We start from the raw sequence: 57,671 nt of genomic DNA, 5'->3' as shown, positions 1-57,671 counted from the left end.
CCAGCGGTTCGGGCGGCGGCGGAGGCGGGGGCGGCTCGACGGTCAGCGCCTACGGCACCGTCCAGGCGGCGTCCTACTCCTCGCACAACGGCACCCAGACCGAGGCGTGCTCCGACACCGGGGGCGGCCAGGACGTCGGCTGGATCCACGCCGGCTGCTGGCTCGGCTACACCGGCCTGGACTTCGGCCCCAGCTCCCCCCGCCGCTTCCTGGCCCGGCTGGCCTCCGGCGCGGCGGCCGGGATCAGCGGCGGCATCGAGGTCCGCCTGGACAGCCCGACCGGCCCCAAACTCGCCGAGATCGACCTGGCCAGCACCGGCGGCTGGCAGTCCTGGCAGACCGTCCCGATCAACCTGTCCGGCTCCGCCACCGGGGTGCACGACGTCTACCTGACCTTCATCGGCTCGACCTCCGACTTCGTCAACCTCCACTGGTTCACCTTCTCCGCGACCTGAGCCACCCCGGCCCCGCGGTGCTGCCTGCCGCTGCCCGGCGGCAGGCAGCACCGCGGGGCCGATGAGGTCCTTTCTGGACTTCTCGGACTTCCTGACCCCTTCGACTCGCGACAGCGCGCCGAGCGCCGACGAGCGCACCCGACTGGCACCATGAACATGTGATCCAGGTCACATATGGCACGACATATATGTCACGACACATATGTCGTGTAACGTGTCCGTTATGAACACATCGGAGAACACCCCGACCCTCGTCTTCGTCCCCTGCTTCTCCGGCGCTCCGTGGAGCGCCGAGCAGCTCGCCCCCTACGGTGAGGCGCCCCGGCGCACGCTGCGCCTGCCCGAAGGCGTCAACGACATCGAGCGCTACGCCGACTACGTCGAGAACGCGATCGCGGACCTCGACGACTACGTGCTGGTCGGCGACTCGTTCGGCGCCAACATCGCGCTCGCGCTCGCCACCCGCCGCCCGCGCGGCCTGCGCGCCCTGGTCCTGTCCGGCGGATTCGCGGCCAACCCGGTCGACTCGAAGCCGTGGAAGGCCCTGATGCACGTGATCGGCAAGGCCCGCGGCCCGTTCTACCGGCAGCTGACGCTGCGGGCCCACGCCCACCGCCTGGCCTCCCCGTTCGACGGCGAGGGGCAGGTGCCCTGGAGCGAGGCACGCAGCCGCGAGCTCTTCCTCGCCAACACCCCGGCCACCTCGTTCGGCGCCCGGGTGCAGGCCAGTCTCACCGCCGACTACGTTGACGTACTCGGCCAGGTCGAGGTCCCGACCCTGCTCCTGACCCCCTCGCACGACGTGCTGATCGGCGAGGACGCCTCCAAGATCATGCTCGCGGGCATCCCCGGCTCCCGGGAGGTCGTGCTGCCGCGCACCGGCCACATGTTCCGCTTCTCGCACCCGGTCAGCTACGCCGCCGCGGTCACCGACTTCCTCGCCACCGCCCTGCCCGGCTCCCGGGCGGGTGCCGGTGCGTAAGGCCGAGCACCTACGGTTCGCGATCCTGGCAGCCCAACGCGAAGGCAACCGGCTGCTGACCCAGGCCCTCAAACCCCACGGCATCACCTCCTCGCAGGCCGAGGTGCTGCGCCTGCTCCAGCAGCACGGCACCTTGAGCCTCAACGGGCTCGGACAGCTCCTGGTGTGCGAGAGCGGCACCAATCCCAGCCGGCTGGTCGAACGCGTCGTCGCGGCCGGGCTGGTCGAGCGCCGCACCGACGACGCGGACCGCCGCTACCTCCAGCTCAGCCTCACGCCCGAGGGCGAGCGCGTGGCCACCGCGGTCGCCGAGATCGAGGAGTTCCTCTACACCTCGATGGAGGCCGCCTCCGAGGGCCTGGACACCGACGCCATGCTCGAGTTCCTGCACAACTTCATCGACCCGCTGCCCTCGGGCAAGGCCCTCAACAAACGCCTCGACCTCGGCTGAGGCCACCGCGCCACCATGCCCATCCGCACGGCCCGGCCGGTCGCACGCCAAGGAAGGACCGACCATGCAGTTCGAGAACGCCCTGACCATCAACGCACCCGATCGCCGCGATCGCCGGCCCCCGCGTCAAGCACGCGGTCGCGAAGAACCTCGGTGTTCTGAAAGGCATCCTCGAAACCCGATGACCCGATGACCCGATGACCCGAGCCGACGAGCCGACGAGCCGCGCTCCGGACCTGCCGCCGAGCCCCCGCCCTCCCGCTGGTCAGGGCGTGCCGGCCGCGGCGAACCCCGCCGTCAGACCTGCGCGCTCCAGCGCCCGGACGAGGGCCGGCCGGTCCACCGGACCGTCGAAGCGGTTGGCAGGCGGCCCTGCTGGTGGTCACCGGAGACTTCAACGTCCCACGGGACTCGGCGGCGTTCGAGCGGTTCACCGTCACCACCGGCCTGCGCGACCTGCTCGCCGGGGACCGCGAGCCGACCTACCGCCCACCGAGCGGTGGCCGAATCCCCCCGCACTGGACCAGGTACTGCTGCGCGCACCGGCCGGCGTAGCGGTGGAGACCGCGGCCCGCCTGGTGCTCCGTCAGGCGGTGCCCTTGGGCGACGGCACCGAGGAATACCTCTCCGACCACTTCGGCATCGCGGCCGAACTGCGGATCGGACCTCCCGTCCTGAGGGCCGCGGGCCAGGCTCGTGATGAATCATCACCGCCGCGCAGCGAAGTCGGCGAAGAGGGATTCACCGTGTCGCCCGGCGACCTCGGCGAGAGCATCACCACCGTCTGACCTCCGCCCTCACCTGCGTTCTCCACCTGCCCTCTCCGCACGGCTGAGACTCCATCGAGGAGTCCAGGACCACCTCACCCGTGGTCACCGGCGACGAAACGTGCATCCATGTCGATCACGCTGCCGCAGTCTATTCAGATCGTGTACGTCCCAGCATGCGCACGGTCTGCTTCAGTGCGATCGGCGGCACGGTCGCTCGACACAGGCGCTCCGTGCGCCCGTTCCGCGGCATCGCCGGGAGCTCACCAGCGCCGGCGGAGGAAGCTCCCTGCGCGAGCGCTACGCGGCGAGTTCGCCGCGGAACAGCGCGGGCAGCGACTGGTTGAACTCGCGGGCCGCGAGGGCGTGCTTGATGCGCCGCGCCTGGTACGGCTCGCACTTGTCGTCCAACTCCTCGCGGGAAAGCCAGACGAGCGCCTCGATCTCGGCGTGCGCCTTGGCCGGAATGCTCAGTGCCGCCTCCTCCTCGGGCGTCAGGGTGCCACCGTCGAAGACCACGTTCAGGCCCTCGGCGGCCCCCGAGCGGGGGTCGGCCGGGGTCTGGTCGACCGCCAGGAGCTGCGTCAGCCTGCGGCGGATCCCGGTCTCCTCGGCCAGTTCGCGCGCAGCGGCCTCGGCACACTTCTCGCCCTGGTGCGCGGCACCGCCGGGCGTCCGGGCATGGACCGGTACGTAGTCTGCACGGTGAGCACCTGGCCGGCCTGGTTGGTGACGAGCGTCAGACAGCCGAGGCGGCGACGCGGCTGCTGGTCGGGCTGAATGTCGCTGTGGGACATGCGAGTTGCTCCTGTTCGGGCTCGGAAGGCGTCATCACGCGGCGATGGCGATGGCTCGGGGCGCGCGGGGCGCGCGCCGCAGGCCGGCGGCGATCCGCTCGTGGACCTTGCTCATGGTCGCCAAGGTCTCGTCCAGCTCGGCATCGGTGGCGCCCCCGACGGCCTGGGCGTCAAGCACGTGCCCGAGCTTCCGTAGGTCGGCGAGCGCGTCCGCCGGGTTGAACGGGGCCATCAGGGAACGGCCGGCGGTGATCCAGGGGTTGTGCAGCGAGACGTTCATGGCGCTGTTCCTCTCTGAGGTGTGCAGCCCGGCGCGGCGCAGGAACCGCCGGGAGCTGAATCGACTGCTGGGCTGGTCATCCACCGGCCAGTTGCCCCGGCAGCGTGATGACGCCCTCCCTGCGCGGGCTGCTGCGTCGGGAGACGGTTTCCAGCACGGCCGTCCCAGGGAGTGGTTCGATCTTGCTGGGATCGGTTTCCCACTCGATTCCGCCGCCGGCCGGGCGCAGGTAGGCCCGCTTGCCCAGCCTGCCCATGTAGACGCCGCGCCGTCCGCCATTCCCCAGGTCGGTTACCAATTCACCGTGCCTGGGGCGGTACGGATTCGCCGGGGACCGATCGTCCGCATTCACTGTCCGCTCCCTTCTGCTGTCTTTCTGCTACGAGCATCGGCCGAACCGCGTACCATCGCCAGTGTTTTGACCTTGACATCTCTGCCTTGTTAAGGATGCGAACGATCATGGAACCCGCAGACCCTGACGAGCAGTCATCTCCGCGAGTGCGTTTCGGCCAGGAGTTGCGCAGGTCACGTCGGGCCCGTCGATGGTCTCAAGTAGAGACCGGCAGGCGCATGGGGTACACGGGAGCCTTCATCTCGTACCTCGAAAGAGCGAAGCGCGCTCCAACAAGGGAGGTGGCTGTTAAGGCCGATGAGGCCTTCGAGACCGGACAGAAGTTCTACGAGTTGTGGCGACGGTTTACCCGCGCCGCGCTCCTGGAGGGCTTCTCAGAGTTCGCCGATGCCGAAGCGCGGTGTCGTCGGGAGCGCGTTCTCGGACTGATCGTCATCCCGGGACTGCTGCAAACGCCGGACTACGCGCGCGCACTCGCCATGGCGGCCGTGCGACGTGGCGCGATCTCGCTGACCGAGGCCGACGAGCGCGTCGAGTTCCTGACGGCTCGGCAGACGGTCCTCGATCAGAAGGCACCTCCCCTGCTCCACGCCGTGCTGGAGGAAGGCTGCCTGATGCGCACCATCGGAGGCCCGAAGGTGATGGTCAAACAGCTCGCGCACCTCGAAGAGCTCGCCCAGCGCCCCACCATCACCATCCAGGTTGCCCCGTTCAACATGGGCGAGAACCTTGCCTTCACGGTGCCGGTCGTCCTGCTGGACCAAGCCGACCACTCGGTGATCGGCTACGCCGAGTCGCAGGCCAAGGGGCACGTCGAACGCTCTCGCACCACTCTCACGACCTGGGAGAGGCAGTACGATCAGCTGCTGGTGGAGGCGCTGCCCACGGCGGCATCCATGGCACGGATCCGCGAGGCTCGAAAGGAACTGCAGCAATGGACCTGACCGACGCGAAGTGGTTCAAGTCGTCCTACAGCAACAACGGCGGCGAATGTGTAGAGGTCGCTCCCAACTTCTCCGGCATCGTCCCGGTCCGTGACTCGAAGGACCCCGAGGGCACCCCCCTCGTCTTCCCCGTCCCCGCCTGGCACGCGTTCGTCGCCGGTATCCGGGCGGACGGCCTCAGCGCCGCCTGAGGCCTCCCACCCGTCCCCCCTACTCGTCCAACCCCCGCCCCGCCCGCAGCCTCGCCGCATAGTCCTCCGGCGGGATGATCGGGGCCGGGTAGGCCGCCGGCGGCTGCGCGAGCTTCCACGGGCGGTGCACGGCGGCGCCCGTGATCTCGCGCAGTTCGGGGACCCAGCGGCGGACGTAGTTGCCGCTCGGGTCGAAGCGGTCGGCCTGGATCAGTGGGTTGAGCACACGGTTGGGGCGGGTGTCGTTGCCGGTACCGGCCATCCACTGCCAGTTGAGCTGGTTGTTGGCCACGTCGCCGTCGACCAGCAGGGACAGGAAGTGCGCGGCCCCGATCCGCCAGTCGTGGTAGAGCGACTTGGCGAAGAAGGAAGCGGCGATGAGCCGGGCCCGGTTGTGCATCCAGCCTTCCTGCGCAAGCTGGCGCATCGCGGCATCCACCACCGGGAACCCGGTGCGGCCCGCGCGCCAGGCCTCGGCCTCCTGCCCGTCCTGGTGCCAGTGGTCGGCGCGCGGGCGGTAGTCGGTGCGGGCGGCCCGGGGTCGGGCGGCCAGTACCTGGTGGTGGAAGTCGCGCCAGCCCAGCTGGCGGACGAAGGCCTGCGCCCCCGGGGTGCCGCGGCGCAGCGCCGTGTCCACCACCTCGGTGGCGGACAGGCAGCCGAAGTGCAGGTACGGCGAGAGCCGCGAGGTGGCGTCGGCGGCCAGGTCGTCGTGCACCTCCTCGTACTGGTCGACGTCCCACCCGCGCCACAGCTTCCGACCGGTGCTCTCGCCGCCCGTCGGCAGCAGTGGCGAAGTCGGCTGCACCCGGGGGACGGCGATGCCCGACACGCCGTCAGGGGTGCGCAGCGCGCGGGGCGCGGGCAGCACGGGGCGGTGGCCGTGGTCCAGCCAGGCGCGCAGGTAGGGGGTGAAGACGGCGTAGTGGTCGCGGCCCGCCGGGGTGACCGCCCCGGGCGGCAGCGCGGTGACCGAGGCCTGGTGCACCGTCAGCCGGCGGCCGAATCGGTCCCGCAGCGCGCCCTCGCGACGCCGGGCGAAGCCGCTCACCCCGCCGGCCAGGTGGACGGAGTCCGCGCCGCTCTCCGCGAGCAGGTGGGCCACGGTGGACACCAGTGGGCCTTGGCGCACCACCAGCCGGGAGCCGACGGCGCGCAGCGAGTCGTCCAGGTCGGCCAGGCAGTCGCCGAGGAAGGCGAGCCGGTTCGGCGCCGCGAAGCCGGCCCGCTTGACGGCGGGGTCCAGGACGAAGACGGGGAGCACCTGGTCCGCCCCGGTGGCGGCGGCGTGCAGCACGGGGTTGTCGTGCAGGCGCAGGTCCTGGGTGAACAGGACGAGGGCGAGGGTCATCAGGCGTTCCAGAGGCAGGAGGAGGAAGGGAAGGAGTCAGAGGCAACGGGTCAGGCGAAGGCGAGCAGCATGATCGGCGCGGAGGTCGGGTGCGCCGAGCCGCCGGCCGGCTCGACGGTCATGCCGACGCCTACCGCCCCGTCCAGCGGGCCCTGGAGCAGCAGCGAACCGCCGCTGCCGGGCAGCAGCCCGGCCGGGCGCATGGTGCCGGCGTCGTTGAACCACAGCTGGTAGGTGCGGTCGGCGCCCAGCGCGGGCAGGCCGCTGGCCAGGAAGCCGGCCTGGCCGCGGGCGCTGGACCAGACGACGGTGCCCACCGCGCCGCCCCGCACCGTACCGGTGGCGGTGCGGGCGTCCGGCGCGGTCAGCAGCGCGCTGAACCCGGCCTGCTGGGCCTCCAGGCGCGCGGCCCGGGCCCGGGCCTGCTGGGCCTGGTCGTGCTGCTGCACCGCGAGGCCGCCGAGCCCCGCGGCCAGCGCCAGGCAGGCGGCCAGCGCGAGCTTGGGCCACTGGCGCGCCGCCCGTCCCCGGCGGCGGGGCACCCGGTCGGTGGGAACCGGACTGTCGGCGTCCTCGTGCGCCTCGGGCGCCAGCTGCCGGACCGTCACCAGTTCGGCCAGCACCCGCCGCTTGAGCTCGGGCGGGACCGCGACGGCCTCGGCGGCTCCCAGTCGGGAGAGCGTCTCGGCGAACTCGGCGACCTCCTCGGCGCAGCTCTCGCACCCGGCCAGGTGCCGCTCGAACCGGCCGCGCTCGGGTTCGTCCAGCGCGTCGGTGGCGTAGGCGCCGGTCAGCAAGTGCAGGTCGGCAGTAGCAGCAGCGGTATCGACGGTGTCGGTCATGATCCCACCCCCAGGCAGTCGCGCAGGCGGATCAGTCCGTCCCGCATCCGGGTCTTGACGGTGCCGAGCGGCGTCTGCAGCATGTCGGCGACCTCGCGATAGGAGAAGCCGCGGAAGTACGCGAGCAGCACCGCCTCGCGCTGCAGCTCGGTCAGGCCGCGCAGGCAGCGGCGCACCTGCTCGCGCTCGAGCCGGCCCTCGACCTGCTCGGCGACCTCGTCGTACGGGGGAACGTGCGACTGCGCGGCGACGCGCTGCTCCCGGTCGGTGGCCGCCTGGGCGGCCCGCACCCGGTCCACGGCCCGGCGGTGCGCCATGGTGAGCACCCAGGCCATCACCTCACCGCGCTCGGGCCGGTAGCGCGCCGCGGTGCGCCACACCTCCAGCATCACCTCCTGCGCGACCTCCTCCGACTGGGCGGGGTCGCGCAGCACCCGGCGGACCAGGCCGAGCACCGGGCCGGCCACCGCGTCGTACAGCCGGCCGAAGGCGTCCTGGTCACCGAAGGCGGTGGCCGACACCAGTTCCTTGAGGTCGGGCCCCCGGAACTGCGGCCCGGGCAGGTGGACGACGCCGCTCATACCAGCGCCTCCTGGTCCGGCGGGCACAGCGGGCGGGTGGCGGACATGGGGACCTCCGGGTCGGGCGGCAGGGCGTGCACCGGGTCTTCGGAGCGGACGGCCGGGCGGATTGGCCGAATGCGAGGAATTCGCAATTCGGATTCGGACCCATCCGGGCGAGCCGTTCCTCCGAATGACCGATGCGAGCCGATGCTGCGGGGCGGTGGCCCAACCACTGCCTGCGGTCCGGCAGCTGACGCTCTGTCATCCATTTCCTGAGCCACGACGCCCTTAGCTAGGAGCTCCACCATGTCCGCCGCCACCCGCCGTACCTCCTTCGCCGCCCTGTTCGCCGCCGGAGCGCTGGCCTTCTCACTGACGGCCTGCGGCAGCAGCGGAAGCAGCAGCACGAGCTCCACCGCTGCCACCGGCTCCGCCGCCACCACCGGCTCCACCGCCGCGCCGACCGCCTCGGCGGTGGCCGCCGACCAGCCGTTCGGCTCCGCCTGCGCCACCGTCCCCAAGGACGGGGCCGGCAGCTTCGCCGGGATGGCCAAGGACCCGGTCGCCACCGCTGCCTCCAACAACCCGCAGCTGTCCACCCTGGTCACCGCCGTCAAGCAGGCCGGACTGGTGGACACCCTGAACTCGGCGCAGAACATCACCGTCTTCGCGCCCAGCAACGACGCGTTCAACAAGATCCCGAAGGACCAGCTGACCGCAGTGCTGGCCGACAAGGACAAGCTCACCAAGATCCTGACCTATCACGTGGTTCCGACGCGCCTGGCGCCGACCGCGCTGGCCGGCGACCACCCGACCCTGGAGACCAGCACCCTGAGCGTGGCCGGCAGCGGCCAGGACTTCACGGTGAACGGCAATGCCAAGGTGCTGTGCGGCAACGTGCAGACGGCCAACGCCACGGTGTACATCGTGGACACCGTGCTGATGCCGAGCTCCTGACCGGCTCGCGGCGACCGGACGGCGGTTTCCCGTGCGCGACCTGACAGCGATTCCCGTGCGCGACCTGATACACCGTTCGCCGCGGCTGCTCGCCGACGCCCTCACCGGACTGGCCGCCGCGGCGGCCGCGGTGGGAGCCGGCGAGCTGGTGGCGGCTTACACCGGCCCGACCGGGGCGCCGGTCACCGCCGTCGGCTCCGCCGCGATCGACCTGACGCCGACCCCGCTCAAGGAGTACGCGGTCCGCAGTTTCGGCACCGAGGACAAGACGGTGCTGCTGCTGGGGATCTACCTGACCATGGCGGCCCTCGCCGCGCTGGCCGGGCTGCTGGCGGCCCGCCGTCCCGTGCTCGGGGCCGGGGTGATGCTGGCCTTCGGCGGCCTCGGGGCCTGGGCCGCGCTCTCCCGCAGCACTGCCACGGCCGTCGACGCGCTGCCGTCGGTCGTGGCGGCGCTGGTCGGTGCGGGCACCCTGCTGGTACTGGCCCGGGCTCGCCTGCGGACCCGCGCCGCCGACGGTCCACCGCCGCCCGGCCCCAGCCGGCGCACCGTGCTGGCCGCGACCGGGGCCACCCTGCTGGTCGGGGCCGGGGCCGGCTTGGGCGGCCGGGCGCTCGCCGACCGGCGATACGACGTGAGCGCCGCCCGCCGGGCCGTCCGGCTGCCGGCGCCCGCCGTCCCGGCGCCGCCGCTGCCGGCCGGCGCGGGTGAGAACCTGCCCGGCCTGTCCGCCTTCCGGACCGCCAACCAGGACTTCTACCGGGTCGACACCGCCCTCACCCTGCCCCGGATCGACCCGCGCGACTGGTCGCTGCGGGTACACGGGCTGGTCGACCGGCCGCTGCTGCTCTCCTTCGAGGACCTGCTGCGCCGGCCGCTGACCGAACTGGACTACACGCTCTCCTGCGTCTCCAACGAGGTCGGCGGCCCCTACGTCGGCACCGCCCGCTGGCTGGGCGCTCCGCTGGCCGACCTGCTCCGCCAGGCCGGGGTCCGCTCCGGCGCCGACCAGCTGGTGGGCCGCTCCAAGGACGGCATGACCATCGGCACCCCGCTGGACGCCGTGCTCGACGGGCGCAGCGCGCTGCTCGCCGTGGCGATGAACGGCGAGCCGCTCCCGGTGGCCCACGGGTTCCCCTGCCGTTCGCTGGTGCCCGGGTTCTACGGGTACACCTCCGCCACCAAGTGGCTGGTCGACCTGGAGGTGACCACCTTCGCCGCCTACGACCCGTACTGGGTGCGCCGGGGCTGGGACCGCACCGGCGCCGTGAAGACCGCCTCCCGGATCGAGGTGCCCGCCCCGTTCGCCCGGGTCCCGGCCGGCAGCGTGACGGTGGCCGGCACCGCCTGGGCCACCCACCGCGGCATCGCCGCCGTCGAGCTGCGGGTGGACGGCGGCCCCTGGCAGCCGGCCCGCCTGGCGGCCGACGCGGGCCCCGACCTGTGGCGCCAGTGGACCTACACCTGGGCCGGCGCCACTCCGGGCACCCACCACCTGGAGGTCCGCGCCACCGACGGCACCGGCGCCGTCCAGCCCGAGGCCCGCACCCCGCCCTTCCCGGCGGGCGCGGCGGGGTGGCACAGCACGGTGGTCACGGTACTGGCGAACTGACGCGTCCTCAGGAGCGGCGAACCGACGCGCCGTCAGGAGTGGTCACCGGCACTGCCTGGCCGTCACCCGGTCTCGTTCACGCCGCCCTGCGCAGGGCTGCCACCGCCGCCACCGTCGCGTCCAGCTGCTCCTCGGTCACGAAGTAGTGCGGGGAGGCACGGACCACGGTGTCCAGGCTGCGGTTGGTCATGTCGAGCAGGGCGGACGGGCGGTGGCTCACCGAGACCGTGATCCCCTGGGCGGCGAGCAGGTCGCGGACCTGGGCGGCGGGCAGGCCGTCGACGGTGAAGGTGACGATGCCGCTCTTGCGCCCGCCGAGGTCGCGCACCGTGACCCCGGGCAGCTCGGCGAGCCCCGCCCGCAGGTGGGCCGCGCGGGCGGTGACGGCCTGTTCGACCTCCGCCGGGCCCAGCTCCAGCAGGTAGCGGGCGGCCCGGATCAGCCCGAGCCGGGCCGCCGCGCCGTGCTCCCAGAGCTCGTGCACCCGGGCGTCGTCGCGCAGCCGGTAGCTGTGCGGCGCCGTCCACTCGGCGCCGCGCAGGTCGGCCACCGGCGGGCGCAGCCGCTCGGCGGCCCGGTCCCGGACCACCAGTACACCGGTGCCGCGCGGGGCCCGCAGCCATTTGCGCCCGGTGGCGGTGACGAGGTCCACGTCCAGTGCGTCGGTGTCCAGGTCGAGCTGCCCGATCGCCTGGCAGGCGTCCAGCAGCACCAGCGCACCGACCCGGTGCGCGGCCTCGCTGATCCGCCGCACCTCGGCCACCACCCCGCCGTTGGTCGGCACGTGCACCACCGAGACCAGCTTGACCCGCTCGTCCAGCATCTCCTCCAGCGCGGCGGCCGAGAAGCTCCCCTGCTCGTCGGAGGGCACCACCTCGACGCTCGCGCCCACCGCCTCGGCCCGCATCAGCAGCGGGATCGCGTTGCTGGCGTACTCGACCTCGCCGACCAGCACCCGGTCCCCCTTGCCCAGCGGCACCGCCTGGAACGCGGTGACCCAGGACCGGGTGGCACTCTCGGTGAACGCCACCTCCTCGGCCCGGCACCCCAGCAACTCGGCGAACACCTGGTAACCGGCCTCGAAGTCCCCCGCCCGCTCGTCGGCCGCCTGGTACCCACCGATCTCGGCCTCACGCCGCAGGTGGGCGAACTGCTCGGCCAACACCGGCTCGGGGGCCAGCGAGGAGCCGGCACTGTCAAGGAAGACGCCGCGCTGGGCAGCGGGCGTGTCCGCGCGGACCGCAGCAAGATCGATCATGGCTGCCACACTAACGGCGCGCCAGTTCCCTGTCAGGAGGTCACGCGAGCCGTGGCCCCGACCGCCGCGCGCCGTGGGAACGGGTCAAACGATCTGATCATCTGTGAGCATGGGACACGCCCCCGATCAGGTGGCACCCCGTCAGGTGATCATTGCTCAGACCCGCCCTGAGCGCCGCCCGCCGGTGGGCGGTGCGGCTCCTGCCGGACGCGAGGCGCCCGGGATGCCGGCGGCGGCGCTCCCCCTCAAGAGCCGGCAGGAGGCCCGGCTCAGCCCAGCCCCTCCACGAACCAGGCCAGGTTGCGCCGGACCCGTTCCGGCTCCGGGTTGCCGCGCAGCGCGGTCAGGCCGGCGCGCAGGGCCTCCTCGTGACGGCCGCTGTTGCCCAGGCAGACCGCGAGCAGGTCCCAGGGCAGCCAGTGGTGGTCGGTCTCGCGGGTGGCGCCGACAGCCGGGCGGCGGTTCGCGCAGGTGGCGGCCTGGAAGAAGGGCGCGGCCTCGGCCCAGCGCTCCTGCTGGTAGTAGACCTTCCCCGCCACCACCCAGGCCTCGGGGCGACCGGGGTCCAGTTGCACCGCCTCCAGCGCGGTGCTGGCCGCCTCCGGGTGGCGGTCCAGCGCGAGCAGTGCCTCGGCCTGGCCGAGCAGCGCGGAGTACCGCTCCCCGGCTGGCTGGACGGCGGCCGGCGTCTCGGCCTCGTCCTTGACGACCATCGGGAGGGGGGTGCGGGGCATGGCAGCGATTGTGACCCGGTGCCGGGGCGGCGGGGCGGGACCCGGGGCGGGCGGCTCACCCAATCGGATCAATTCATCCGACGAGCGCACCAGCAGACGGTACGTCATCCACCGGATCGGCTCGGCGTCGGTTTCTGATGGTGGACGACGGTCGGCCGTGCCGGGCGGACCAGAACGGCGAGCTGCGCCGCGCCCAGGCCCAGCTCCGGGCCCCGGACGAGCCGGTCACCATCGCGCTGACCGAGCGTCAGGCCGCCGAGCAGGTGCCCGCCACCCCCTGGCAGGCGATCGGCCAAGGTACCTGAGAGTTGCTCGATCCAGGCCGTCGTTCGGCATGCGTACGATAGGTTCGCGATCATGACTGATCTCGGACCTGACACCTGGCCACCCGCCCCGATCACGACCGAACGGCTCGTGCTGCGCGCCGCCGAGGCCCGGGACCGCGCCGTGGTCATCGAGCTGGCCGCCTCTCCGGAGGTCGGCGCCTACGTCGGTGGGGCCCGCCCGCGGGAGGAGCTGGAGCGCGTGGTGCCCGCGATACCCGGGCAGCGCCCCGGCTTCTTCGTGGTCGAGCTCGACGGCGCGACGATCGGCATGGTCACCTTCGACCGGCGGGACCCGCAGCGCCTCGGGCACATCCGTCCGGAGGGCGGCGAGCGCGAACTCGGCTACCTGTTCCTGCCGCACGCATGGGGCCGCGGCTACGCCACCGAGGCGGGCGCGGCGGCCGTCGCCTGGTTCACCGCCACGCTGCCCGGCGAGCCGCTGGTGCTCTCCACCCAGACTGCCCACGCCGCCTCGCTGCGGGTGGCGGCCAAGCTGGGCTTCACCGAGGTCGAGCGCTTCGAGGACTACGGCAGCGAGCAGTGGCTCGGCGTGTGGTCCCCGCCCGGGCCGGCCGGTCTGCCTACGGTGAACAAGTGACCGACCTGGGGACTCAGCGGGCCGCCGCCGGCCGCCACGCCTACCTCGCGGCGGCCGCCGCCTTCGCCGTCTGCATGGTGGGCACCACGCTGCCGACCCCGCTGTACGGCCTGTACCAGGAGCAGATCGGCTTCTCCGAGCTGATGGTGACGGTGGTGTTCGCCGTCTACGCCTTCGGGGTGATCGGGGTGCTGCTGCTGGTCGGCAACGTCTCCGACGCGGTGGGCCGCCGCCCGGTACTGCTCTGCGGGCTGGCGGCCGCCGCGGTCAGCGCCGGGTGCTTCCTCGCCGAGCAGGGCCTCCCGCTGCTCTTCCTGGGCCGACTGCTGTCCGGGCTGTCGGCGGGCCTGTTCACCGGTACGGCGACCGCCTACGTGCTGGAGCTGGCCGCGCCGGACAACCGGGCCCGGGCCGGCTTCGTCGCCACCGCCGCCAACATGGGCGGCCTGGGCTGCGGGACGCTGCTCGCCGGCGTGCTGGCCCAGTACGCGCCCGGGCCGCTGGTGCTGCCCTTCGTGGTGCACCTGGTGCTGCTGGCCGCCTCCTTCGCCCTGGTCTGGTCCCTGCCGGAGACGGTGCCCGACGCCCAGCCGCTGCTCCGGGCCCGCCCGCGCCGGCCGAGCCTGCCGCCCGAGGTCCGCGGCGTCTTCCTGCCGGCCGGGATCGCCACCTTCGCCGGGTTCTCGCTGCTGGGCGTCTTCACCTCGGTCACCCCCGCCTTCCTGGGCCAGGACCTGGGCGTGCACAACCACGCGGTGGTCGGCCTGATCGTCTGCACGGCCTTCCTCGCCTCCACCCTCGGGCAGCTGCTGGTGCCCCGGCTCGGCACCGCCCGGGCCGTCCCGCTGGGCTGCCTGGTGCTGATCCTCGGCCTGGCCCTGCTGTCCGCCTCGCTGGCCTGGACCACGCTGCCCCCGCTCCTGCTGGCCGCCGTGGTGGGCGGCGCGGGCCAGGGCATGGGCCTGCGCGGCGCGGTGGGCGAGGTGGCCGCCGCCGCACCCGCCGACCAGCGCGGCGGGGTGCTCTCCGCGCTCTTCGTGGTCGCCTACTTCGGCATCTCGATCCCGGTCATCGGCGTCGGCGTGCTCACCGCGCCCCTCGGCCTGGCCCACGCGGGCCTGGTCTTCGCCGCCGGCATGGCCGTGCTCGCCACCGCCTCGGGCGCCTACCTGCTGCGCCGCACCGCCACCCGGGCCGGCTGACGGTATCGCTCGCGCTCCTCGGGGCCAGCGGCTGGCGGTCCATCAACTGGCTTCGCGCCGCGAGGTCTACGAGGCCTCGCGGCGCGCGGCCGGGTTCACCGAGCTGGAGTGGGTGCCGCTGCGGATCTCCGAGGCGGGGATCCGCGAGTACGGCGAGGAGTTCTGGGCCGACCTGCTGGCCCACCCGCCGCTGGAGATGCTGCGCTGCCGCGCCTGACCCGGCCTCACCTGACCGGCGGCCGGGGGCAGGACGCCCCGGACCTGTATGTCGGAAGGGCCACCGGACGCTACCTGCCGCCAGCGGCCCGCTGACGGCGCGTCAGTCGGTGATGTCCTGCTCGGCTGACCCGTCCCCGGCCGAGCCGCCCAGAGCCGAGCCGCCCTCGGCTGACTTGCCCTGAGCCGACCCGCCCTCGGCTGACCTGCCCTCAGCCGACCCGGTCCCCAACTGCCCCGGCCTCAGCCGACCCGTCCCCCGACTGCCTCGGCCTCAGCCACCGGCATGCCCGCCTCGGCCAGCTTCGCGGCCGGCTTGGCCGCCTCCGGGGCGCCCAGCCGGGCGAACCCGGCGTGCGCCTCGCGCCAGTGCTCGACGGCCGGCGCCGCCTGCCCCAGCGCGTGGTGTGCGTCGCCCAGGCCGTCGTGCGCCCGGGCCTGGACCAGCGGGTCGGCCTGGTCGGTGCCCAGCGTGAGGGCCTCCCGGTGGTGGGCCAGCGCGTGCTCCGGGTCGCCGGCCGCCAGCGCGTTCGCGCCCAGCGCGAGCAGCGCCTCGACCTCCAGCGCGCCGTCGCCGTACTCCCGGGCCACCGACAGCGCCCAGGCCTGCCGCTCGGCGGCCTCCTGGTAGCGGCCGAGCACGGTGTGCACCTGGCAGAGCAGGTTGGTGATCCGGGCCTGCCAGACCACGTCCTCCAGTGCGGTGAAGATGTCAAGGCTGGCCTGGTGCTGCTCCAGCGCCTGCTCGTAGCGGCCCAGCCGCTCGTGCACCGCGCCGAGGTTGGTCAGGCTGATCGCCTCCACGTTCGGGTCGCCGATCTCCCGGGCCAGCAGCACGGCCTGGCCCAGGTACTCGCCCGCCTCCTCGAACCGGCCGGCCCGGAACTCGGCCAGCCCCAGGTTGCAGAGCGAGCGGGCCTCCACCACCCGCATGCCGGTCTCCCGGGCGGCCTCCAGCGCCTGCTGGTGGTAGCTGCGGGCCAGCTCGTAGCGGCCCAGCCGGTCGTAGGTGAGCGCGAGGACGGTCAGCGTGCCCGCCCGGCCGATCCGGTCGCCGGTCTGCTCGGCCAGTGCCAGCCCCTCCAACGCGAGGTCGGCGGCCTGCTGGTACTGGCCCAGCCGCTGGTAGGTGATGGCCAGGGTGATCAGGCAGCGCGCCTCGCTCACCCGGTCGCCCAGCTCGCGGGTCAGCACCAGGGCGCGCTCGCCCAGGTCGAACACCTTCTGGTACGGGCCGAGCCGCCAGTACGCACCGGCCACGCAGATCAGGGCCTTGGCCTGGCCGGACCGGTCCTGCCGGCGCTCGGCCACCGCCAGCGCCTCGGCGTGCAGGACCAGCCCGTCGGCGTAGAAGCCGTGGTGGTCGAAGTAGTTGTAGAGCACGCAGGACAGGTCGCTGACGTACCCGGGGCGCCGCCCGGCCTGCGGACAGCGGGCGCAGGCGATCAGGTTGGCCCGTTCGGCCAGCAGCCATGCCGTCGCGCCCGCCTCCTGCTCGACCGCGCGCACCCGCGGGCTCGCCGACCCGCTCAGGTCCGGCAGCCAGCGCGGGTCCTGCGGGTAGAGGGTGGTGACGGCGGTGACCGCGGTGTGCCGGTAGTGGTCGAGCAGCGCGTCGACCGCCGCCTCGCGCACCGCCGGCGCCTCCGCGGCCTCAGCCACCGACTGGGCGTGCCGGCGCAGCAGGTCGTGGAAGGTGTAGCGGCCGGGGGCGTGCTCGATCAGCAGGTGGTGGTCGAGCAGGTCCTCCAGGAGCTCCTCGGCCCGGACGGCGGCGATGCCGGTGAGCGCACCGACCGCGCGGGCGCAGAAGTCCTCGCCGGGGTGCAGGCCGGCCAGCCGGAAGGCGCGCTGCTGCTCGGGCGTCAGTGCCTCGTAGGAGACGGCGAAGGCGGCGGCCACGCCGACGTCATCCTCGTCGGCGAGTTCCGCTAACCGCTGGTGCTGGTCGCGCAGCCGGGCCAGCAGGTGCTCGGGCGTCCAGGTGCTGCGGTGCGCCAGCCGGGCGGCCGCGATCCGCACCGCCAGCGGCAGCCGGCCGCACAGCTCGACGATCTCGGCGACCACCTCCTCCTGCCCGGCCACCCGGGCGGCACCGACCACCTGGGTGAACAGGGCCTGCGCGTCCTGGTGCGGCAGCACGTCCAGCGACATGCTGACGGCGCCGGCCAGGGCGGGCAGCCGGCGGCGCGAGGTGATCAGCACCAGCGAGCCGGGGTGACCCGGGATCAGCGGGCGCACCTGCTCGTCATCCAGCGCGTTGTCCAGCACCAGCAGCAGCCGGCGCCGGGCCGCCTCGGTGCGCCACAGGTCGAGGCGCTCCTCGGTCCGCTCCGGCAGCCGGGCCTCCTCGACGCCGAGGGCGCGCAACAGGCGGGCCACCGCGGTGCCGGGCTCCAGCGGGGTCTGGCCGGGAGTGAAACCGTGCAGGTCGAGGAAGATCTGGCCGTCGGGGAAACGGTCGGCCAGCGTGTGGCCGACCTTGACGGCCAGCGCGGTCTTGCCGACCCCGGCCATGCCGTCGATCGCGGAGATCACCACGGTCGAGGCGCCCTGCTCGCCGCCGGCGGCCAGCTCCAGCAGCCGGCCGACCTCCTCGGCGCGGCCGGTGAACTCGGCCACCGCGTAGGGCAGCAGCCGGGGCACCGGGCGGTCGGTGGCGCCGGGCGGTGGCGGCTCGGACCCGCCGGCCTGCTCCTGGGCGGCGGCCAGCAGCTGCTCGCGCTCCGCCTCGTCCACTCCCAGTGCCTTGGCCAGCAGGGCGACCGAGGAGAGCCGGGGCTGGCGACGGCCCGTCTCCAGCACACTGATCGCGTGCGTGGAGAGGCCGGAGCGCTCCGCCAGCTCCTCCTGGGTCCAGCCGGCTTTGCGCCGGAACTCCCGCAGCAGCGCGCCGAATACCGCCACTCTCGCCCCTCGGACAGCCGACATCGTGATACCGAGCGGCGGCCCGGTCCTCGCAGCCCGCCGACGCCCACTGGTCATGGACCTTACGGGGCGGGTGCCCCCGAACACCAGCCGACCTGGTGCTCAAACGCCAGACGAACGCCATGGTCTCCCGGGGCGGCGGCGCCCAGGATGGAGGTCATCACGGCGTCCACGGGGGTGACGCCGAGGACGCGGACCGGCCCCTACCGGGCCGGTCCGCGAGTACAGCGGCGGAGGAGAGACGATGACGCACGGTCAGGACACGATGCACAGCGCGGTCGCGAACTGCGTGGGGACCCCGGGGTCCAGCCAGTGACGGACGGGCGCCGGGGTGTGACGAGAGTCACCGCGGCGCCCGCCACCGATGTCTCAGCCCTCGGCCTCGGCCATCGCCGCCACCAGGCTGTTCGGCCGCATGTCGGTCCAGTGGGCCTCGACGTACTCCAGGCACTGGGCCCGCCCGCCCGGACCGTGGACGGTCCGCCAGCCGGCCGGGACCTCGATGAACTCCGGCCAGAGCGAGTGCTGCCCCTCCTCGTTCACCAGCACGAGGTAGACCCCGTTCTCGTCCTCGAAGGGGTTCGCCATCATCGACTCCTTGCCCACTGGCCGTCAGAACCCGATCACCCTGGCAGAGCGCCCCGGACCGGTCAACCACTCCGGTGCGCCGGCCGCCCGCCGGGCTGCGCCCGCGTCAGGTCGGGACGCGGTGACAGAACAGGACAGGGTGTCAGAACGGGGCAGGGGGTCGGAACGGGGCAGGGGGTCGGAACGAGGCAGGGGGTCGGAACGAGCCAGGGGGTCAGAACGGGACGGCGTCTCAGGGCGTGACGATGGCGAAGTCCGGGTCCGGCTCGGACAGGCACCCCATCAGCTCCGCCAGCTTCGCCAGGTCCCCTGTCACGGTGGCCCGCTGGGCGAGCTCGGCGGGCGGCAGCAGGCCCAGCAGGGTTGCCCGCAGGTCGGCCTCGGTCAGGGTGAGCTCGACGTCCGGCTCGCCGTCCAGGGCGCCGGTGCCGGTGCTGTGGACCAGCACCCCGTTGTGCAGCCGCATGGTGATCCGCTTGCCTCCGGTGACCTGCCAGCGCACGGTGATGTCCTTGTCCCAGCTGCGCGGGCCGTCCACCCGGATCGCCAGCGCGTCGAACAGCTGGTCCAGGGTGAGCGCGGCGAGCAGGTCCGGGGCGAGGGCCCGGGTCGGCGTGCCCACCGGCCCGTGCCGCAGCTCCAGCGCGCCCGTCAGGAAGAAGTTGCGCCAGGTGCCGTTCTCGCTGCCGTACCCGAGCTGTTCCAGCGCGTCGGCCTGCAGGGCGCGCGCCTCGGCGTTGTCGGGGTCGGCGAAGAGCACGTGGTTGACCACCTGCGCCACCCAGCGGAAGTCCCCTTCGGCGAGCGCTTCCTGGGCCCGCTTCAGCACCCGCTCCGCCCCGCCCATGTACTCCACGTACCGCTCGGCGGCCGCCACCGGCGGGTGCTCCCACAGGTGGGCGGGGTTGCCGTCGAACCAGCCCAGGTACCGCTGGTAGACCGCCTTGGCGTTGTGGCTGACCGAGCCGTAGTAGCCGTGGGTGTGCCAGGCCCGCTCCAGCGCGGGCGGCAGCTGCAGTTGCTCGGCGATCTCCGCGCCGGTCAGGCCCTCGTTGAGCAGCCGCAGCGTCTGGTCGTGCAGGTAGGCGTAGGTGTCCCGCTGCTCGGAGAGGAACTCCCGGACCCTCTCGCGGCCCCAGACCGGCCAGTGGTGCGAGGCGAAGGCGACGTCCGTCCCGGCCAGGAAGAGCTCCAGCGCCTGGGTCAGGTAGCGGGCCCACACCCGCGGGTCGCGCACCTCGGCACCGCGCAGCGTCAGCAGGTTGTGCAGGTTGTGGGTGGCGTTCTCGGCCATGCACAGCGCGGCCCGGTCCGGGAAGTGGATGTTGAGCTCGGCGGGCGCCTCGGTGCCGGGGGTCAGCTGGAAGACCAGGCGGATGCCGTCCACGGTCTCGGTCTGGCCGGTGCGGGTGATGGTGACGGTGGGCGGGATCAGGCCCACCGAGCCGGTGGAGGTGGTCTGGCCGAGCCCGGCGCCGACCTGGCCCCGCTCGCCCTTGGGCAGCGCGGCCCCGTACATGTAGGCGGCCCGGCGGGCCATCGCGGTCCCCGCGTAGACGTTCTCGCTCACCGCGTGTGCCAGGAAGCCCTGCGGCGCGATCACCGGCACGCCCGCGGCCACCTCCTCGTCGCTGATCACGCCCTTGACCCCGCCGAAGTGGTCCGCGTGGCTGTGCGTGTAGAGCACACCGGTGACCGGCCGCTCGCCCCGGTGGGCCCGGTAGAGCGCGAGGGCGGCCGCCGCGGTCTCGGCGGAGATCAGCGGATCGATCACCAGCACCCCGCGGTCGCCCTCCACCACGGTCATGTTGGACAGGTCGAAGCCGCGGACCTGGTAGATGCCCTCGGTCACCTCGAACAACCCGTGCCGGGCGACCAGTCGGCCCTGCCGCCACAGGCTCGGGTTGACCGTCTCGGGGCAGTCCTGGTCGAGGAAGGCGTAGGCGTCCAGGTCCCACACGGTCCGGCCCTGCTCGCCGGTGATCACCCCGTCCGAGGAGCCGAGGAATCCGCGGGCCGCGTCCTCGAAGTCGCGGGTGTCCTCGAACGCGTAGCGCCCGAGCACCGCCTCGTTCCCTGCCACGACCTGCGGGTGGGCCGCCTTCTGCTGACCGTCCTGCGCCATCTGCCGTCCCCTGTTCCTGCCGGACCTGCCGGATCTGCCCGGCTCCAAGGCCACTGTGGTCAGGTGTCACCGCGTCAGCCAGCGGCGCTGGGCCGTCCGGAGGATCCGGCCCGCGTGTCCGAGCGGTCTGACCATCGTCCGAACAGCCCAATGCGGGCGATTCGTCGCCGAGGGCAGGTAGGGCCGCTGTTAAGAGTGGTGAGTGGCCCTCACCAATCGCGCTCCCCGGGTGCGCACCGCGACCGCCCTGCTCACCGCCGCCGGCGCGGCCGTCACCACCGGGTTGCTGCTCCCCGGCCAGCACAGCGCGGCGGTGGTGCCGCCCGGGTCGCTGGCCAGCGCGACGCTGGTGCAGCTGACCACCCAGGACGTCCCGGCGATCGGCCTGACGGCCTACGCCGGCAGCTATGCGTCTGCCGTCTCGACCACTGTGCCTGGTACGGAGAATGCGGACTTCTCCAGCGACCCGGACGACATGCTGTCCCGGATCACCATCGCCACCCGGACCACTCGGACCGCCACCGACCCGGCGAAGTACTACGCGCAGGCCCAGCTGACGGGGCTCGAGGTGAGGTTCAAGTCCAAGGCGCTGGTCAGCTTCGGCCCGGTGCAGGCGGGCACGGTCGCCTCGCTGGACTCCTACGCGGAGTGTGTGCCGCCGCCGGTCGGCCCGTACGCGCTGGCCTACAACCGGACCAACGGGGGCAGATCACGGTGTTCGGCCAGGCGGTCGGGCTGGGGACCGCCCAGCTGGCCGTCACCGGCGCCGACCTCGGGGTGCCGACCATCGGCCCCAGCACGCTGACCGTGACCGTCACCCAGCACCAGGACCCGGCCGCGCAGAACCGGCAGTTCACCGCGGAGGCGTGGTTGGAGGTCGAGGTCTCGAGGACGTTCAACAACCTTGCCGGGCAGCAGGTGTACCAGGGGAAGGTGGCAGCCACGCGACTGGGGGAGGTGGCGGTGAACTGCCGGCAGAGCACCCCGACGCCCACGCCGACACCTACCCCGACTCCTACCCCCACGCCGACACCGACCCCCACGCCTTCGCCTACGCCTCCACCCACACCGAGCCCCACCCCCACGCCCTCCCCTTCTCCCTCGCCGACCACCCCGCCGGTCCCCTCCCCCTCCACCAGCGGCTCGCCGGTCCCACTGCCGGACACTGGCGCCCACGGCTCCCGGCTGCTCGCCGGTGCCGGCCTCACCCTGCTCCTGCTCGCCGCCGGCATCGGGCTGCTCGCCGCCACCCGCAAGCGTCCGCCCAGCCACCGCTGACCGAGCGTCAACGAACGACCGCGCAGCCCGGACACCACCACCGGGACGGGCCCGGCATCCGGCTGCTCTCAGCCGAGAAGCGGTACCCGGTGGCCGGCTGTGGCCCAACCCGCCGGCCACCGAGCCGAGTTGGGGGTGATTCAGGTCAAGTCGCCCGCCCGGCAGAGTTGGCAAGGTCGGCAAGGAGAAGAACCTGGTCGCCGTCGGGGATGGTCAACCGACGGCGCTACCGGGGCGGAAGGCGGCCCCGGCCCGACCGGCCTGGAGAGGAAATACGCACTCTCCGCCATAACTAACTTATAGCTCAAGGGGGGCCTTGCGGCAAGGCCCTGGTGGTGGCGCACAATCGCTGGCCGAGGCCGGAACCGGTGCCGGCGGAAGCGGCCTCAGAACGGAGCGGATGCCCATGACCACCCAGCCCACCAGTACCGTGAACCGCCAGGCCACCAGCGCCGCGGCCCCGCCGCCCAGCAGCGCCTTCGCCCTGCCCGAGCGGCTCGCCGCCAAGGCCGACCCGGCGTTGACCGCCGGGGACGAGCACCACTTCGCCGCCGTCGCGGCCGCCCTGGCCCAGACGGTCGCCGAGCTCTCCGAGCAGTTGGCCGCACTGCGCCGGGCGCCCGGCGGCCTGGGCCGCGAGGCGATGGACCGGGACGTGGAGATCCACCGGCTGACGGCCCGGCTGCGCGCGTTGCGCCGGTTCGGCCTGGACCTGTGCCTGGGCCACATCGTGCCGGCCGACGCCGGCGCCGAACCGGTGTACATCGGCCGCCTGGGGCTGACCGACCCGACCGGCCGCCGCCTGCTGCTCGACTGGCGCTCCCCCGCCGCCGAGCCGTTCTTCGCCGCCACCCACGCCAACCCGATGGGCCTGGCCAGCCGCCGCCGCTACCACTGGACCCGGGGGCGGGTCAGCGACTACTGGGACGAGGTGTTCACCCCGGAGGGGCTGGTCGGCCGGGCCGCGCTGGACGACCAGTCGGCCTTCATCGCCAGCCTGGGCGGCACCCGCTCGGCCCGGATGCGCGACGTGCTCGCCACCCTCCAGGCCGACCAGGACGCCGTGATCCGGGCCGGCTCGCGCGGCGCCCTGGTGGTGGACGGCGGTCCGGGCACCGGCAAGACCGTGGTCGCGCTGCACCGCTCGGCCTACCTGCTGCACGCCGACCCGCGGCTCGGCCACCGGCGCGGCGCGGTGCTGTTCGTCGGCCCGCACCAGCCGTACCTGAACTACGTGGCGGACGTGCTCCCCAGCCTCGGCGAGGAGGGTGTGCAGACCTGCACCGTGCGGGACCTGGTGGCCGAGGGCGCCACCGCCCCGGTGGAGGCCGACCCCGAGGTGGCTCGGCTGAAGGCCCAGGCCCCGATGGTGACCGAGGCCGTCGAGCGGGCCGTCGCGCTGTACGAGGAGCCGCCCACCGACGGCATGGTGGCCGCCACCCACTGGGACGACCTGTGGGTGAGCCCGGCCGACTGGGCCGCCGCCTTCGACGCACCCGAGCCCGGCACCCCGCACAACGAGGCACGGGGCCAGATCTGGGACGAGCTGGCCGCGCTGCTCCACCACCAGTTGGGCAACGAGGAGGTCCCGCTGGAACTGTTCCGCACCTCGCTGGGCCAGGACCTGGACCTGGTCGAGGCGCTGAACCGGGCCTGGCCGCTGCTGGACGCCACCGACCTGGTCTCGGACCTCTGGACGGTGCCCGCCTACCTGCGGCGCAGCGCGCCCTGGCTGACGCCGGACCAGGTGCGGCTGCTGCAGCGCGCCGAGGCCAAGGCCTGGACCGTCTCCGACCTGCCGCTGCTGGACGCCGCCCGCGAGCGGCTCGGCGATCCGGACGCGGCCCGGCGGCGGCGCCGGCAGCAGACCGCTGCAGCCGCCGAGCGGTCCCGGATGGCCGAGGTGATCAAGGACCTGCTCGAGGCGGACGACGACGGCGAGGGCGCGGTCACCATGCTGCGCGGCCAGGACCTGCAGGACAGCCTGGTGGACGAGGAGGCGCTGCCGGGCGTCGACGCCGACCGGCTGGCCGGTCCGTTCGCGCACATCGTGGTCGACGAGGCGCAGGAGCTGACCGACGCCGAGTGGCAGATGCTGCTGCGGCGCTGCCCGTCGCGCAGCTTCACCATCGTCGGGGACCGGGCGCAGGCCCGGCACGGCTTCGCCGAGTCCTGGGCGGAGCGGCTGGCCCGGGTCGGCCTGGACCGGGTGCGGGTGGCCCGACTGACCGTCAACTACCGCACACCGGCCGAGGTGATGGCGGTGGCCGAGCCGGTGATCCGGGCGGTGCTGCCGGACGCGAACGTGCCGACCTCGATCCGCAGCAACGGGATCCCGGTGCAGCACGGCGCGGTGGCGGAGTTGGACGCGGTGCTGGCCGACTGGCAGGCCGAACACGCGGAGGGGGTCGCCTGCGTGATCGGGGCGCCCGGGCCGGCCCGGGCCGCCGACTCCGCGCGGGTCCGCTCGCTGACCCCCGAGCTGTCGAAGGGGCTGGAGTTCGACCTGGTGGTCCTGGTCGACCCGGACCGCTTCGGCTCCGGGATCGAGGGCGCGGTGGACCGTTACGTGGCGATGACCCGGGCGACCCAGCGGCTGGTGGTGCTGACCAGCGGCTGACTTGCCGTCAGGTCGCCGCCCCCTGCTGCCCCGCGCGCTCGGGGACCAGCCGGTGCGGCGGCCCGTCGCTCAGTCGGCCAGTCGGTCAGTCAGTCCGAGAAGTCCTGGGTCATCCAGAGCGTGCCGGAGGAGTCGCGCAGCAGCTCGATCCCGATGTGGTGGAAGTCCGGGTTGAGGATGTTCCGCCGGTGGCCGTCGTTCGGCGGCTGCTCGGCGAGCATCGAGTTGGTCAGCCCGACCGCCATCTTCGCCGCCGCGTCCGTGGTGTCGGCCACCGGGCCGCCGTCGCCGATGTTCTCGCCGGCCGTTCCCCACTGCACCCCGGCCGCGTGCTCCCGGTCGCCGAAGGCGGCCTCGCCCGGGCACTGGTGCGACAGACCGCAACCCCCGGCCATGGTGTGGTTGTGCGCGTCCGCGCTGGTCTGCAGGCCGGCCAGCATCTGCAGCGGGGCGACGCCCTGGGCGGCCCGGGCCTGGTTGATCACCGCGAGCACCTGGTTGGCCGCCGCGTTCAGGTCAGCACCGGACCCGGCACCGGCCGACGAGCCCGACGAACCCGACGGGCCCCGGGACGGGACGGCCGTGAGCGGGCTGCTCGCCGGCGCACCCGGCCGCGCAGCGGCCGTGGTCGGGTGCTGCACCGGCGTGGTGACGACGGCGGCCCCCGGCAGCCGGGTCGGCCCGGCGCTCGGCGCCGCCCCGGAGGACGTCGGTGCGGACGGGGAGGCCGCGACGGCCGACGGCGCGGCGGACCGGCTCGGCGCGGCAGATCCGGCGCCGGCCCCCTGGTCGCCCACCGGCACGTCACCCGCAGGCAGCGGCGGCTCCGGGGCGGCGGCGGCCCGGCCGTCCTGCGGTCCGGCGAACAGCGCCTTGCCCCCGACCACCGCGGCGGTGGCCGTCGCGGCGACCGCGACCACGGCGAACAGCGGCTTGACGGTCGACCCGCGCCGCGCCCGGTGCCGGTGCCGGCCGTTGCCGGCCTTGCGGTGCGCTCCGCCGCCGGCCCGGCGTTCGGGCGGGCTCGGGACGTACCGCTCCGTCAGTTCCTCGGTCGGGTACTCCGTCATCGGTGCTCCTACGGTCGACTGCCCTACGTCACAGGAGACCCCGGGGCGAGCCGCCGATAACGGAATTCGCGCGAATGTTCACACCGGCGCACCGGAAGCCCACGGGGGCGCGACGCCACTCACTCCGCCACCGACCGCCCGTACGCGGTCAGCACGGTGGCCAGCAGCCCCGGGAACCGCTCTTCGAGGTCGGCTGTGCGCAGGGTGGTGATCCGCCGGTTGACCTCCTCGCGCTGGCGGATCAGGCCGGACTCGCGCAGCACCTTGAAGTGGTGGCTCAGGGTGGACGGCGCCACGTCGACCGGGAAAGTGCCACAGGGCCGTTCGCCGCCCGGCTCGGCGGCCAGGGTGCGCACGACGGTCATCCGGGTCGGATCGGCGAGCGCGTGCAGCACGTGGAACAGGTCGATCTCCGCCGTGGCGGGGTGGGCGAGCGGGGCGCGGGGGTTGCGGGTGCGGGACACGGGCCGGTCCCCTCCTCTGAGTTGAGCCCCAGGTCGATCGACAACGAACCTGGCGGCATGGTATCTATTTCGATGTTCGTCGAACATGGTTCACGGACATCCTAGCCAGGAACGGCGAGAGGGGAGCTCGACATGCGCGCACTGGTCATGACCGCCCCGGGCGGGTCGGAGAACTCGGAGGTCGCCGAGGTCGCGGCGCCGCAGCCCGGACCGGGCCAGGTGGCCGTCCAGGTGGCCTACGCGGGCCTCAACTTCGTCGACGTGATGGCCCGCCGGGGCGACGCCGGGTACGTGGACAGCTGGCCGTACCGGCCCGGCAAGGAGGTGGCCGGCACCGTGCGCGCCCTCGGCCCGGGCGTCACGGGGTTCGCGGTCGGCGACCGGGTGGTGGCCGCACCGGCCGGCGGCGGGCTGGCCGAGGTGGCGGTCGCGCCGGCGGCGCTGACCGTGCCGCTGCCGGACGGGGTGGACCTGCGCCAGGCGGCGGCCACCCCGCTCGGCCTGGCCACCGCGATGCTGCTGCTCACCGACTCGGGCCGGTTCACGGCCGGAGACACGGTGCTGGTGCACTCGGCGGGCGGCGGCATCGGCAGTGCGATCGCGCAGCTGGTCCCGGAGCTGGGCGGAGGCCGGCTGATCGGCACGGTGGGCCGCCCGGAGAAGGCCGACGAGGCGGTCAAGGCCGGCTACCACGCCGCCTTCGCCCGCGGGCCCGAACTGCGCGAGGCGGTGCGGGCGGCCACCCTCGGGCACGGGGTGGACCTGGTCCTCGACCCGCTGGGCACCGCCGAACTGGAGCTGGACCTGGACCTCGCGGCGCCCGGCGGCCGGATCGTGCTGTTCGGCAACGCGGGCGGCGGCGGGCTGGACGCCCTGCCCCCGCTGGGCCGGCTGCTCGGCGGCAACCTCACCGTCACCGGCTTCAGCCACCGCGGGCTGACCGTCGGCGCCCCGGCCCGGGTGGCCCGCGCCATCTCCCGCGTCCTCGACCTGCTCGCGGCCGGCCGGGTGGACCTCCCCGTCACCGAGCTCGCCGGGCTGGCCGAGGTGCCGGCCGCGCACGACCAGCTCGCGGCGGGCCGGGGCGTCGGCAAGTACGTGGTCCGGGTGGGCGACTGACGGCATCCCAGGCCGGCGCCGCTGGAGGCTAGAACAGCGCTTCCTGGCTCCCCACCGGCTCCGTGCACCGCTGCAGCCGCAGGCCGGGGTTGGGGGTCGGGGTGTCGTCGGCCGTGCTGCCGGTGCTGCTGGTGATCCGCCAGCCCGCGAGCTTGCGGGTGTCCAGCAGCACCGGCGGGCCGGCGGGCTGGTCCAGGAAGACGTGCCGCCCGATCGGGGCCCGGGCGACCCCGCCGACCACCGCCCCGTCCGCCAGGCCGGCCACCGCCAGGTACTCCCGGGGCGCGCCCGCCCCCAGGCCGAACAGCTCGACGTGGTCCAGGATCTCGCCCTGCGGGTGGAGCTCGATCCGGTGGCCCGCGAGCAGCGGGAGCGCCCGGGTGCGCAGCCCGGCCAGCTCGGCCGCCCGGGCGGCGGCGGTCGGCAGGCCCCACCAGCCCGCCAGCTTGGCCTGGCTGCGGTACCGCTCCCGGGCCAACCTGGCGCCGGAGACGGTCAGTTCGGCGCGCCGGATGCCCGGCAGCGAGCCGCGGGCGAGGAAGGTGAAGGCCAGTGCGCCCTGTTCCAGCAGCCGGCTGTTGCCGCGCTCCTCCGCGGTCAGGCCCACCTTGAGCAGGCCGGCGCCGAGCCAGGCCAGGTAGAGCCGGTAGGTGCGCCCGTCGTCGACGATCTGGTCGCGGGCCAGTGCGAGCCCGCGGTCGGCGGCCTGACAGGCGGGGCACTGGACGGCGGCCCCGTCCGGGTCGATGGTGGCCCGGTGCGGGCAGGGCCGCCGCTCCGGCTCACCGGGCAGCCACACCCCGGTGCACCGCCGCGGCCCGGCGAGCACCCAGCCGACCCGCTCCCCCGCCACCAGTGCCCGCTCGTAACCGCGTTCTCCGCAGCGTGCACTGAGGTAGGGCCGACCGCCGTGCCAGTGCAGCCCGTGCGCCGTCCATCCCGCCTGCTCGTCCATCCGCCCCACGCTACCGGGCCGCACCGACAGGCCCGCGGCCGCCTGTCGGCCGTCAGACGGGCCCTAGAAGAACGCGATCGAACCGCAGGAGAGCTTCCCGCTGTAGCCCGAGAACGGCGCGATCGTGCGGGCGGCCCCCTGGTAGCCCACCCCGGTGTACAGGGTCGCGCCGGTCGGCCCGCCGTTGTACACCGAGCCGATCGCGGAGACCGGCGTGCCGTCGCTGTAGTGCAGGGTGCAGTCGTTGAACATGCTGCTGGTCACCACCACCGACGGGCCGGTGAAGCCGGTCCCCTCGTACAGCGTGACGCTGTTGCCGGTAGCGGCGCCCGCGGTGCCCGCGGCACCGAGGGTCGCCACTGCCGCACCGGCCAGGCCGAGTGCGAGCGCGTGCTTGATCCGCATTGCTTGCCTCCCAGATCGAGGTCACTGGTGCCGCCGAGCTCCGGGCCGCCCAGGAGGTCAAAGCTAACGGTCAGTCAGTTCACTTGGAACACCGTTTGGTTAGGACGCCGCCCGGGCCCGGGTGGACGCCTACGGCAGCCTGGGCGCGTTCGCCCTGGGCCCGATCGGCCTCGCGCTGGTACTGCCCGGCCGCCGCCCTGCCGGGCAGCGGCACGGTCCTGGCGGTCGGCGCGCTGTGGCAGCTGGCCGCCACCGCCGTCGTCCTCACGGTGCCGGCCGTCCGGGAGAACCGACCCGCGGTGGTCGATGGTGCGTCAGGGCCGGACCGGCCTCAGGAGCCGACCTGGTCCGTGGTGGCCGAGCCCGCGTAGACGTGGTCCGGGGTGATGACCTCGGTGATCGCTCGGGCCAGCAGGGTGGAGGGCTCCTGGCCGCCGCTGCTGCTGTCCGTGTTGATCATGACGACCATGGTGGCCTGCTGCGCGGGCAGGTAGACCGTCACGGTCTCGTAGCCCGGGATCGAGCCGTTGTGTCCGATCCAGCCGTTGGTGTCGATGATGCCCAGGCCGTAGCCGGTGCCCGGGAACCCGGTGGGCAGCGTCTGCAGCCGCTGGGCCTGGGTCTCGGGGCTGAGCATCCGCTTCTCGGAGCTGAACTGCCCGGTGGCCAGCACCTGGGCCCAGTGCCGCAGGTCGCCCAGGTCGGAGATCATCGCACCGGCCGTCCAGGCCCAACTGGGGTTCCAGTCGGTGGAGTCCGCGGTCGCCCCGCTGAGCGTCTGGTCGGTGTAGCCGCGCGGGTGCGGGTCCGGGAACTCGGTGCCTTCCGGCAGCAGGGTGTGCCGCAGGTGGGCCGGGCGCAGCACCCGGTCGTCGAGCACCGTGCCGAACGGCTCGCCGGTCACCTTCTCGATCACCAGGCCGAGCAGCAGCAGGTTGGAGTTGGAGTACTGGAACTGCTCTTCCGGCTGGAAGGTGTTCTGGTGCCGGTAGCCGTACGCGAGCGACTCCTGCGGGGTGAAGCTGCGGGCGGGGTCGGAGAGCAGGGCCTGCTGGAAGTCCGGGTCGAAGGTGTACGGGAACAGGCCGCTGCGCATCTCGGCGAGCTCACGAAGCGTGATCCGGTCCCCGCACGGCACGCCGTCGACGTACTTCGCGATCGGGTCGTCCAGCCCGATCCGGTGCTCGTCCACCAACTGCAGCAGCGCGGTGACGGTGAAGGTCTTGGTCTCGCTGCCGATCCGGACGTAGGAGTCGCGGTCCATCGGTGCGCCGGTGGCGGTGTCGGCGACGCCGGTCGCCCGGACGTAGCATCCCCTGCCCGGCAGCCACAGGCCGACCACCACGCCGGGGATGTCCGCCTGCCGGCGGACGTCGGCGATCGCCGTGTCCAGCCGGGCGGCCAGGGCGGGGTCCAGGCCGTCGCCGTTCGCGGGGCAGTCGGAGCGGTCGAGCCGGTCGGCGTGGTGCATCCGGTCGGCGGCCGCGGCTGGTACCTGGCCGGCGGGGGCGACGGTCATCGGGACCAGGACGGACGCCGCGACCAGGGTCGCGGCCAACAGCCGGCGGTGGGGGATGCGTCTCACGTCGGGGTGCCTCTTCCGGTTCACGGGCTGGGGAGGGCCAGCATCACCGGGCGCGCCCGGGCCCCGGGGTGCCCGGCGGGCCCGTGCTGCGCGAGTCCACCCGTTCGGCGGGGCCGTCGGCCGGGCCAGCCGGGCTCCGGGGGCCGAACGGCCTATCCTCGGGCGCGGGGCGCGGGTCGGCAGCTCAGGAGGCCACCCTTCGTCGGGCCGACTGGCCGCGGTGGCCGAACAGGCGCTGGTAGGCGGCCCGGTGGCGCGGGTCCTCGACCAGGAACGGCAGGTCGGTGGGGACCATGTGACGGATCACCAGCATCGGCAGCGGGCTGCGCAGCGGGCGGAAGTCGGGGTTCCACAGGCCCGGTTGCTCCGGGGGAAGGTCGTGGAACTGACCGAGCATCAGGCCGTCCTCGACGAAGGCGGTCTTCAGATCGAGTTGGGTGCGGTCGATCAGTTCGGGTGCCTCGCTGCTCGGCAGGTCGGGGAAGACGACCAGGATGGTGGTGGACTGCGCCCGGGGGGTGCCGGGCGGGGCCAACAGCAGGAACCACTCCCGGTGCAGCGCGACGGCCTCCGCCACCGCGGCGCGGTCGGCCGGTCGGCCCGGACGGACCGCCAGGTGGAAGCGCTCCTCGCGCAGCGAGGACCCGACGAACGGGCAGACCGGGCCGGCGCGTCCGAGATCCGGGTGCGGTTCGGTCAGGTAGGTGCGGGCCCAGTCGAGGACGGAGCGCAGGGCATCGGCGCGGGCAGCGACGGCGGGCGGCAGGGTCGAGCCGGGGCTCGCCGGCTCCAGGTCGGCCGCGGTCACCAGGAAGTGGTCCGGTCTGGTCGGGTGGGTGAGCATCAGGAGTCCCGCGGGTCGGCCGGGCGGGCGTCGGCCGACGGCCCGGAGTCCGGAAGTGAGTCGTCCGCTTCGCGCAGCGGCCGGTACCCGTAGCCCGCGGCGGTCCAGGCCAACGCGGCCAGCCCGGTCAGGATGATGACAGCGGCCATGCCGCGCCCGTGGCCGGTGCCGATCAGACTGCCGAGGAAGGTGCCGGGGTCGCGCAGCAGCGGTTCGAAGACGTGGTCGGTGAGCGGGCCGGTGACCAGGTAGCCGACCGGCATCACCAGCCTCGCCAGCATCAGGCAGGTCGCGAGCACCCGGCCCTGCAGGTCGAGGCCGACCTTCAGTTGGACCAGTGCCAACCAGTGCGCGTTGATCAGCGCCGCGCAGACGCCGATGCCGAAACTGCCCAGGGTCGGGAAGAGGGCGGTGGGGCGCAGGCCGATCAGCACGGCGGAGACGGCGAACAGCCCGACGAAGGCGATCATGCCGGCCGCCCGGCGGCGGGTGCCGCCCCAGACGGCCATCAGGGCGCTGCCCGCGAGCAGTCCCGCGCCCTGTGCGGCCAGCACCAGGCCCAGCGTGGCGGGTGAGCCGAAGGCCAGCACCAGCGGGGTGACCAGCACCGTCACCACGCCGCCGAGCGCGTTGGCGACGGCGAAGAAGACGGCCAGGGCGATCAGGCCGCGGCGGCGGGCCAGGAAGCGCCAGCCCTCGGTGATCTCGCGCAGCAGCGGCCCGTTCCGGCGCACGAATCCCAGGTCGGGGAAGCGGACCACCAACAGGGTGGCCAGCGAGACCGCGAAGGTGGCCACGTCCAGCCACACCACGGTAGCCAGACCGACGGCCACTGCCAGTGCACCGCCCAGGAGTTGGGCGAACAAGGTGCCGGTGGCGGTGCCCAGGCCGACCACGCCGTTGGCCTGGCCCAGGTAGCGCTTGGGGGTGAGCTGGGTGACCGCCGCCAGGTAGGCGGGCTGCCGGAAGGCGGCGGCGACGGCGCCGACGACGACCACCGCGTAGAGCTGCCACAGCCGCAGTGAGCCCGCGGTGAGCAGGGCCGCGGCGGCGACCGAGGAGCCGAGGCCGGCGAGGTCGCAGCCGATCATCACCCGGCGGCGGTCGTGGCGGTCGGCGACGGCGCCGGCCACGGGGGCCGCCAGGATCGCCGGGAGCAGGGCGAACGCGGCGATCGCGGCGAAGGCGGTGACGGCGCCGGTGGTGCGGTAGGCCCACAGTCCGAGGGCGAAGGTGGACAGTCCGGTACCGACCAGCGAGACCAGCTGGCCGAGGGTGACGGTGAGGAAGGCGGTGAGCCGGGCCGGCGGCGGCACCTCGGGCGGTTCGACCGGCCCCTCGCCACGCCGCCAGCGTTCGACGCGCTCGTGCAGCAACTCGGCCAGGGCCGGTTCGCGCTGGAAGAAGTGGCCGGCGCCGGGAACCACGGCGGTGTCCACGGCGCGGCCGTAGGCCGTCCATTCGTGGGCGCGTTCCTGGTGGAACTCGGTGACCCGGTCGCGTTCGCCGACCACCACCAGGACCGGCGTGGGGCCGGCCGCGGCCGGGGCGCCGTAGAAGTGCTCGGCCTCGACCGCGTCGTGCCGGACCGCGGCGGCGAGCAGCCGCCGCTCCTGCTCGGGGAGGTCCTCGGCCAGGCCGCCGAGGACCCGCAGGCCGTCGGTGAGCGCCCGGTCGGACTGTCGGCGGCCGGGTGCGAGGCGGGCCAGCCGGCCGAGCGGGCCGGGCAGTTCGGCGATCGGGAAGGCGGCGCCGACGACCAGGCCGAGCACCGGGTGGCCGGCGGCGCGCAGCTCGGCCTCGACGGCGGTGGCCAGGGCGGCCCCGACGCAGTGGCCGTAGAGCACCACCGGGCCGGGCCGCTCCGCCAGGATCCGCTCGGCGCAGCGCCGGGCCAGGGCGGCGATCGGCTCGGCGGCCTCTTCCGGGCGGGCCAGGTCGCGGCCGGGCGGTTGCACGGCGTACAGCGCCCAGCTGTCGGGCAGCCGCTCGGCCAGGTCGCGGTAGACGATGGCGCCGGCGCCGCCGAACGGAACGGCGAGCACGGTGACCTCGGCCTGTTCGGCGGTGGTCCCGGTCATCCGGTGGATCAGGTCGGCGGTCCGGCCGGGCCCGCCGAGGCGGGCGGCGAGGGCGCGGACGGTGGGGTGGGTGAACAGGTCGAGGACGGAGAGTTCGGGGTCGATCCGGCGCACCGCGCGGACGGCCCGCATCGAGTCGCCGCCGGCGGCGAAGAAGTCCTCGTCGAGGCCGACCTGCCGTTCCAGGACGTCCCGGAAGACGTCGGCCACCAGCGCCTCGGCCGGGCTGGTGGGCGTGTCCGGCCGGCCCGCGGGTGCCTGTGGGGCCGGCGCCGGCAGGGCGGGCAGCGCGGCCCGGTCGACCTTTCCGGCCGGGCTGAGCGGCAGTTCGTCGATGACGGCCAGCCGGGCGGGCACCAGGTGGGCCGGCAGCCGCCCGCGCAGCCAGGCGACGGCCTCGACCGGGTCGACCGGCCGGGCGGTGACCAGGAAGCCGACCAGCTGCGGCTCGCCGGCCCGGTCGGGGCGCAGCACGACGGCGGCGCGCCGGATGTCGGGGTGCTCGGCGAGGACGGCCTCGATCTCGCCGGTCTCGATCCGGTGGCCGCGCAGCTTGAGCTGGCCGTCGGCCCGGCCCAGCAGCAGGAGTTGGCCGTCGGCCCGGTACCGGGCGAGGTCTCCGGTGCGGTACAGCCGGCCGGGCCCGAACGGGTTGGGGACGAAGGCGGCGGCCGTGAGGTCGGGCCGGCGGTGGTATCCGTGGGCCAGGCCGGCGCCGCCGAGGTGGAGTTGGCCGACGGCGCCGATCGGCGCCGGTCGCAGCCGGTCGTCGAGGACGTAGGCCGTGGTGTTGGCGAGCGGGCGGCCGACGGTGATCTCGCAGTCGTCGTCGATCAGCCGGGCGGTGGCCCAGATGGTCGCCTCGGTGGGACCGTAGAGGTTCCACAGCGACCTGACCACCGGGCGCAGCGCGGCGGCCAGGCCGGCGGGCAGCGCCTCGCCGCCGCACAGGGCGGTCAGAGCGGGGTTGCCGGTCCAGCCGGCGTCGAGCAGCAGGCCCCAGGTGGCGGGGGTGGCCTGCAGCAGGGTGGCGGCGCTGTCGGCGATCCGGCGGGCCAGGGCGGCGCCGTCGCGCACGGTGGTGCGGTCGACGATCTCGACCCGGGCACCGGTCACCAGCGGCAGCCACAGCTCCAGGCCGGCGATGTCGAAGGAGAGGGTGGTGATGGCCGGCAGGACATCGCCCGGTCCGAAGCCGCCGAGGGCGCTGCGGACGGCGCCGAGCAGGTTGGCGAGCGCGCGGTGCGGGACGGCGACGCCCTTGGGGCGGCCGGTGGAGCCGGAGGTGTACAGCAGGTAGGCGGTGCGGTCGGGGTCGGGCGCGGGCAGCGGGGTGCGGTCGCCGGGGTCCCGGGCGGGCTCGCCGTCCAGGGCCAGCACCGGGCCGTCGAAGGGGACACCGGGCAGCGGCGCTCCGTCGTCGGTGAGCAGGGCCGCGGCGCCGGAGTCACCGAGCATGTGGGCGAGCCGCTCGGCGGGGTAGTCGGGGTCGAGCGGCAGATAGGCGCCGCCTGCCCTCAGTACGGCGAGCAGCGCGACGGGCAGTCGCGCGGTGCGGTCCGCGGCGACGCCGACCACGGTCTGCGGCCCGACCCCGTGGGAGACCAGGACTCGGGCCAACCGGTCGGCCCGCCGGTCGAGTTCGGCGTAGTCCAGGGTGCGGGTGCCGTCGCCGACGGCGACGGCGTGCGGGGTGCGGACCGCCTGGGCGGCGATCTGCTCGGGCACCGTGGCGGCGGGCAGCTCGGCAGCGGTGTCGTTCCACTCCGTCAGCACCCGGTGGTGTTCGACGGCGTCGGCGAGCGGCAGGTCGGCCAGCGCGGTGTCGGGGTCGGCGGCGAGGGCCCGCAGCAGGGTGGCGAAGTAGCCGGCCAGGCGCTCGGCGGTGGCGGGGGCGAGGACGTCGGCGCTGTACTCCAGCGCGCCGGTCAGGCCGTCGGCCTGCTCGACCAGGATGAGCGAGAGGTCGAACTTCGCGACGCCGGTGGGCCCGTCGACCGGGGTCGCGGTCAGACCGGGCAGCCGCCAGACCGGCGCGGGCATGTTCTGCAGGGCGAACATGGTGGAGAACAGCGGGGTCCGGCCGGGATCGCGGACCGGGGCGAGCTGCTCGACCAGCCACTCGAAGGGCACGTCGGCGTGGCCGAAGGCGGCCACACAGGTGCCCCGGACCTCCCGCAGGTGCTCACGGAAGGTCAGCTCGGGGCGCGGCCGGCCGCGCAGCGGCAGCATGTTGACGAAGAAGCCGATCAGCTCGTCGGCGTCCGGATGATGACGGCCCGCCACCGGGACGCCGACCACCAGGTCGTCGGTGCCCGCGTACCGGGCGAGCAGCACCTGGTAGGCGGCGAAGAGGGTCATGAACGCGGTGGCGCCCTCGGCCCGGCCGACCGCCAGCAGCGGCGCCGACACCTCGGCGGGGACGGCGACCGGGACGGCACCGCCGAGGTGGCTCGGGACGGCCGGGCGCGGCCGGTCGGCGGGCAGCTCCAGCCAGGGCGGGGCGTCGCGCAGCAGTTCGCGCCAGTGCGCCAGGCCCCCGGCGTGGTCGGTGCCGCGCTGCCAGGCCGCGTGGTCGGCGTACTGGACGCCGGGCGGCGGCAGCAGGGTGCCGGTATACGCCGCCCCGACCTGGTCGGCGAACAGCGCGTACGACCAGCCGTCGAAGACGATGTGGTGGAAGGTCAGCAGCAGCAGGTGCGCGTGGTCCTCGACGCGCAGCAGCCGGGCCCGCAGCAGCGGGCCGGCGGCGAGGTCGAAGCCGTGCCGGAACTCGGCGTCGACCTCGGCCCGGATCCGCTCGGCGCCGGCGTCGCGCAGGTCGGCCACGGGTAGCGCGACGGGCGAGGGCGCCAGCACCCGCGGGGCCGGGGCGCCGTCGGCGGCGGGGAAGACGGTGCGCAGCGAGTCGTGCCGGGCGACCACCGCGGTGAGTGCGCCGGCCAGTGCGGCGGGGTCGAGGTCGCCGTCCAGGCGCAGCGCGTACGGGAGGTTGTAGGCGGGGTTGCCCGGGGTGACCTGGTCGAGGAACCAGAGCCGCTGCTGGGCGTAGGAGACCGTGACGGGGCTGCCGGCGCGCAGCGGCGGCAGGGCGCCGGTGTCGGGACCCAGCGGCGGGCGGGCGTCCCGGTCGGTGCGCAGCACGGCGAGCCGGCGGGCCAGGCCGGCCACCGTGGGGTGGGCGAACAGGACCGGCAGCGGCAGCGCGACGCCGAGGTCGCGGCGCAGCCGGGAGACGGCGCGGGTGGCGAGCAGGGAGTGGCCGCCGAGCGCGAAGAAGTCCGCCTCGACGTCGGTCACGGGTGTGCCGAGCAGGTCGCCGAAGACCGCGGCGACGGCGCGTTCCCACCGGGTGGTGGGCGGCCGGCCGGCGGTGGCGGGGGCCGCGGCCGCCGGCAGCGCCGCCCGGTCCACCTTGCCGTTGGCGGTCAGCGGCAGGGCGTCCAGCGGGACCAGCACGGCGGGGACGAGGTGGGCCGGCAGCCGGGCGGCGAGCCGGTCGGCGAGACCGTCCAGGGCATCGGGGCCGGTGGCCGCCAGGTAGGCGACCAGCCGGCCGTCGGCGGCGAGCACGGCGGCGTCGGTGATGCCGGGCTCGGCGCGCAGGGCGGCCTCGACCTCACCGGGTTCGACCCGGTAACCGCGGATCTTGACCTGCCGGTCGTCGCGCCCGAGGAACTCCACCGTGCCGTCGGGCCGCAGTCGGACCCGGTCCCCCGTGCGGTAGCGGCGGGTGCCGGTGGCCGGGTCGGTGGTGAAGCGTTCGGCGGTCCGGTCGGGGTCGCCGAGGTACCCGCGGGCGACCGCGGGGCCGCCGATCCACAGCTCGCCGGGGACGCCGAGCGGGACGGGCTCACCGTGGCGGTCCAGGATCCGGGCCTCGACGTGGGGCAGTGGCCGGCCGAGCGGCGGTGCCGCGGGCCGGCGGGCCGGCGGCACCTCGGACAGCACGTGGGTGAGCACGCCGACGGTGGTCTCGGTCGGGCCGTAGTGGTTGACGATCCGCAGGCCGGGCCGCAGCGCGGCGACCCGGTCGACCAGCTCCCAGCCGACCGCCTCGCCGCCGAGCACCAGGCAGTGCCGGGGCAGCAGGTCGGCCGGCCGCTCGGCGGTGAGCAGCGCGGCGAGCTGGGAGGGCACCAGCTTCAGCAGGTCGACCGGGTGCTCGGCGAGCGCCTCGGCGAGCGCGTCGGCGTCGGCGACCACGGCCGGGTCGAGCAGCCGGACGGTGCCGCCGGCCCACAGGGCGCCGAACAGCATGGTGTGGCCGAGGTCGGCGGCGAGGGTGGAGCAGACGGCGTACTGCTGCGCCTCGTCCTGACCGCCCGTCAGGACCGGGCTGACGCCCGCCAGGTACGCGGCGAGGTTGTCGTGGCCGACGGCGACGCCCTTGGGCGGGCCGGTGGAGCCGGAGGTGAACATCACGTAGGCGAGCCCGGGATCCGCCGTGCCGTCGGCGCCGATCCGGCGGACGGTGAGGTCGTGGGCGGGTCCGGAGACCAGCAGCGCGGCGCCTGCCGAGGCGAGCAGCGCCTCCTGCCGGGCGGCCGGCAGCGCGGGGTCGAGCGGCAGGTAGGCGGCACCGGCCCGCCAGCAGGCCAGCACGGCGGCGAGGAAGCCGGTGCCCGGGGCGGCCTGCACGGCCACCACTGCGGCGCCGCGCAGTCGCTCGGCCAACCCGCGGGCGGTCCGGTCCAGTTCGGCGTATCCGAGGGTGCCGTCGGGAGCCTGGACGGCGGGGCGGTCCGGGTGGCTGTGGACCCAGCGGTCGAAGCGGTCCAGCACGGTGCCCTCGACGGGCTGCGGCGGCAGGGCCGCCGCCGGCGCCTCGTCCGGGCCGAGGATCGGGAGGCGGTCGAGGACGGCGTCGGGGTCGGCGGCCAGTGCCGCGAGCAGCCGGACGTAGTGCCCCGCGAACCGCTCGACGGTCTCCCGGTCGAACAGTGCGGTGCGGTAGGTGGCGGTGATCTCGACGGTGGCGCCGCCGAGGTCCTCGGCGGCGAGGCTGAGGTCGACCTTGGCCGTCTCCGGTTCGACCTCCTGCCACGCGACGTCCAGTCCGGCCAGTCGCAGCGGCACGCGAGGAACGTGGGTGGCCACCAACTGCACCTGGTAGACGGGGTGGTGACCGACCTGCCGGGGACCGAGACCGACCACCCGGTCGAACGGCAGCGCACTGTTGGCAATGTCCGCCAGTGTCGACTCCCGGACATTCGACAGAAGTTGACGTCCAGTCAGCTCCTCGGGGAAGCGGCTGCGCAGCACGATGGTGTCCAGGAAGCAACCGAACACCTCGGGCACCTCGTCCCGGCCCGCCACCGGAGTGCCGACCAGCACGTCGTCCACACCGGCGTAGCGGGCGCAGAGCGCCTGGAAGGCGGCCAGCAGCACCATGAAGCCGGTGCACCTGGTCCCGGTCGCCAACCGGCGCAGCGCGGCGGTGGTCGCTTCGTCCAGGGTGAGGCGCAGCGTGGCGCCGGCGTCGTCGGCGACAGCCTGCCTGGGCCGGTCGGCGGGCAGCTCCAGGACGGTCGGAGCTCCCGCCAACCGCTGCTTCCAGTAAGCCAGTTCGGCCTCGTGCGTGCGCTCGCGCCGGGCGTGGACGACATCGGCGTACCCGACGGCGGCCGACAGCGGGCCGCCGCTGTGCCAGGCTGCGGCCAGGTCGGCGGTCAGCAGGCCGACCGACCAGCCGTCGGCGGCGATGTGGTGCAGGCAGACCACCAGCACGTGGTCCTCGGGGGCCAGCCGCAGCAGCTCGGCGCGCAGCGGCCACTGCAGGTCCAGCGCGAAGGGCTCGGCGACCGCGCGACGCAGCGCCGCGTCCAGGCCGTCGGGCGCCTCGCGGACCGGCAGCGGGACGGGCGCCGGAGCGTCGACCACGGCGGTCGGTTCGCCGCCGTCCGCGAGGTAGCGGGTGCGCAGGATCTCGTGCCGCGCGGCCACGGCGCTCAGCGCCTCGGCCAGCCGCCCGGGGTCGAGCCGGCCGCGCAGCCGCCAGGCGACCGGGATGGTGTACGCGGCGCTGTCGGGGGCCCAGCGGTGCAGGAACCAGAGCCGCCGCTGGATGTCGGACAGCGGGGTCGGACCGGCCGGGCGGGGTGGGAACACCGGGGCGGCGGCGGGCTTGCGGGCCTTGGCACGGGCGAGCCGCTCCGCGAGGCGCTGGTCCGTGGTGGTCATCCGAGGTCCTCGACAATCGCCTTCTCCACCGCGCCGGCCAGCGCGGCGATGGTCGGTTCGTCGAACAGCACCCGGACCGGGAAGGGGATCTCGAAGCGGTCCCGGATCCGGGCGGCGACCGCGGCGGCGAGCAGGGACTGGCCGCCGATCGCGAAGAAGTCGTCGTCGACGCCGGGTTCGGCACCGAGCACCTCGGTCCAGATCTCGACCAGGATCTCCTCGATCGGCCCGGACGGGGCGCGTCGGCCGCCCGGTTGTCCGGGCAGGTCGCCGGGGTCGGGCAGGGCGCGCCGGTCGAGCTTGCCGGTGCTGGTGCGGGGCAGGGCGGGCAGCAGCAGGAAGGCGGTGGGCACGGCGTGGCCGGGCAGCCGGTCGGCGAGGAAGGCGCGGACCGCGGGCACGGTCAGCGGCCCGGCGGCGGGCAGCGCGGCAGGGCCGTCCGGGGTGTCGGCGCTGGGCGTGTCCGCGGTGGGGGTGTCGGCCTTGGGCACCAGGTAGCCGACCAGCCGCTCCCCCGCGACCGGGTGGCGCTGGACGGCGGCGGCCGCGTCGGCGACCGCCGGGTGGGCGCGCAGCGCGGCCTCGACGTCGCCGATCTCCAGCCGGGCGCCGCGCACGTTGACCTGGTCGTCGTTGCGGCCGAGCAGGGCGATCGCGCCGTCGGGCAGCCAACGGGCCAGGTCGCCGGTACGGTACATCCGGCCCCCGGCGAACGGGTCGGGCAGGAAGCGCTCGGCGGTCAGCCCGGGGCGGCCGAGGTAGCCGCGGCCGACGCCGGCACCGCCGACGTACAGCTCGCCGGGTACACCGATCGGCACCGGGCGGCCGCGCTCGTCCAGCAGGTACACCAGCGCGCCCGGGATCGGGCGGCCGACGGTGGGCCGGCCGCCGCCGGGGGCGCAGACGCCGACGGCGGTCGCGGTGGTGGCCTCGGTCGGGCCGTAGGCGTTGACGAAGTGCCGACCGGGCGCCCAACGGTCCACCAGGGCGGCGCTGCACGCCTCGCCGCCGACGGTGATCGCGCGCACCGACGGCAGGTCGGTGTCCGGCACGGCGGCCAGCACGGAGGCGGGCAGCACCAGGTTGGTGACGGCGTGCCGGCGGATCAGCTCGGCGAGGTCTTCGCCGGCCAGCTCCGCGTCGCCGCGCACCACCAGGGTGGCCCCGGTGGTGAGGGTCATGTAGACGTCGGAGATCGAGACGCTGAAGCCGAACGCGACGAACTGCAGCACGGTGGAGTCGGGCCGCACGTCGAAGAGTTCGACCTTGGCGGCGACCAGGTTGGCCAGGCCGCCGTGGGTCAGCAGGACACCCTTGGGGCGGCCGGTGGAGCCCGAGGTGAACATGATGTCGGCCACGTCGTCCTCGCCGAGCCGGACCGTCGGTGGCGTGCCGGCGTCCGGCTGCCGGGCGTCCACGGCGGTGAGCGGCCCGGCGGCCAGCGCCCGCAGCCGGTCGGCCGTACCGCCCGGTCCCCCGGTGCAGACCGCGAGCGGCGGTGCGGCGTCGGCCAGCAGCTGCCGCAGCCGCTCGTCGGGGAAGGCCGGGTCCATCGGCACGTACACGCCCCCGGCGCGGTGCACGGCGATCATCGCGACCACCGAGCGGACCGAGCGGGGCAGGCAGACCGCGACCGGGGTTCCGGGGGGCAGTCCGTACCCGACCAGTACGCGGGCCAGGCCGTTGACGGCGGCGTCGAGTTCGGCGTAGTCGAGGCTCTCGTCCTCGCAGACGACGGCGGGGCGGCCGGGCGGACCGGCGATCCGGTCGTGCACCGGCCCCGGACGGCGGGCAGGCGCGCCGCGCCCGAAGGCCAGCACCTGCTCCCGCTCGGCGTCGGACAGCAGCTCGATCCGGTCCAGGCCGATGGCCGGGTCGGCGCCGGCCGCGGTCAGCACCCGCACCAGGTGGTCGGCCAGCCGCTCGGCGAACGCGGCATCGAACAGGTCGGTGGCGTACTCCACCGCGAGCCGGTCCCGGTCGAGCACCACGGTGAGGTCGAACCGCGCCCGGTCGGCCGGGAGTTCGCCGTCGAAACGGACTGTCGCCCCGGGCAGCCGCAGCTCGGTGGCCTCGATCTGCTGGAGCACCAGCATCACCTGGAACAGCGGGTGGTGGGCCCGCCGCCCGGTCGGCGCCAGCTTCTCCACCAGTCGCTCGAACGGCAGCGCCCGGTACGCGTAGGCCTCGGTGGTCACCGCCCGCACCCGGTCGACCAGTTCGGCGAACCCCGGGTCGCCGGCCAGGTCGACGCGCAGCGGCAGGGTGTTCACGAAGCAGCCGACGGTGGACTCGAAGGCCGCCTGCGGCCGGTCGCCGACCGGGGTGCCGACCACCAGGTCGCGCTGCCCGGTGTAGCGGTGCAGCACCGTCAACAGGCCGGCCAGCAGCACCATGTACGGGGTGGCGCCGAGCCGGCGGGCGGTCCGGTCCAGGGTGCCGCGCAGCCCGGTCGGCAGCCGGCGGCCGACGGTGGCGCCGCGGAAGCTCGGCTGCGGCGGACGGGTCTCGCCGGGGGTGAGGTCGAGCAGCGGCGGGGCGCCGTCCAACGCGCGGGTCCAGTACTCCAGCAGGTCCGGGTGGCGGTCCAGCCGGCTCTGCTCCCAGCGGGCCACGGCGGCCGGGTCGGGGCCGGCCGGGCGCTCGGCCGGGGCCCGGTGGGCGGCCAGCGCGGGGTAGACCTCGGCCAGGTCGGCCAACAGGATCTCGACCGAGCGTCCGTCGACCGCGATGTGATGGATCGTCAGGCCGATTTCCCAGCACGCCTCGGCGGTCCGGGCCAGGACGGCACGCAGCAGCGGCGGGCGGGTCAGGTCGAACGGCCTGGCGGCCTGCTGGGCGAACCGGACCGCGGCGGTCCCGGGCGCACCGCGCAGGTCGAGGGTCTCGACCAGCTCGGCGGTGGTGCCGGTCCAGGGCAGCACCCGCGCGCGCGGGCCCTGCGGCGTCTGGACGTACGCGGTCCGCAACGCCGGGTGCCGGCGGACCAGTTCGGCGATGCTTTCGGCCAGTGCCCGCTCGTCGACGGCCGGGGCGCCGGCCGGGGCTTCGGTGGGCCGCGGGTCGGCAGTCACGGTGAGGCCGATCGAGACGTTGGAGATCGCCGGGTCCGGCGCGAACTGGTCGATGAACCAGTACCGGGCCTGGGCCGAGGCGAGCGGGGCGTGACCGTCGTCATTCCGGGCCGGTCCGTCGGCGGTCGGGGCGTCACCGTCGTCATTCCGGGCCGGTCCGTCGGCGGTCGGGGCGTCACCGTCGTCGTTCCGCGCCGGCCCGTCGGCGGTCGGGGTCAGTTCCTCGACGGCCCGGGCCAGTTCGTCGACGGCCCGGGCCAGTTCGTCGACGGTGCGCGCCAGCTCGGCGACCGTGCGGCCGCCGAGCACGTCTGCCGGAGCGGGTTCGACGCCGCAGCGCTCGGCGATCCGGGCAAGGATCCGCATCGCCCGCAGCGAGTGCCCGCCGAGTTCGTCGAACGGCTCGTCCACGCCGACCCGGAAGCCGAACACCTGTGACCAGACGTCCACCAGCAGGGCCTCGGTGGGGGTGCGCGGCGGTGCGCCCGGCACCCGCTCGCCGGCCGACCGGGCGAGCAAGGCGGACCGGTCGGTCTTCCCGTGCCCGGTCAGCGGCAGCGCGTCCAGGGCCTGGACGGCGGCCGGCAGCAGGTGGGCGGGCAGCCGGGTGGCGAGGGCGCGGCGGACTGCGTCGGGAGCCGGACCATCCGGCGCCGGGACGTAGAACGCCCGCAGGCAGGGCTCGCCGGTGGCGTCCGGGCCGGCCACCACGGCGGCGGCGCGCACGCCGGGCAGCGCGCCGAGGGCCGCCTCCAGCTCGCCCGGTTCGACCCGGAAGCCCCGGATCTGCACCTGGTCGTCGGCCCGGCCGACGAACTCGAACTCGCCGTCCGGCCGGCGGCGGACCAAGTCCCCGGTCCGGTAGAGCCGGCCGGCGGTCGGGGCGGCGGTGAACCGCTCGGCGGTCAGCTCGGGACGGCCCAGGTAACCGCGGGCCAGGCCCGCCCCTCCCAGGTACAGCTCGCCCACCTCGCCGTCCGCCACCCCGGCGCCCGCCGCGTCGCGGACCACGGCGGTGATCCCGGGCAGCGGCCGGCCGATGGTGGGCGGGCCGTCACCGGGCGGCACCGGGGCGGAGAGCGCGATCACGGTGGACTCGGCCGGCCCGTAGTTGTCGACAAGGGTGAACGGCAGCCCGCGCGGCGGGCGGGCGGTGAGCCGGTCGCCGCCGGTGAGCAGGGTGCGCAGAGCCGTGGTGGCGGGCCAGGGCAGCGCGGTCAGGGCCTCCGCCAGCGGGGTGGGGGCGAAGGCCAGGGTGACCCCGGAGTCGACCAGGAAGTCCCGCAGTCGGGCGGGGGAACTACGGTCGTGCTCGGTGGCCACCACGACGGTGGCGCCCGCCGTCAGGTACGGCCACAGCTCCAGGACCGAGGCGTCGAAGCCGACCGCCGACAGCAGCGGGGCGCGGTCGCCCGGGCCGGGGGCGAAGGCGGTGTGCACCCAGGTCACCAGGTTCAGCAGGCTCGCGTGCTCGACCGCGACGCCCTTGGGGCGGCCGGTGGAGCCGGAGGTGTACACCACGTAGGCGAGGTCGTCGGCGGCCGGGGCGGGCAGCGCGGACGGGGCGGGCTGCGCCGCCAGGGTGGGCGCCGATGGCGGGGCGGCCTCCGGGCGCCGGGCCGGTGCGGCCGTCCGGGCCGCGGTGACGGCGGCGGCGTCCAGCACCCGCGCCACCTCGGCGTCCCCGAGCATCAGCTCACGGCGTTCGGCCGGGTAGGCCGGGTCGACCGGCAGGTAGCAGGCGCCGGCCCGCAGCACGCCGAGCGCGGCGACCGCGTACTCGATCGACCGCTCGCACAGCACCGCCACTCTGCTGCCGGCCGACACACCGCCGGCGCGCAGCTCCGCGGCCACCGTGTCGGCCCAGTCGAGCAGGTCGCCGTAGGTCAGTTCCCGCTCGCCCTGCACCAGGGCAGGGCGATGCGGGTCGGCGGCCGCGCGGGCCGCCACGAGCTCGGGCACAGTCGGCACGGCACGTCCTTCTCCCGGCTGAGGGCACGACGGCTCGCAGCCTCCCCCCACCGACCCCAACGGCGGTGGCCGTCACATGAGTCGATTCACCTTGGTAGGTGCCCCGGCCCGGTCGAACAGGCACCGATGATCCTCCCCCGCAAAGAGCAAGTCAATGAACTGCCTTGCTGGTTACCTAAGGTGATGGTAAATCGGAACGACTGCAGTGCGCAGCCCCGGGCGGGAACTTCAACCGGAACTGTTCCTCCCTTTTCAGCTGGACATTCACCTGAGCTCATGCTCTTCTGTCGCAGCGGGCCCGCTCCCACCCGTCGGGCCCGACCTCACCCTGCGCGCGCCGGCAGGCGGGCCGACCCCCGTCCCGGGACGACCGGAACGGCCGGGATCGGCATCAGGGCGATGCCGATCCCGGCCCGGTGACCGGGTCCAGCTGCTGTCGACGGCCCGTCAGCGCTCCGGGCCGCGCCGCCGGAGCAGCACCGCCACGCCCACCGCTGCCACCAGCACTACCGCGGAGCCGCCCAGCAGCGCGTCCTGCAGGCCGGCCACGAAGGCGCTCCGGGCGTGGTCGAGCACCGGGCCGCCGACCGAGACCGCGGCGCCCAGGGAGGAGCGGGCCGCCCGGGCGAGCTGGTCCGGCACGCCGGGCAGCGCCAGGTGGCCGCGGTACCCGGCGGTCAGCAGGCTGCCGAGCACCGCGATGCCCAGCGCGCCGCCGAGTTCGCGGGCCAGGTCGTTCACCGCGGAGGCCACCGCCTGCTGGGTGTCCGGCAGCGCGTCGGTGATCGCCGTGGTGGCCGGCGGCATCGCCAGCCCCAGCCCGGCTCCGAGCACGACCAGGATCGCGGCAAGCTGCCAGTAGGGGGTGGCGCCGTCGACCCGGGAGAAGAGCGCGAGGCCGACCGCGGCCAGCACCAGCCCGGCCACCCACGGCCGCCGGGCCCCGAGCCGGGCGGTCAGCCGCGGGCTGAGCCGGGAGCCGGGCACCAGCGTCAGTGCCATCGGCAGCATGCTGACCGCCGCCCTCAAGGCGCTGTCCCCGCGGACCAGTTGCAGGTACTGCATGAGCACGAAGATGAAGCCGAAGAAGGCGAAGAACTGCAGCGCGATGGAGAGCGAGCCGGCCGCGAACCGGCGGTTGCGGAACAGCCGCGGGTCCAGCAGCGGGTGATTGGTCCTCAGCTCCCAGGCCACGAAGCCGATCAGGACCAGCAGCCCGATCCCGCTGCCGGCCAGCGTCGTCGGGCTGCCCCAACCGTGCTGCGGCGCCTCGATGATGCTGTAGACCAGCACGCCGAGCCCGGCCACCACCAGCAGCGCCCCGACCAGGTCGAGCGGCGGCTGCGCGGGCTCCGCCGACTCCGGCACCCGGACCAGCACGCCGAGGGCGGCGACGGCCGCGAGCAGCACGTTCAGCAGGAAGACCGAGCGCCAGCTCCACTCCTGCAGCAGCGAGCCGGCGACCAGCACGCCGACCACCGCGGACGCACCCGCGACCGCCGCCCAGACACTCACCGCACCGGCCCGCCGCTCGCGCGGGAAGGTGCTGGTGATGGTGGCCAGGGTGGCCGGCATCACCAGGGCCGCACCGACCCCGAGCAGGGCGCGGACCGCGATCAGCGCGGTCGGCGAGCTGGTGGTCATCGCCACGGCCGAGCCGGCGCCGAACACGGTGAGGCCGGCCAGCAGGGCGCGGCGCCGCCCGAACCGGTCGCCGAGCGCGCCGGCCGGCAGCAGCAGTGCGGCGAAGACCAGGCTGTAGGCGTCGATGATCCAGGAGAGCTGGGTCTGGCCGGCGTGGGTGTCGCGGGCGATCGAGGGCAGCGCCACGTTGAGCGAGGACATCGCGGAGACCACGGTCGCCAGCGCCAGGCAGGTGATGGCGAGCACGGCGGTGTGCCGTACGGGGGCGGCGGTGTCGGGGCGCGCGGTGCCGCCGGGCGCGGCGGCGGCGGACGGTGGTTGGACGGCGGACATGCTGCTCGGCCTCCCGGGGAGCGGGTGGGTGGGACGGGTCCCACCATGGCGCCGGGAGCGGTAGCATTTCAACGTTGATGAATTAACTCACCGCACCAGCGAGGAGCGCTGCCGTGCCCCGTGGCCGCCGCCCGGGCAGTCCGGACACCCGGGCCGCCATCCTGGAGATCGCCCGCCGCCGCTTCCTGGCCGACGGGTACCAGCGCGTCACCCTGCGCTCGGTGGCCGCCGAGGCGGGCGTGGACCTGGCGCTGATCAGCTACTTCTTCGGATCCAAGAAGGGCCTGTTCGGCGCCGCGCTGGCACTGGCGGTCAACCCGGCCGAGGCCGCCGCCCGGGCCATGGAGGGCGAGCTGGCCTCGTTGCCGCAGCGCGTGCTGCGCACCCTGCTCACGGTCTGGGACAGCCCCGAGGCCGGTCCCCCGCTGCTCGCCCTGCTGCGCGACGTGGTGCAGGACGAGGGCCACGCCGCGCTGCTGCGCGGGGTCGTCGAGCGCGAGATCATCGACCGGCTGGCGGCCCGGATCGGCGGCGCCGACGCCCACCGGCGGGCCGCGGCGTTCGGCGCGCTGCTCGCCGGGGTGATCACCGCCCGGTACCTGGTCCGGCTGGAGCCGATCGCTTCGATGACGGTTGATGAAATCGTGCGCCACCTCGGACCGTCGGCGCGCGTGGCGCTGTTCGGGCCGGTCGGCGCCCCGGGGAAAACCGGTGGGCCCGGTCGGAACGGGGTGCTACTGTCTGAACATCCGTGAGACGACGTAAGGAGGTGGGACCCATGAACGCGGTATCGCTGCGGGTGCTCCACCCCGTTGTCACGGTGGGCGGTTGACATAGGTGTGTCGCCGGGAGCGCCTCCCCAGGGCTCTCCTGAAAGGCCGCGCCTGTGAACCCTTCGAATTCCCCGAGTTCTTCGTACCCCTCCCCCGGCTCCGAGCACCCGATCGTGGTCGACCGCCTCTCCTGCGACGAGTGGCACGCCGTCGCGGGTCGCGAGCTGCTCGGCCGCGGCGACGCCTCGCGCCGACCTGACGGCCGACTCTTCGTCAGCATCGACGCCTGGCAGGGCGCCGTCTTCGATCAGCTTGCCGCGGCGATGCTGGCCGACCTGCCGGCCCCGGTGCACACCGTGGTCGACGAGGCGGACCAGGACGAGCTGGCCGCCTGGCAGCGGTGCGGCTTCACCGTGGCGCGCCGCGAGTCGGGCTACCTGGTGCCCACCGATCCACAACGCACCGGGCTCGGCACCGTCCGACCGCCGGCCGGGGTGACCGTCCTGCCCGCCGGTGCGGCGCAGGAGGTTCCGCTGACGGAACTGGTCCACGCCGTCCGCGCGGAGGTGGAAGCCGCCGCGGGGTGGCACACCATGCCCGCCGAGATCCTGCCCAGCCTGACCGGGTACCCCGTGGTCGACCCGGCCAGGTACGCGGTGGCCCGGCAGGGCGAGGCGTACCTCGGCCTGCTCCGGCTGGGCGGTCCGCCGGGCCGCAACCAGCCCCGGATCGGCCTGCTCGCCGTCCGGGCCGACCAGCACCGCCGCGGCATAGCCCGCGCGCTGCTCGCCCAGGTGCTGGGCGAGCAGCACCGCGGCGGCCGGGACTCGGTCTGGGCCGAGGTGGACCAGGCGAACCCGGCGGCCGTCGCGCTGTTCGAAGGCATCGGCGCCCGCCGCGCGGCCACCACCCTCGAGCTGGTCCGCGGCTGATCCTCCCCGCCCGCCACCGAAGTCCTGCTACCGACTCCGACGACTCCCCCGAGTCCTTCGAGCCCTACGAGTCCCACGACTCCAACTGAAACGAGACCCGCATGACCAAGACCGCAGGCGGCATCGAAGTCGAAGGCACCGTCACCGAGTGCCTACGCAACGCCACCTTCAAGGTGGAGCTGCAGAACGGCCACACCGTGCTGGCCCACATCAGCGGCAAGATCCGCAAGAACTACATCAAGATCCTCCCCTTCGACCGCGTCCTGGTCGAGGTCAGCCCCTACGACCTGACCCGCGGCCGGATCCGCTTCCGCTACCGCAACTGACGCGTCCGCTGACGCAACTGACGCTCCCTCGCTCCGCCCCGAACGCCGCTCCGCCCCGAACGCCGCTCCGCCCCGGCACACCGCTGCCGGGGCGGAGCGGCGTTCGGGGGGCCGACCCCCCGGAGCGGCGGACTTCCGGAACAGCGGCCTTCCGCGGTCAAGACTTTGAGGGATCGTCACCCCCGGGCCACCCGGTGCCGCTAGCATCGCGGCGCGTGCATGCCAATGGCGGCACGCGGTCGGCGCTCCCGGCGCCGGCTCCCCCGCCCGCGTCGTCCCGGAGGACCGATGGCCGTCCCGCGTCGTCTCGTCTCAATCCTGCTGACCACCGCCGCCTGCCTGGTGCCGTTCGCGGTCGCGGGCGCACCGGCTGCGGCCGCAGCCACCCCGGCCGCAGCGACCGCGCCCGCCGGCACCGCGGCGCTCACCCTGGCCCAGGGCACCTCGGTCGGGCTGCACAACACCTACGACGACACCGCCGCCTTCCCCTACCTGGCGCAGGCGCTGGACACCGGCGCCTCGCTGGTCGAACTCGACTCCTGGGTGGACACCTTCACCGGCGAGTGGAAGGTGAGCCACTCCAACCCGTGGGGCAACGGGAACAACTGCGTCGACGCGAGCACCGCGGCCGACCTGTACCGCGGCGGCGCCAACAAGGACCTGGGCAGCTGCCTGGACGACATCCGCATCTGGCTGGCCGCCCACCCCGGCCACGCGCCGATCATGGTCAAGCTGGAGCTGAAGGCCGGCTTCAACGCCAACGCGGGCTTCGGGCCGACCCAGCTCGACTCGCTCGTCCAGGCCCACCTCGGAACCGACGTCTTCCGCCCGGCCGATCTGATGGCCGGTTACCCGAGCCTGGACGCCGCGGCCCGCGCCAACGCCTGGCCCACCCGCTCCGCGCTCGCGGGCAAGGTGGTCCTGGAGGTGATCCCGGGCACCGTCGAGCAGAGCAACCCCTTCGACACGCTGTGGACCGACAAGGAGTACGCCCAGCACCTGTCCGCCCTGCAGGGGGCCGGCCGGCTCGGCGACGCCCAGATATTCCCCTCCGTGCTCGGCGCCGCCGCCGGCGACCCGCGCACCCGCTACCCGGACGCGAGCCTGCGCCCGTGGTTCGTCGTCTTCGACGGTGATGCGCACGCCTACGTCGACGGCGGGATCGACACCTCCTGGTACGACGCCAACCACTACCTGCTGGTGATGACGGACGCCCACAACGCCAACCCGGCGCTCTCCGACACCGCCCCGTCCCAGGCCGACGCCACCGCCCGGGTCGCCAAGCTCGCGGCCGCCCACGCCTCCTTCGTCTCCTGCGACTGGACCGGCCTGCCGGCCGTCCTCGGCGAGCAGCTGCCGCGCGGCTAGGCGGGGCGGGGGACGCAGCTCAGGGGGTCACCGGCCGCGCCCGGTCACCCCCTGAGCTGCGACGGGCCTCAGGTACCGGGCGGCGGTGAGGCGAGCTTGAACTCGTTGCCCACCGGGTCGAGCAGCCCGGCCGTCCGCCCGAACGGGCTGTCCGCGGCCGGGTCCGTCACGGTCGCACCGCCGGCCACCGCGGCAGCCACGGCCGCGTCGACGTCGTCGACCAGGAAGTACGGGCGCCAGTGGTTGACCGCCACCTCGTCGACCTGCCAGATCCCGGCCCGCGGCTCGCCGGCCACGTGCAGCGTCCAGTAACCGGGCATCTCCGGCATCTCCTGCGCCTCGGCGCCCAGCAGCGCGGCGTAGAAGTCGGCCGAGGCCTTGCCCTCCGTGGTCACCAGCTCGAACCAGGCCAGGGTGCCGTGCACCCCGTAGACCTCGAAGCCGGGGAACGGGCCGGGTTGCCAGAGGCCGAACGAGGCCCCGCCCGGGTCGGTGCCGTGGGCGAACCGGCCGACCCCGGGTGCGTCCATCCCCGCGACGAGGATCCGCCCGCCCAACTCCTCGATCCGGGGCGCCACCGCGTCGACCTGCCCCACGGCGAAGTAGCCCGTCCAGGGCATCACCGGCGCCTCCGGCGGCAGGTACCCGATCCCGGCCACGGCCTGGCCGCCGACCGTCTGCACGGCGTACTTGGCCACGTCCGGCTCGATCGGCTCGCCGGACCAGCCCAGCAGCGGCTGGTAGAAGGCGAGCAACTGGTCCTGGCTGCTCTGCAGCATGTCCAGCCAGCACACCGCACCCTGCGGGTGCGGCAGCGTCGTGTCGGGCATCGGGAGCTCCTCCGGATCGCTGACGGTACGTCACCTGCGTTGCCGGTCACCACCCTGCCACGCCCCACCGACAACCCCGGGCGCTCCCGCCCCAGGGTGTGTCGCGGCGGCGGGCCGGCTGCTCAGGGCCGACCGGCCGACGGCACCACGATGTGTCAGAACTTGTCCTGCGCCGACAGGATCGCCTCCCGGATCCGGTGGTAGGTGCCGCAGCGGCAGATGTTGCGGATCTGGTCGAAGTCGGCGTCGGTCAGCTGGTGGCCGGCGGCGCGGGCCTGGAGGACCTTGGCGACGGCGGTCATGATCTGGCCGGGCTGGCAGTAGCCGCACTGCGGCACGTCCTGCTCGAGCCAGGCCTCCTGCATCGGGTGCAGCGGCTTGCCGACGGTGGCCGGCAGCCCCTCGATGGTCGTCACCTGGTCGGTGGCCTTCAGCCGGCCCACCGGCACGCAGCAGAGGTTGACCGCCTTGCCGTTGAGGTGGCTGGTGCAGGCCTGGCAGACTCCCAGTCCGCAGCCGTACTTGGGCCCGGTCACGCCCAGGATGTCGCGCAGGACCCAGAGCAGCCGGACGTCGTCCTCGACGTCCACGGTGACCTGCTCGCCGTTGAGGGTGAAGGTGTGCTGGGGCAAGGTGGGTCGGCTCCTAGTAGGCGCGGCTGATGCCGTCGGTGGGCGACTGCGGGACCGGTGGGACGGTCGGCAGCGGGGTGAAGGCCGGCGGGGCGTCGTGGTTGACCGGGAAGCTGGTCGGCATGGTGCCGGTCGCCCGTCCGTAGGCGCAGGCCACCGCGGCCATCGCGCCGGCCACCGCGAGCTCGCCCGCGCCGCCCGGGGTCCCGGTGGTCGGCGGCATCACGATGATCTCCAGCTCGGGCGGGGTGTTCCACTGCCGGGTGTAGAAGTAGTTGTCCCAGCTGCCCTCCTGGAAGGTGCCGCCGGCCAGGTGCAGGCTGGAGGTGAGGGTGACCGCGATGGCGTCCATGATGCCGCCCGTCATCTGGGCCTCCAGGCCCTTGGGGTTGACCGCCAGGCCCACGTCCACGGCGCAGACCACCTTGGTCACCCGCGGGCCGGTGACCGCGTCGGGGACCTGCCGGTTGACGGTGGCCGGGGTGCAGTCGATCTCGGCCAGCACGGCGACGAAGCCGTGGTACTCGGGGTGCAGCGCGATCCCCTGCCCGGTGCCCGGCGCCATCGCCCGGCCCCAGTTGCCGACCTGGGCCACCTTGTCGAGCACGGCGACGGCCCGCGGATCCTTCAGGAAGCGGCGGCGGAAACGGTAGGCGTCCTGGCCCATCGCGGCGGCCAGCCGGTCGACCACCAGCTCCTGCGCGCAGCGCACGTTGGGCGAGTAGATGTTGCGCATGCTGCCGGTGTGGAAGCCGTTGTCGACCTCGGTCAGCAGCTGGGTGGTGACGCCGAAGTTGTACGGGGTCTGCTGGGTGAGCGAGAAGATGGTCTCGGCGAAGGTCAGCCCGCCGACCGGCAGCTTGGCCGCCAGCGCGGTGATGGCGTCGCCGAGGCCGTGCCCGAACTCGGTGGCCACCGAGGTGTGGCGCTGGTCCATGGTGAGCACCTGGCCCAGCGAGTAGGTGGCCCGCACCCGGGAGGTGGACATCGGGTGCACCCGGCCGTGCCGGAAGTCGTCGGTGCGGTGCCACATCAGCCGCACCGGCTTGCCCATCGCCTGCGAGACCTCGGCCGCCTCCAGTGCGGCGTCGTGGAACAGCTTGCGGCCGAACGAGCCGCCGCCCTGGGTGACGTGCACGGTGACGGCGCCGACCGGCAGTCCGAGCCGGGCGGCGACCTCGGCCTGGGCGACCAGCGGTGCCTTGACGCTGGCCCAGATCTCCGCGCTGCCGGGGCGCACATCGGCCACCGCGCAGTTGGTCTCCAGCGCGCTGTTGCTGGCGAAGTGGAAGGTGAACCGGGCGTCCACGGCCGCGGTGAGCAGCGGCAGCGGCGGGGTGACCAGCGGGTTCTCCGCCGCCCGCAGTTCGGCCAGCACGGTGGCGTCGCTGGCCCGGTCCTCGCTGCCCGGTCCCCAGCTGACCTGGAGCGCCCGGACCGCGTCGATGCACTGGCCGAAGGTGCGCCCGCGCACCGCCACTCCGGTGGAGACCACGGCGACGTCGGTGATCCCCGGCATCGCCCGCACGGCGGCGAGGTTCTGCACCGCGACCACCGTGCCGTTGATCGTCGGCGGGCGGCAGATCATGGCCGGCATCGCGCCGGGCACCTGGACGTCCATCGCGAACTGCTTGCGGCCGGTGACGGCCTCGAGCGCGTCTATTCGGTTCTGCGGGGTGCCGATGACGGTGAAGGCACTGGCCGGCTTGAGCGTGACCGAGACCTGGAGGTCGGTCAGGCTGCCCGCCTTGACGGCGAGTTCGGCGTAGCTGAGGGACCGTCCGTCCGCGGCCGTAATCACGCCCTGCAGCACGGAGAGCGCGGCGAGCGGGGCGCCGAGCTCCGCCGCCGCGGCCTCCAGCAGCCGGTGCCTGGCGGTGGCGGCGGCGACCCGGATCGGCGTGTAGGTGGAGATGGTGGTGTTGGAGCCCCCGGTGAGCTGGTTGAAGAGCAGCTCGGGGCGGGCGTCGGCCAGCGAGACGTGGACCTTGTCCAGCGGCAGGTCCAGCTCCTCGGCGATGATCATCGCAGTCGAGGTGGTGATGCCCTGGCCGACCTCGGCGCGGGGCAGCGCGAAGGAGGCGGTGCCGTCCGGGTTGAGGGTGATGGTGATCAGGTTCGCCGTGGGCAGGGCGGCGTCGGTGAGCAGGTCGTTGAGGTCGTACAGGTCGGCCGGCTCCGGCAGCGAGGGCACCGCGGCGTCCGCCCGGTCGGCCCCCTCGCCGAGTTGGGCCGCCACCGTCAGGGTCGAGGCCGCCAGCACGTAGCCGAGGAACCGCCGCCGGCCGAGCTCCTGATTGTCCATCCACTCACCTCTCGCAACTGATCGGTCGTCACCCTAACCGTGCGAGAGCATGACAGGACAGACGGGTCCCGGCGGCGGTTTCGGAGCTTCCTCCAGCACCTCCGACCAGTCTCGGTCAGCGGCGCTCGGTCCGGATCAGTGCTGCTGGGCGGACTTGATCTGCTGCCAGGAGCGCGGCTCGGCCGGCGCCGCCTGCGCCTTGACGCCGGCGGCGGGCAGCACCGGCTTCGACGGGGTGTAGAGCCAGGTCTGGAACACGCCGTCCAGCTGCTTCCCGCTCAGCTGCTCGGCCAGCGCCTGGAACTGGGCGATGGTCCCGTTGCCGTAGCGGTGCTCGGCGGGCCAGGCCTTGAGCAGCTTGAAGAAGGCCTCGTCGCCGATGGTGGTGCGCAGCACCTGGATGGCGAGCGCGCCGCGGTCGTAGACGGCGGCGTCGAACTGGTTGTCCGCGCCCGGGTCCCCGGGCTTGACGCTCCAGAACGCGTCCTCGGCCGGGTGCGAGGAGTAGACGTAGTCGGCGAGCTGCTGCGCGGTGCCCTCGCCCTCGTGCTCGGACCAGAGCCACTGGGCGTAGGTGGCGAAGCCCTCGTTGAGCCAGATGTCGCTCCACCGCTGCAGCGAGACGCTGTCGCCGTACCACTGGTGGGCCAGCTCGTGGACCACCACCGAGGGGTTGGCGCCGTGCGCGAACTGGGCGGGGCTGTAGAAGACCCGGCCCTGGGTCTCCAGCGCGTAGTGGGTGGGCACGTTGGGGACGTAGCCGCCGACCGAGTCGAACGGGTAGGGGCCGAAGTAGCCGGCCAGCCAGTCCACCAGCTCACCGGTGCGCTCGACGCTGGCCCGCGCGGAGTCGGCGTTGTCGCCGAGGTCGGGGCTGTAGGCGTTGAGCACCGGGATGCCGCTGGGGCTGGTGCCGGTGCTGATGTCGTACTTGCCGATCGCCAGGGTGGCCAGGTAGGTGGCCTCGGGCTTGTTCTGCCGCCACTCGTAGCGGGTCCAGCCGAGCTTGGAACTCTGCGAGGTGAGCACGCCGTTGCTGATCACCTGGGTGCCGTCGGGGACCAGTACGGAGATGTCGAAGGTGGCCTTGTCGGTGGGGTGGTCGTTGCTCGGGAACCACCACCAGGCGGCCTCCGGCTCGTCGGCGATCACCGCGCCGTCGGGGGTGCGCAGCCAGGCGTCGAAGCCGTAGGTGGAGACGGTGGAGGGCACCCCGGCGTAGCGGACCACGACGGTGGCCCGGCTGCCCCGGGCCAGCGGCTGCTGCGGGGTGACCGCCAGCTTGTGCACGTCGCCGACGGTGAACTTGGCCGGGTGCCCGTTGACCAGCACCTCGCTGACGTTGAGGGCCAGGTCCAGGTCGAAGGAGGAGAGGTCCTGGGTGGCGGTGGCGAGCAGGGTGGCGGTGCCCTCCAGCTGGTCGGTGGCGGGCTGGTACTTGAGCCGCAGGTCGTAGTGGGTGACCCGGTACCCGCCGTCCCCGTAGCTCGGGTAGTAGGGGTCGCCGGCGCCGGGTGCACCCGGGGTCGGGGTGGCGCCCGGGTTCGGGGTGGCCGCCGCGGCCGGGACGGCGAGCAGCAGGGTGGCCGCGGTGGCGGCCGAGACGAGCAGCTTGGAGCGCAAGGGGTCCTCCCGGATCGGGGTCAGCTGGCAGTGCGTCCGATCCCTGTCCCGCCCGACGGCTCCCCATGCCGGTTTTTGAAATGTTCACGCTAGGAAATGTCGGGCAACCGGGAGACGTCTGTTAGTTTGCATACTTTGCAACCGCTGGGGGGCCGTACTGCGTCGTCACCGCCGAACAGCACCATCCGTACACCAGGTCGAGGAGGCCGGCGGAATGACGGACGTACCAGTGGGCGGCACGGCCGTGCCCGCGGCCTGTGGCCGGGCGGCTGCCCGCGAGGGGGCCAGGAAGGCGCGCAAGGCCGAACGGCGCGGCTTGCGGATCCTGGGGTACACCATGGCCGGCCTGGTGCTGGTGTCGGCCGCCGGCCTCGGGTACGTCTACGAGATGCTGGACGGCAACATCAAGCACTCGCCGCTCTTCTCCGGCATCTCCGGCGACGCCGGGCACGAGAAGCCGGACGCCTTCGGCCGCACCCCGATCAACATCCTGGTGATCGGCTCCGACCAGCGCGACGACCCGACCGACTGCCAGATCGGCGGCGACTGCGGGTCGGGGGCCAACGCGGACGTGGAGATGGTGCTGCACGTCTCGGCCGACCGCAGCAACGCCACCGTGATGAGCATCCCGCGCGACACCGTGACTGCGTTGCCCGGGTGCCAGGACACCAAGGACCACACCTCGATGAAGCCGCACTCGGACATCATCAACAGCACCCTGGACTACGGCCCGGGCTGCACGGTGGCCGCCGTGCACCAGCTCACCGGCATACCCATCGACCACTTCATGGTGGTCGACTTCAAGGGCGTGGTGGACATGTCCAACGCGATCGGCGGCGTACCGGTCTGCGTCGACAACAACGTCTACGACCCCTACTCGCACCTCAAGCTCAAGCAGGGCAGCCACACCCTGCAGGGTATGGCGGCCCTGCAGTTCGTCCGGACCCGGCACGGCTTCGGCGACGGCTCGGACCTGGGCCGCACGGTCTCCCAGCACCTGTTCCTCAGCTCGATGGTCCGTCAGCTGAAGAGCGCGGGCACCCTGGCCGACCCGACCAAGGTGCTCTCCCTGGCCAACGCCGCGATCAAGGCGCTCACCGTGGACGACGGCCTCGACGGTGTCGACAAGCTGGTGGGCCTGGCCGACGACCTGAAGAAGGTCCCGGCCGACCGCATCACCATGACCACCATGCAGAACGAGCCGGACCCCCAGGACTCGGCCCGGGTGGTGGTCGCCCCCGCGGCGCGGAATTTGTTCAACGCGATCACCAACGACGTGTCGCTGACCAACGGTGACGGTGCGAAGTCCGCCGCTGCCGCCCAGGCGACCTCCACGGCCGGGCCGGCCGGCCCCTCGCCCAGTACCGCCGCCTCGCCCAGTAGTGCGGGGTCGGCCGCGGGCGCCGGCCTGCCGAAGTCGCAGATCGCGGTCCTGGTGGAGAACGCCAGCGGGGTCGGCGGCCGCGCCGTCGAACTGGTCGACGCGCTGAAGAGCGACGGTTACGGCTCCGGCACCAGCGCCGCCAACGCCCCGGCCATCCGCCAGACCACGGCGGTGGAGTACCCGGCGGGCCGGGCGGCCGAGGCCCAGCAGGTGGCCGCCTCGCTCGGCCTGCCTGCCTCGGCGATCACGCCCGGCACCGGTGCCGGCGTCACGCTGGTGATCGGCAGGGACTGGCCGAGCGGCACCGCCTTCACCGGTGGCGCGGGCTCCGCCCCCAGCGCCCCGGCGCCCGTCAACACCCAGGCCGCGCTGAGCGACGCCGCCGCCCAGACCGCGGACGACGCGGGCAAGTGCGCCCAGGTCTCCACGGACGCCACGGTCAAGCTCGACGGCGTCGGGATGAACCCCACCAAGGCCTACGCCCGCAGCCCCGAGGTCCCCGACTCGGCACCGTGACCGGGGGCGGCGGTTCGGGGACGGCCCAGCGGCGGTAGGGGCGGCGGTTCGGCGCGCGGTTCGGCCTCCCGATGCCGGGTAGACGCGGCTGGGCCAGGGGTGGCGCCTCGTCACTCCCGTCTCCACGTCCCTCTGGGAGGTCTCCCATGATCCTGCTAGGACTGCTGTTGCTGGCGGCCACCGGTGCCTTCACCGGTCTGGCGATCGCCGACAACCTGCACACCGGTCAGTCGACCACCATGAGCATCCTGGGCCACGACGTGGCCACCATGACTCCGCTGGCCGTGTTCCTGTCCGGGGCGGCGCTCGCCCTGATCTGCTGCCTCGGTCTGGCCCTGGTGGCGGCGGGGCTCGTGCGGGCGCGCCGCCACCGCAGCGCGCTGTCCGCCACGGAGCAAGAACTGAGCGCCACCCGCAAGGAGCTGCGGATCGCCGAGAAGCGGGCGGCCGCCGCTGCCGCGGCCCAGGCCAAGTCGGAGCCGGCCCGGGCCTCCCGTAGCGCCGGCACTCCCGCAGGGGTTGCGGACCGGCCCGGCGACGAGGTCCGCCGCGAGGCCGCTCCCGCGGCAGATCGTGTGGCCGCTCCCTCGGCGACCGATCAGGGGGTCGCGGAGGAGGCGGCGGCCGACGGGCCCGTCCGCCACCGCCGGCCGTCCTTCGGCGGGCTGCTCACCCCGCGGCACCGGTGACGGGCACCGGTGACGGGCAGCGGTGACGGGCAGCGGTGACGGGCAGCGGTGACGGACCCGTGGTGATCGCGGCCTGAGGTCCGCCAACCCACCTGAGGGCCCGTCAACCCCTCACCCCGGGGACCCCGAGTGGGCCGCCCGGTGGACC

At 74.2% G+C, this 57,671-nt stretch carries 46 protein-coding genes (1 of these 46 only partly in view); 22 read left to right on the top strand and 24 right to left on the bottom strand.

Annotation, left to right across the window (positions count from 1 at the left end; all coding sequences use genetic code 11):
• The 5 genes from C7C46_RS03845 to C7C46_RS03830 form a co-directional block, all read left to right on the top strand.
• On the top strand, positions 1-455 hold the end of the coding sequence (locus C7C46_RS03845) for a beta-1,3-glucanase family protein (RefSeq protein WP_110665675.1). The gene continues 1,228 nt to the left of window position 1, outside the view; only the last 455 of its 1,683 coding nucleotides appear in the window; its start codon lies off the left edge, out of view; its stop codon occupies positions 453-455.
• 223 nt (positions 456-678) lie between these two features.
• Complete coding sequence (locus tag C7C46_RS03840) at positions 679-1,437, top strand: alpha/beta fold hydrolase (RefSeq protein ID WP_110665673.1); 759 nt, start codon at positions 679-681, stop codon at positions 1,435-1,437.
• Entirely contained in the window at positions 1,430-1,888 is a 459-nt protein-coding gene (locus C7C46_RS03835) for a MarR family winged helix-turn-helix transcriptional regulator (RefSeq protein WP_110665711.1), read from the top strand. The genes C7C46_RS03840 and C7C46_RS03835 overlap by 8 nt, the downstream gene beginning before the upstream one ends.
• 378 nt (positions 1,889-2,266) lie before the next feature.
• Positions 2,267-2,443: a hypothetical protein gene (locus tag C7C46_RS34775; RefSeq protein ID WP_181442181.1), complete on the top strand. Its 177-nt coding sequence runs from the start codon at positions 2,267-2,269 to the stop codon at positions 2,441-2,443.
• A gap of 44 nt (positions 2,444-2,487) precedes the next feature.
• On the top strand, positions 2,488-2,676 hold the full coding sequence (locus C7C46_RS03830; protein ID WP_146258976.1) for a hypothetical protein: 189 nt from the start codon (positions 2,488-2,490) through the stop codon (positions 2,674-2,676).
• A 279-nt stretch (positions 2,677-2,955) separates the two neighbouring features.
• Here the strand turns inward: C7C46_RS03830 and C7C46_RS03825 are convergent, their stop codons facing one another.
• The 3 genes from C7C46_RS03825 to C7C46_RS34175 form a co-directional block, all read right to left on the bottom strand.
• Positions 2,956-3,402 (bottom strand): NUDIX domain-containing protein, encoded by a 447-nt coding sequence (locus C7C46_RS03825; protein ID WP_110665669.1) that lies wholly within the window; start codon positions 3,400-3,402, stop codon positions 2,956-2,958.
• 84 nt (positions 3,403-3,486) lie between these two features.
• Entirely contained in the window at positions 3,487-3,732 is a 246-nt protein-coding gene (locus tag C7C46_RS03820) for a vWA domain-containing protein (RefSeq protein ID WP_110665666.1), read from the bottom strand.
• A gap of 76 nt (positions 3,733-3,808) precedes the next feature.
• Positions 3,809-4,084: a hypothetical protein gene (locus C7C46_RS34175; RefSeq protein ID WP_146258975.1), complete on the bottom strand. Its 276-nt coding sequence runs from the start codon at positions 4,082-4,084 to the stop codon at positions 3,809-3,811.
• A gap of 95 nt (positions 4,085-4,179) precedes the next feature.
• Here C7C46_RS34175 and C7C46_RS03815 point away from each other — a divergent pair, with 95 nt between their 5' ends.
• Both C7C46_RS03815 and C7C46_RS03810 read left to right on the top strand, forming a co-directional pair.
• On the top strand, positions 4,180-5,028 hold the full coding sequence (locus tag C7C46_RS03815; RefSeq protein WP_110665663.1) for a helix-turn-helix domain-containing protein: 849 nt from the start codon (positions 4,180-4,182) through the stop codon (positions 5,026-5,028).
• The gene (locus C7C46_RS03810; protein ID WP_110665661.1) at positions 5,019-5,219 is read left to right on the top strand and encodes a DUF397 domain-containing protein; all 201 of its coding nucleotides are present in this window, start codon (positions 5,019-5,021) and stop codon (positions 5,217-5,219) included. Before C7C46_RS03815 ends, C7C46_RS03810 begins: the two co-directional genes overlap by 10 nt.
• Positions 5,220-5,238: 19 nt before the next feature.
• Here the strand turns inward: C7C46_RS03810 and C7C46_RS03805 are convergent, their stop codons facing one another.
• The 3 genes from C7C46_RS03805 to C7C46_RS03795 are packed head-to-tail and all read right to left on the bottom strand — an operon-like array spanning position 5,239 to position 7,993.
• The gene (locus C7C46_RS03805) at positions 5,239-6,570 is read right to left on the bottom strand and encodes a cryptochrome/photolyase family protein (protein WP_110665659.1); all 1,332 of its coding nucleotides are present in this window, start codon (positions 6,568-6,570) and stop codon (positions 5,239-5,241) included.
• A gap of 50 nt (positions 6,571-6,620) precedes the next feature.
• Entirely contained in the window at positions 6,621-7,412 is a 792-nt protein-coding gene (locus tag C7C46_RS03800; protein WP_110665657.1) for an anti-sigma factor, read from the bottom strand.
• Positions 7,409-7,993, bottom strand: coding sequence for a sigma-70 family RNA polymerase sigma factor (locus C7C46_RS03795; RefSeq protein ID WP_110665654.1), 585 nt, complete (start codon positions 7,991-7,993; stop codon positions 7,409-7,411). Before C7C46_RS03795 ends, C7C46_RS03800 begins: the two co-directional genes overlap by 4 nt.
• Before the next feature lie 288 nt (positions 7,994-8,281).
• Here C7C46_RS03795 and C7C46_RS03790 point away from each other — a divergent pair, with 288 nt between their 5' ends.
• Both C7C46_RS03790 and C7C46_RS03785 read left to right on the top strand, forming a co-directional pair.
• Positions 8,282-8,932 carry a fasciclin domain-containing protein gene (locus C7C46_RS03790; protein WP_110665652.1) on the top strand — a complete coding sequence of 217 codons (651 nt, stop codon included), beginning with the start codon at positions 8,282-8,284 and terminating at the stop codon, positions 8,930-8,932.
• Positions 8,933-8,987: 55 nt separating this feature from the next.
• On the top strand, positions 8,988-10,544 hold the full coding sequence (locus C7C46_RS03785) for a molybdopterin-dependent oxidoreductase (protein WP_110665708.1): 1,557 nt from the start codon (positions 8,988-8,990) through the stop codon (positions 10,542-10,544).
• A 76-nt stretch (positions 10,545-10,620) separates the two neighbouring features.
• On the opposite strand, the gene C7C46_RS03780 is transcribed toward C7C46_RS03785, so the two are convergent.
• Together C7C46_RS03780 and C7C46_RS03775 are read right to left on the bottom strand one after the other, a co-directional pair.
• A complete protein-coding gene (locus C7C46_RS03780; RefSeq protein WP_110665649.1) occupies positions 10,621-11,802 on the bottom strand; it encodes an aminotransferase class V-fold PLP-dependent enzyme in 1,182 nt (393 codons plus the stop codon).
• Positions 11,803-12,071: 269 nt separating this feature from the next.
• Positions 12,072-12,536, bottom strand: coding sequence for a tetratricopeptide repeat protein (locus C7C46_RS03775; protein WP_110665647.1), 465 nt, complete (start codon positions 12,534-12,536; stop codon positions 12,072-12,074).
• A gap of 137 nt (positions 12,537-12,673) precedes the next feature.
• Here C7C46_RS03775 and C7C46_RS34770 point away from each other — a divergent pair, with 137 nt between their 5' ends.
• From C7C46_RS34770 to C7C46_RS03765, 3 genes are read left to right on the top strand one after another with little or no spacing between them, the layout of a single operon-like run.
• The gene (locus C7C46_RS34770; RefSeq protein WP_181442179.1) at positions 12,674-12,841 is read left to right on the top strand and encodes a hypothetical protein; all 168 of its coding nucleotides are present in this window, start codon (positions 12,674-12,676) and stop codon (positions 12,839-12,841) included.
• 52 nt (positions 12,842-12,893) lie between these two features.
• The gene (locus tag C7C46_RS03770) at positions 12,894-13,460 is read left to right on the top strand and encodes a GNAT family N-acetyltransferase (RefSeq protein ID WP_110665645.1); all 567 of its coding nucleotides are present in this window, start codon (positions 12,894-12,896) and stop codon (positions 13,458-13,460) included.
• Positions 13,457-14,662 carry an MFS transporter gene (locus C7C46_RS03765; protein WP_425470014.1) on the top strand — a complete coding sequence of 402 codons (1,206 nt, stop codon included), beginning with the start codon at positions 13,457-13,459 and terminating at the stop codon, positions 14,660-14,662. Before C7C46_RS03770 ends, C7C46_RS03765 begins: the two co-directional genes overlap by 4 nt.
• A gap of 459 nt (positions 14,663-15,121) precedes the next feature.
• Here C7C46_RS03765 and C7C46_RS34765 read toward each other — a convergent pair whose 3' ends face one another.
• From C7C46_RS34765 to C7C46_RS03735, 3 genes are all read right to left on the bottom strand, one after another.
• Positions 15,122-17,785 carry an ATP-binding protein gene (locus C7C46_RS34765; RefSeq protein ID WP_181442178.1) on the bottom strand — a complete coding sequence of 888 codons (2,664 nt, stop codon included), beginning with the start codon at positions 17,783-17,785 and terminating at the stop codon, positions 15,122-15,124.
• Between the two features lie 390 nt (positions 17,786-18,175).
• Entirely contained in the window at positions 18,176-18,394 is a 219-nt protein-coding gene (locus C7C46_RS03740) for an MbtH family protein (RefSeq protein WP_110665641.1), read from the bottom strand.
• Between the two features lie 232 nt (positions 18,395-18,626).
• On the bottom strand, positions 18,627-20,519 hold the full coding sequence (locus C7C46_RS03735) for an alkyl/aryl-sulfatase (RefSeq protein ID WP_110665639.1): 1,893 nt from the start codon (positions 20,517-20,519) through the stop codon (positions 18,627-18,629).
• A gap of 202 nt (positions 20,520-20,721) precedes the next feature.
• Here C7C46_RS03735 and C7C46_RS34760 point away from each other — a divergent pair, with 202 nt between their 5' ends.
• The 3 genes from C7C46_RS34760 (at position 20,722) to helR (ending at position 24,417) form a co-directional block, all read left to right on the top strand.
• On the top strand, positions 20,722-21,324 hold the full coding sequence (locus C7C46_RS34760) for a hypothetical protein (RefSeq protein WP_181442176.1): 603 nt from the start codon (positions 20,722-20,724) through the stop codon (positions 21,322-21,324).
• Positions 21,234-21,797, top strand: coding sequence for an LPXTG cell wall anchor domain-containing protein (locus C7C46_RS34755; protein ID WP_181442175.1), 564 nt, complete (start codon positions 21,234-21,236; stop codon positions 21,795-21,797). Before C7C46_RS34760 ends, C7C46_RS34755 begins: the two co-directional genes overlap by 91 nt.
• A gap of 406 nt (positions 21,798-22,203) precedes the next feature.
• Positions 22,204-24,417 (top strand): RNA polymerase recycling motor ATPase HelR, encoded by a 2,214-nt coding sequence (gene helR, locus C7C46_RS03725; protein ID WP_110665634.1) that lies wholly within the window; start codon positions 22,204-22,206, stop codon positions 24,415-24,417.
• Positions 24,418-24,506: 89 nt separating this feature from the next.
• Here the strand turns inward: helR and C7C46_RS03720 are convergent, their stop codons facing one another.
• Together C7C46_RS03720 and C7C46_RS03715 are read right to left on the bottom strand one after the other, a co-directional pair.
• A complete protein-coding gene (locus tag C7C46_RS03720; RefSeq protein ID WP_110665631.1) occupies positions 24,507-25,487 on the bottom strand; it encodes a CAP domain-containing protein in 981 nt (326 codons plus the stop codon).
• 119 nt (positions 25,488-25,606) lie between these two features.
• Positions 25,607-25,951, bottom strand: coding sequence for an ArsR/SmtB family transcription factor (locus C7C46_RS03715; protein WP_245984107.1), 345 nt, complete (start codon positions 25,949-25,951; stop codon positions 25,607-25,609).
• A 132-nt stretch (positions 25,952-26,083) separates the two neighbouring features.
• Here C7C46_RS03715 and C7C46_RS03710 point away from each other — a divergent pair, with 132 nt between their 5' ends.
• The gene (locus tag C7C46_RS03710; protein ID WP_110665626.1) at positions 26,084-27,070 is read left to right on the top strand and encodes a quinone oxidoreductase family protein; all 987 of its coding nucleotides are present in this window, start codon (positions 26,084-26,086) and stop codon (positions 27,068-27,070) included.
• 28 nt (positions 27,071-27,098) lie between these two features.
• Here C7C46_RS03710 and C7C46_RS03705 read toward each other — a convergent pair whose 3' ends face one another.
• The 7 genes from C7C46_RS03705 to C7C46_RS03675 form a co-directional block, all read right to left on the bottom strand.
• Positions 27,099-28,025: a DUF2797 domain-containing protein gene (locus C7C46_RS03705; RefSeq protein ID WP_110665624.1), complete on the bottom strand. Its 927-nt coding sequence runs from the start codon at positions 28,023-28,025 to the stop codon at positions 27,099-27,101.
• A 63-nt stretch (positions 28,026-28,088) separates the two neighbouring features.
• Positions 28,089-28,430, bottom strand: a complete 342-nt coding sequence (locus tag C7C46_RS03700; RefSeq protein ID WP_110665621.1) for a peptidase inhibitor family I36 protein — start codon at positions 28,428-28,430, stop codon at positions 28,089-28,091.
• Between the two features lie 331 nt (positions 28,431-28,761).
• Positions 28,762-30,015 carry a serine hydrolase domain-containing protein gene (locus C7C46_RS03695; protein ID WP_110665618.1) on the bottom strand — a complete coding sequence of 418 codons (1,254 nt, stop codon included), beginning with the start codon at positions 30,013-30,015 and terminating at the stop codon, positions 28,762-28,764.
• 184 nt (positions 30,016-30,199) lie between these two features.
• Complete coding sequence (locus C7C46_RS03690) at positions 30,200-30,859, bottom strand: DUF6875 domain-containing protein (RefSeq protein ID WP_110665616.1); 660 nt, start codon at positions 30,857-30,859, stop codon at positions 30,200-30,202.
• Entirely contained in the window at positions 30,859-39,123 is an 8,265-nt protein-coding gene (locus tag C7C46_RS03685; protein ID WP_110665614.1) for a non-ribosomal peptide synthetase/MFS transporter, read from the bottom strand. The genes C7C46_RS03690 and C7C46_RS03685 overlap by 1 nt, the downstream gene beginning before the upstream one ends.
• Positions 39,120-44,168 (bottom strand): non-ribosomal peptide synthetase, encoded by a 5,049-nt coding sequence (locus C7C46_RS03680; protein WP_181442174.1) that lies wholly within the window; start codon positions 44,166-44,168, stop codon positions 39,120-39,122. Before C7C46_RS03680 ends, C7C46_RS03685 begins: the two co-directional genes overlap by 4 nt.
• 447 nt (positions 44,169-44,615) lie before the next feature.
• Positions 44,616-46,145: an MFS transporter gene (locus C7C46_RS03675; protein WP_110665610.1), complete on the bottom strand. Its 1,530-nt coding sequence runs from the start codon at positions 46,143-46,145 to the stop codon at positions 44,616-44,618.
• A 113-nt stretch (positions 46,146-46,258) separates the two neighbouring features.
• On the opposite strand from C7C46_RS03675, the gene C7C46_RS03670 reads away from it, so the two are divergent.
• The 4 genes from C7C46_RS03670 (at position 46,259) to C7C46_RS03655 (ending at position 49,544) form a co-directional block, all read left to right on the top strand.
• Positions 46,259-46,900, top strand: coding sequence for a TetR/AcrR family transcriptional regulator (locus tag C7C46_RS03670; protein ID WP_110665608.1), 642 nt, complete (start codon positions 46,259-46,261; stop codon positions 46,898-46,900).
• Between the two features lie 131 nt (positions 46,901-47,031).
• Positions 47,032-47,850 (top strand): GNAT family N-acetyltransferase, encoded by an 819-nt coding sequence (locus C7C46_RS03665; protein WP_245984105.1) that lies wholly within the window; start codon positions 47,032-47,034, stop codon positions 47,848-47,850.
• A gap of 101 nt (positions 47,851-47,951) precedes the next feature.
• A complete protein-coding gene (gene infA / locus C7C46_RS03660; RefSeq protein WP_110665606.1) occupies positions 47,952-48,176 on the top strand; it encodes a translation initiation factor IF-1 in 225 nt (74 codons plus the stop codon).
• 288 nt (positions 48,177-48,464) lie between these two features.
• Positions 48,465-49,544: a phosphatidylinositol-specific phospholipase C domain-containing protein gene (locus tag C7C46_RS03655; protein WP_110665604.1), complete on the top strand. Its 1,080-nt coding sequence runs from the start codon at positions 48,465-48,467 to the stop codon at positions 49,542-49,544.
• Positions 49,545-49,612: 68 nt separating this feature from the next.
• On the opposite strand, the gene C7C46_RS03650 is transcribed toward C7C46_RS03655, so the two are convergent.
• The 4 genes from C7C46_RS03650 to C7C46_RS03635 all read right to left on the bottom strand — a co-directional run bounded on the left by C7C46_RS03650 (position 49,613) and on the right by C7C46_RS03635 (position 54,934).
• Positions 49,613-50,374: a VOC family protein gene (locus C7C46_RS03650; RefSeq protein WP_110665602.1), complete on the bottom strand. Its 762-nt coding sequence runs from the start codon at positions 50,372-50,374 to the stop codon at positions 49,613-49,615.
• Between the two features lie 155 nt (positions 50,375-50,529).
• Entirely contained in the window at positions 50,530-51,006 is a 477-nt protein-coding gene (locus tag C7C46_RS03645) for a (2Fe-2S)-binding protein (protein WP_110665599.1), read from the bottom strand.
• A gap of 13 nt (positions 51,007-51,019) precedes the next feature.
• The gene (locus tag C7C46_RS03640; protein ID WP_110665597.1) at positions 51,020-53,311 is read right to left on the bottom strand and encodes a molybdopterin cofactor-binding domain-containing protein; all 2,292 of its coding nucleotides are present in this window, start codon (positions 53,309-53,311) and stop codon (positions 51,020-51,022) included.
• Positions 53,312-53,446: 135 nt separating this feature from the next.
• Entirely contained in the window at positions 53,447-54,934 is a 1,488-nt protein-coding gene (locus C7C46_RS03635; protein ID WP_110665594.1) for a M1 family metallopeptidase, read from the bottom strand.
• A gap of 214 nt (positions 54,935-55,148) precedes the next feature.
• On the opposite strand from C7C46_RS03635, the gene C7C46_RS03630 reads away from it, so the two are divergent.
• Positions 55,149-56,834 carry an LCP family protein gene (locus C7C46_RS03630; RefSeq protein WP_245984104.1) on the top strand — a complete coding sequence of 562 codons (1,686 nt, stop codon included), beginning with the start codon at positions 55,149-55,151 and terminating at the stop codon, positions 56,832-56,834.
• Between the two features lie 146 nt (positions 56,835-56,980).
• Complete coding sequence (locus tag C7C46_RS34750; RefSeq protein ID WP_181442173.1) at positions 56,981-57,523, top strand: hypothetical protein; 543 nt, start codon at positions 56,981-56,983, stop codon at positions 57,521-57,523.
• The last annotated feature ends 148 nt before the right edge of the window (positions 57,524-57,671 follow it).

This window comes from Streptomyces tateyamensis (assembly GCF_003205575.1).
Classification (GTDB): Bacteria; Actinomycetota; Actinomycetes; order Streptomycetales; family Streptomycetaceae; genus Kitasatospora; species Kitasatospora tateyamensis.
This window is presented reverse-complemented; position numbering and strand designations above follow the sequence as displayed.

Excerpts from the sequence above, each read along its gene's own strand:
- C7C46_RS03805 (WP_110665659.1), bottom strand. The coding sequence starts at position 6,570 with ATGACCCTCGCCCTCGTCCTGTTCACCCAGGACCTGCGCCTGCACGAC.
- C7C46_RS03840 (WP_110665673.1), top strand. The coding sequence starts at position 679 with ATGAACACATCGGAGAACACCCCGACCCTCGTCTTCGTCCCCTGCTTC.
- helR (WP_110665634.1), top strand. The coding sequence starts at position 22,204 with ATGACCACCCAGCCCACCAGTACCGTGAACCGCCAGGCCACCAGCGCC.
- C7C46_RS03650 (WP_110665602.1), bottom strand. The coding sequence starts at position 50,374 with ATGCCCGACACGACGCTGCCGCACCCGCAGGGTGCGGTGTGCTGGCTG.
- C7C46_RS03790 (WP_110665652.1), top strand. The coding sequence starts at position 8,282 with ATGTCCGCCGCCACCCGCCGTACCTCCTTCGCCGCCCTGTTCGCCGCC.
- C7C46_RS03800 (WP_110665657.1), bottom strand. The coding sequence starts at position 7,412 with ATGACCGACACCGTCGATACCGCTGCTGCTACTGCCGACCTGCACTTG.
- C7C46_RS03655 (WP_110665604.1), top strand. The coding sequence starts at position 48,465 with ATGGCCGTCCCGCGTCGTCTCGTCTCAATCCTGCTGACCACCGCCGCC.
- C7C46_RS03675 (WP_110665610.1), bottom strand. The coding sequence starts at position 46,145 with ATGTCCGCCGTCCAACCACCGTCCGCCGCCGCCGCGCCCGGCGGCACC.
- C7C46_RS03640 (WP_110665597.1), bottom strand. The coding sequence starts at position 53,311 with ATGGACAATCAGGAGCTCGGCCGGCGGCGGTTCCTCGGCTACGTGCTG.
- C7C46_RS03630 (WP_245984104.1), top strand. The coding sequence starts at position 55,149 with ATGACGGACGTACCAGTGGGCGGCACGGCCGTGCCCGCGGCCTGTGGC.
- C7C46_RS03795 (WP_110665654.1), bottom strand. The coding sequence starts at position 7,993 with ATGAGCGGCGTCGTCCACCTGCCCGGGCCGCAGTTCCGGGGGCCCGAC.
- C7C46_RS34770 (WP_181442179.1), top strand. The coding sequence starts at position 12,674 with ATGGTGGACGACGGTCGGCCGTGCCGGGCGGACCAGAACGGCGAGCTG.
- C7C46_RS03705 (WP_110665624.1), bottom strand. The coding sequence starts at position 28,025 with ATGGACGAGCAGGCGGGATGGACGGCGCACGGGCTGCACTGGCACGGC.
- C7C46_RS03780 (WP_110665649.1), bottom strand. The coding sequence starts at position 11,802 with ATGATCGATCTTGCTGCGGTCCGCGCGGACACGCCCGCTGCCCAGCGC.
- C7C46_RS34750 (WP_181442173.1), top strand. The coding sequence starts at position 56,981 with ATGATCCTGCTAGGACTGCTGTTGCTGGCGGCCACCGGTGCCTTCACC.
- C7C46_RS03810 (WP_110665661.1), top strand. The coding sequence starts at position 5,019 with ATGGACCTGACCGACGCGAAGTGGTTCAAGTCGTCCTACAGCAACAAC.
- C7C46_RS03735 (WP_110665639.1), bottom strand. The coding sequence starts at position 20,519 with ATGGCGCAGGACGGTCAGCAGAAGGCGGCCCACCCGCAGGTCGTGGCA.
- C7C46_RS03720 (WP_110665631.1), bottom strand. The coding sequence starts at position 25,487 with ATGACGGAGTACCCGACCGAGGAACTGACGGAGCGGTACGTCCCGAGC.
- C7C46_RS03700 (WP_110665621.1), bottom strand. The coding sequence starts at position 28,430 with ATGCGGATCAAGCACGCGCTCGCACTCGGCCTGGCCGGTGCGGCAGTG.
- C7C46_RS03685 (WP_110665614.1), bottom strand. The coding sequence starts at position 39,123 with ATGACCACCACGGACCAGCGCCTCGCGGAGCGGCTCGCCCGTGCCAAG.
- C7C46_RS03690 (WP_110665616.1), bottom strand. The coding sequence starts at position 30,859 with ATGCTCACCCACCCGACCAGACCGGACCACTTCCTGGTGACCGCGGCC.
- C7C46_RS03775 (WP_110665647.1), bottom strand. The coding sequence starts at position 12,536 with ATGCCCCGCACCCCCCTCCCGATGGTCGTCAAGGACGAGGCCGAGACG.
- C7C46_RS03820 (WP_110665666.1), bottom strand. The coding sequence starts at position 3,732 with ATGAACGTCTCGCTGCACAACCCCTGGATCACCGCCGGCCGTTCCCTG.
- C7C46_RS03770 (WP_110665645.1), top strand. The coding sequence starts at position 12,894 with ATGACTGATCTCGGACCTGACACCTGGCCACCCGCCCCGATCACGACC.
- infA (WP_110665606.1), top strand. The coding sequence starts at position 47,952 with ATGACCAAGACCGCAGGCGGCATCGAAGTCGAAGGCACCGTCACCGAG.
- C7C46_RS03710 (WP_110665626.1), top strand. The coding sequence starts at position 26,084 with ATGCGCGCACTGGTCATGACCGCCCCGGGCGGGTCGGAGAACTCGGAG.
- C7C46_RS03740 (WP_110665641.1), bottom strand. The coding sequence starts at position 18,394 with ATGGCGAACCCCTTCGAGGACGAGAACGGGGTCTACCTCGTGCTGGTG.
- C7C46_RS03815 (WP_110665663.1), top strand. The coding sequence starts at position 4,180 with ATGCGAACGATCATGGAACCCGCAGACCCTGACGAGCAGTCATCTCCG.